The following is a 57,671-nucleotide window of genomic DNA, read 5'->3' as shown; positions in this document are numbered from 1 at the left end:
CCCGCAGTTCGGCAATATCGAACACCGCAAGGCGCGCACCGCAGGAAATTAAGATTGACTTTGCAGTTTTGCCAGAGACGAAAAGTCAAGGACTTTTTCATCAAATTCACAAAGAAGTCACATTTTGCGGACTTCCTCACGAAGCATACGCTTGATTTTGTCCGCCATTGTCTCTTTTGCGGTCTGGCTGAAATGCACACGGACGATATAGGTAGTCTTGCCGATCTGCTTTCTGACAGTCGGGCAAGTGGTGTTGTTGGTTGCGGTATTATTCATTCAAAATCCTCCTGTAAATGAAAAATACCCGGTGATGGTTCATCATCGGGCGGTGTCGGTATGAGGGAACAAGGCAAGGCGGCAACATTAAGGTATCTATAAAAACCTTGCCGTCTTTGCCACGCTTGCCGTGTTCCTGTTGTCAGTTTCGGAGATAGCAGACCCATGCTGTGCCGTCTTTCTCGGTCGCAAGCCTGTCCCCGATACGGCTCTTTGCCGTTCTCATGGTGCGTGAGGAAATCCCACGCTCATTGACTGCCTTTTCCAGCTCTGCGCTCGGCATACGCTTTCCATCTGCCAGCAGTTCCAGAATGAGCATTTGCGCCTGTGCGGTCTTGCTCTCGGTCTTGGCAGTGTCTGTCCCGGCAAGAAGCTCGTCAGAGGTAATGTCATAAGCTCCTATCCATTCAAAACCTTTCTCGTCTCCCAGAGAAAAGGCAAGGGACTGACCGGGCGGCGCAAGAGAGCTTTTCTCATGGATAAGCACCCTCGTTGTGGGGCTGTCCTTCAGCTTGCCGATAAAGAGCAGACTGCGGACTGCCGCCGTAATGTCGATAGACCCCAATCCCCGATAGGTGCTTTGCGTTCCTGCGGCTTTGTTCAGGTGTCCGATCAGCACGATAGCGCACCCGGTAGCCTGTGCAATATCTCCCAGACTGCGGAATATCGGGCGTACCTCGTTTGCACGGTTCATATCCACATCTGCGCCCAGAAACGCCTGTACCGGGTCGATGATAACCAGCCTTGCGTTGTTCTCACGGATTGCCCTTGCTATTCGCTCATCGGCAAGGGTTAGCGGCGTGTCTCTATCGTCAATGACAAGCACTCGTTCAAGGTCTGCGTTTGCTTCCATCAGCCGGGGCTTAACAGTATCGCCCAGACCGTCCTCGGCGGTCTGATAGATGATATTAAAAGGCTCAAGTGTCTCCATACCGGGCAAGGGCTTTCGGTTGGTGCAAGCCGCCGCAAGACGCATGGCGAAGTAGGTCTTGCCCTCGCCGGGGTTGCCCTGTATGATGGTCAGCTTTCCAAAGGGAATATACGGAAACCATAGCCAATCCACGCTCGTCAGCTCCACATCTGCCATGCGGAGCATGGGGACAGGCTGGGCGGTGGGCAGCTCTCGCAGCGTGATTGTCTCGGCTATGAATTTGCGGCTGGGAATATCCCCTTGCTGACGGAGAACATCGTTCCAGTCTTTCCTTGCCGGGACAAGGCGAATGACGGCGATCTTGCTGGGAATGTCCTGCACCAGTCGGGAGCAGGCTTCACTTCCTGCGGTGTCGCTGTCAAGGCAGAGGAATACTTTTCGGGTGTCCTTGCGTTCAGAAAGAAAACGGTCAAGGGCTTTGCCCGAAACGCCGCCCAGGGCAAGATAGCTCCTTGTCTGCCAGTCCTGCGGATAAAGGCAGATGAACGATAACAGGTCAATCGGTGCTTCAAAGACAAAGAGCTGGTTGCCGTTTCCCTCATAGCGGAACGGATAGGACTTGTCAGACCCGGCAATGTCCTGTCTGAATGGGTCTGCCGTTCCTCGCACATGGGCGTATCTCGGCGTACCGCTTCGGTCTCTGCCGACAAACACAACATTGTGCCGCTTTGCGTCCTCGTAAATATCCCCAGAAAGAAGAAAAGCCTCAACAAGCGTTTTGTTGAGACCTCGGCTTTCGCAAAGATATTGAATTGCTCTGTCGGCTGTTCTGCTGTGCAAGGGCAAGTGGAACGCTGTGGGCGGTGTTGTGCTGGCTTCGGTCTGCTCCTCGGCGCTTTCGCCGGTCAGGAGCTGGACGGCTTCGGGAAAGGACTTTCCGAAAAACTCCATGACAAAATCAATGGGATAACCGCCCTTGCTTTGGCTGTGGCGAAACCACTTGTTTCCCCGGACGGTCAAGCTGTCATGTTCTTTCCAGCGGTATTCCCGTCCGCTTTTGATAAGCGTCTCTCCCTGTGTGCGGAGAAAATCTTCCAGACTGACGGCGTTTGCCCGGTCAATCTGTGCTTGGGTGTACTGCATGGGCGTCCTCCTTACTTCTTGAAAACAGTGCATCGTCTGCAAACGCCATGCTCACGCTCGTCCAGCGTGTAGGGGCAGTTCGCACATTCCTTGCCGTACTGCCTTGTGATAACAGGCAGATATCCCAACTCCTGCAACATATTAATCTGGCAGTCGGTGAGGGTGGCTTCAAAGGCAAGGCATTTCCGGGTGTGTTCGTCCAATTCGATCAGGTCGGAAAGCGGTCTGCCATCGGTCAACGGTTCTCCGCTCAAAAGGCGTTTTGCCGTTCTGCGGATGGGGTTGTACTCGTTCTTCCAGTCGTATTTTTTCATCGGGATATATCCTCCTTTTTGTGTCGTGTTTGGGGTCGATTTTGGAGCTTTTGTTCCTCTGTACGCTCGTTAAATCGGGCGGCAGTATCTACGCATGACTTGACCTTCCAAAGGCGGTGTAAATCGTCTCTGACGGTCTTAAACTCGCCATAGGTGGTGCTGTGCGCCTGTTCCAGAGCGTCATACTCTGCGGACAGCTTTTTCATATCCACCTTGCCGTCTGGGAACTCCCCGGTCAGCTTGCGTCTGGCGACGTAGAACATTTTCAGTTCGTTGGCGTGTTCAGCCTTGTACTTGGCTCTGGGCTTCTCAAACTTGATTTTCTGCAAGCCGTCATAGACAGGCTTCAAGCTCTGGAAAGTAGCGGAGCTGTCATAGAGCTGCTTAATTGCTTTCATTCGGGCGGTCTGTTCGTCCAGCGTTTTCTTCAAGCTCTCTGTGGTAGCACTGTGTTCGCTAACACGGTGTTCCAAATCTTCAAGGGAGTAAATGCCGTTTGCCCGGAGATAATTGAAAGTCTCGTTCATCTCCTTTAGATTGCTGACCTTGCCTTTCTGCGAATACGCCCCGGCTCTGCGCTGGGTGTAATAGGCGTTCAGCAGAGAAACAAGGTCGGGTGCCTGCGGCTTGGCAAACTCCGCTTTTGCTTCGGCAATCCAATCAAACAGGAGAGCGATTTTCTTCTTGATGTCCCGGATAACGGCATTGGTTGCCTTAATCCAGCGGTTGAACTCTCCCTTTTCGGTGCGTATGCCTTTCTTCTCCATTGCCCGGACGGTTGCGCCCTCGTGGATAGTGGGAAGAAGCTCCACGCCCTGGCGCTCATAGCTTCGGTGGTCGATACGAACGTCAAGCCCCTTTTCCGCAAACTTGGCGTTGCATAGCTCCGCCCATGACTGCCGCCAGTATTCCAGCGTTTCGGGACTGCCCCAATCGGTAGTGGGAACGGCGTTAAAAATATAGTTTCCGTCTGCGTCCCGGATACGGTTGCCGTCCTCGTCCAGCTCATACACCCGGCGTTGCTTTAGTCCCCATTTGCCGTCCTGCTCGATGGGACGGATAGGACAAAGCACATGAAAATGCGGGTTTGGTATGCCGCCGTCATCCCGGTCGGGCTGGTGTACGGCGAAGTCAACAACCATGCCACGGCTCACAAAGTTCTCCAACAAAAATTGCCTTGCAAGAGCGATGTTTTCCTCAAGGGAAAATTCATTCTGCAAGGCAATGTCAAAGCTGTATGCAAGCTGGGCGTTCTTTCCACGCTCGGCTTTTTCCACGGCGTTCCATAGGGTTTGACGGTCTGCGTATTCTGGCGGCGCATGGGACGGCAGGAGAATGTCGGAGCAGATCACGCCGCCCTTGCGGGTGTAATCGCTGTACTCGCCGTAGTATTCGCTGTACAGTTTTTCCCCGGCTCGGTAGGAGGCAGAAGCGATAGCGGACTGTCCTGCGCTTCGCTTAGTCTGCGTGACGCTCAGGTGGAATAGTGCCATCGGCTTTCAACTCCTTTTCTCTGTTTGCCTGGTTGATGTGAGTAATCGCCATGTGTCGGACGGCTCGCTGGACTTCGGACAGAGAAAAGATGTGTTCCATCAGCTCTGTCATTTCGGTGCGTGTGAGATCTTTAACCTCCGGGGCAAGACTCTCAATCGTGCCGCCCAGATTGCAAAGACGGTGGGTGCGCTTGGTGCGTTCGCCTTTCTCCAGATACTTCTTTCGATTCTCCAGACGCTCCAGCTTGTGCTGTTCCTGTGTAAGCTGCATCTCAGCTCGTTCCTTTTCGGCTCGGAGCTGTTCAAGGGTTTTCGGTTTTGTCATTGTGATTGACCTCCTTTTTTGAGTTTGATGATAAAAAAAGACCGCTGACTTTGTGCGCACACGGCGCACGTCAACGGTCTAATTCTCGGTGTTCTCTTATTTACTTTTTAAGTCAACTGCATGAGCGGCACAATGTTTTTCAACTTCGCGGAACCACGTTTCGTACCAGTACCAAGTATTTGCGACAAGTACCCCATAGCTGAACTTGGGATTTTTTGCATCACGAGATTTCCACAACTCAGTATGTTTGTTGATAGAAAACTTATCGTAGCCTTTTTCTTTCATTAGCTTGACGATTTCCCCGGGGAGATATTTCCGCTTTTCGGTCTCTTTTATGACAGCATAGGTTTTTTCCAAGCCCTCTGCAAGAGGTGAATCGCTTTTTACGAACTCAACGACTTGGTCAGCCTGTCCCGGACGTTTTGCGCTTATAGGGACAAATAGAACACGGTAAGCATAACGAGAACTACGAAGTGCTTCTTCTGAAAGCACATTCTCAAAATCAACGACAAAGTTTTTGACATTACTGGTGATATGCAAATTGTCTTGCAGGTTTTCACGTTGATCTGGCGAAAGGGGAGAGAATTGAATTGCAAGCGAAAGCTCTTTGCTAAGGTTATATTTATTTCCAAAGAGTTTGCACATATAATAGTCGAAGTTTATCGCGCAAGCCTGTAATTTTGCGCTTAGATATTCGTCAATTCTATCCGTCATCTGGTGTTCAATTTCATGCCGCACTCCAATGAGAAACCGCAAGTTCGTTGTAGTTTCTGAATCCAATGGGCAAGCGGCATCATTTAGGCATCGCTCTAACTCCCAGTGCTTATACGCGCCGTATTTGGTCTTGTCATAGGTTTTCTTTTTGCCCGCTGTGCGGTAGTACCGATAATCAACGTCTATGCTTCTGTAATAGGCGTGAAGCATATATGTCCATCCAATTACCGCTAAAGTTATAAATGCTTCTGCCTTAAATGTCACTTGAGGATTATTGTATAGCTGGACGGCGGCAAGCATCGCCTCACGAGCTTTTTTAACAAGTTCCGTTTTGACTGACTTGACTCTTCTCTTTCTTGCCATATAACAAACCTCCGCAATGCTGCTACTCAAACTTGCTGGCGGCGAACGGTTTTCAAACCGTTTGCGGACGGCAAGTCCACAAGGGATAGACGCGCAAGCGTCGCAAGGGAGTGTAGCTCCTTTGACGGAACAAAGTGACGAAACATTTTCGGTCGGTCAGTTTTTTCTCCGCCAACCGGGAATGAAGCTCCGCAGGACGCACTACTCTCGACAGAGAGTATAGAAGTGCGCCCTTTAGTTCCTAAAGGGATTTTCGGGTTAGCAACGGCTCTAATTTTTTCATCAAAAGGTTGGCGTTCTTCTTTTTCAACTCGCATTCCCAAATCCGAATAACCATCCAGCCGCGAGACTCGAAAAGAGCGGTGACTTCTTTATCATGCCGCATATTTCGTTCTCTTTTTTTATCCCAATACTCTTTATTGTCGGCTGGCTTAGTGTTTCGGCAGTCATGTCCATGCCAAAAGCAACCGTCCACAAAAACGGCGATTTTCTCTTTCAGAAAAACAAAATCAGGATGTCCCTTAACTGGATAATTCCGTCTCCATCCACAAATCCCATTTGCCGAAAACACTGAGATCAATTTCATCTCAGTGCTTTTGTTGCCGTGAGATTTAACCTTTTGCATTATTTGAGAACGTTGGTCTTTGTCAAATACGTCAGCCATTTTAATTCTTGCAGACCGCTGTACGATAATTGTGGTAGAGTGCAACTGCTTTTTTTAGCTGAGAGCGGACAGAGACGGACAACGCTTTATAGCTATCGCTGTGTTCAAGGTAGAACTGATATACTTCAGCATCATCCCATGTGAGAATGTTGTCTGCGCGTTTGACACGAGACACGGTATCACAAATAACAGCGTCTGAATATGTGGTGTTAGTCTTTAGCCATTTCTTAAACTGATCGGCTTCAATCACTCGTTTTCGCCTCCACAACGGTCTTTACAATTTTTGCAACATATTGGGCAAGGTTGACTGGAACGGCGTTTCCTATCATCTGTTCAATATCTGTCTTGCTACCAATCCATTTGAAATCAGCAGGAAATGTTTGAATCATTGCACGTTCTGGGGTTGTCAGCGCATGTAACTTCTCAGTAACAGCACAGGCGTCATTTGGGTGTCCCGGATACCCTTTGGGAACAGGACGATTAACGCCGCGCATTGTTGGCGCTGGTTCGTCTATTGAAAAGACAGCTCGACGGCTATAATTGCGAGGGTGGCGATAATAATACTCAAATCCTAAAGTATCTCCAAAATAGTCTCGCAATGTCATCGGTTTTTCAGCTTGCCCTTCCAAAAACGCATTTAGCGCAAACCCATCTTGCGCACCCTGCATTCCAAAACAAATAAACCTTTTTCTTCGTTGAGGTGTTCCGCATAGACTTGCATCAAGTACAACCTCAGTTAGACCATAACCAGCTTCTTTGAATGTTTTTCGTGCATCCGAGTATGCTTTGCTGTTCCTTGCTCGGTCTACATTTTCCATGACGAAACAGGTGGGCTTGATTGTTGCAATTATTTCTGCATATGCATCGGTAAGCACAGCTCGACCTGCTTCTATTCTCTTCCCAGCGTGTGAGAAATCTTGGCAGGGTGGACCGCCAATAATAATATCCGGTTGAAATGGCTGAATCTGTTTTACAGAAGCCGCAACATTGGATAAATCTGTTTGAAACACAGGGTGAGAGAAATTTGCTCTATAACAATTAACAGCGGCATCCCACCATTCAAAAGCGGCTACGATGTTAAAGCCCTGCTTTTGAAAACCGAGAGATAACCCACCGCAACCAGCAAAAAGATCAACGGCGTTCATAATTAACCCCTTTCTTTCTGGGAGTCTCTGTGGTAAAATAAACTAAATAGGTCTATCCAGTCGAATGACCCTTATTTATTATACATCAGGTTCGCCGTTGACGTCAAGTAGTTGACGCCATTTTCTAAAAGATAGGAGTGAGAAATTATGCCGTCTGGACTGTTTGGAATTGAGCATTCCAACCGAACTGTCGATGATCATTGGGGAAAGAACTGTTTTAATTCAAGTTTTCCAACTGCTACGGCTTGCTATATGCTGGCTAACAACATTCCTGCGATTTATATTCGCTTGGACTGTATAGATGGTCAGCTCTGTGTGGTCGCTGATGAAATACCAATTCGTGAAGTGTTTCGGTGTGGTAACAAGCAACCGGCAGATTTGCATTTCAGTTTTGAATCAGTATTTGAACCGTATCAACAGTATTCATTTGATGCTATTGATGGAATCGACCTCGTTGTAAAGGACACCGAGGGACACTTCCTGTCGCCGCTCGAAGTAAAACTGACTGTTTTGCCAACGGATCAAACAAGCAAATTGCCAGAAGAACAATGGGGATGTGAACTTGTTATCCGCTCTGCCACAACATCATATTGTGCGTTAGGAATGTTTGACTCGGTTGCAGATCATTCGCGTCATATCCGAGAGATATTTGAAGAGTCATGTTCTTCTATTCAAATGTGGGATAACGATTATGAGATGACCCACAAGATGCCGCTACTATGTCAGAGTATAAATCTTTTCCAGAAAGAATACTACCAGCATCAAAAGCCTCTTTTAATGCAAACTGTTTGGAAAACGCAAGGAAAGTCTCCTCAACTTGCGGATCAAGCATTTGACATAGTAATATGGAGCGACTACGCATTTTCGCGCCTTTTTGTGGACGGTTCCGATGCAGCCGCGACAACAATGAGCAGACCCATGAGAGCATCCGCTCGGCTCGCTCGTTGCCTGTGGGAATTGAGCAAATCCGGGAAAATTCGCGTGGTTGATATTTATCGGCAAATGGCATTTGGCAATCAAACGGATAAAGAGTTTGCTATTGGGGGATCGAAGTGGAGAAAATACGTTACGTCTGATCGTATTGTCCGTCCAATTCTCCCAAAAACTGTGGTTCACGACATTATTGAACCCGGATACATTCAGCATCTTAGCCCTGAACGAAGATTTGACCAAACGTTATATTTTACAGTTCTCAACTAAAATGGGTGGCTCACATTCCAGTGAGCCACCCATTTTTTAACCTGTTTTCAAAGTTGTAAGAGGTTTTGAATCATTAGCAGCCTTTACAATCTCAATTCTCCTATATATTCCTGAATCATCATCACGGAAAAGTGCGAGGTGAACAAACGCCTCCTCATAAGTATGATAAAAGAACTCTTCAACTGGCCTATTGTCCTTGCGGATAAACCGCACAATGTAACCGTTATCCATGCTGTACCTCCTCAATCATAAATCAGCTCGAACTTCACAATTTCCTCTGCTTGTGCCTTGTAGGCGTTCATCAAGCCCACCCATTTCATAGGGTCTTGGGCTTTGAGAGCTTCTGTCGCGCCCGCGTTTGCGGCAAGTTGAGGAATGATAATGTCAAGACGACTTCTGACGGCGGCTTCAATCTCTGCGCAATGCTCATAGAGCTGTTCGCTAACGATAAGCGCGGCGTAGAGGTCGGGGCGGTAGCCCTCAAGATAGGCTTTGCGCAAATGCCCGTAATGTCCGATCTGGGGTCTCTTCTTTTCTGGACTGCGGCTGTTGTCGATGATTTTTCTCATGCGGTCTGCACTCCTTTCTTTGGCTCTCGTGCGGGTAACTGTGATACAGGAACGAACACGCCCTTTGCAATGTCCTCCGCACGAATAGCGGCTTTCTTGGCTTCGATTTCCGCCTTTTTTCTCCCCTTGATTTTGTCCTCGTATCGCTTCTGCGCTCCGCTGGCTTTCCGCTTCAAGTAGTTCTGATGAAGCCTGCCCTTGCGTTCCTCACGCTTGCGGATTTCCTCTAATTCCTCCGGGGTCAGCTCCACTTCTCCAAACGCCGGGGGAACAAATCGCCCGACAAAATTGAAGTAAATCTCGACCTCCTGTGTGGTCTGTATACTGCCTTTGCGGTCACGCTCATGCACAAGGATTTTCTCAACAAACTCATTGAGCATGGCAATCGTCAGCTTGTCAAAGTTCTCATACTTGTCAATCAGAGCGATAAAATGGTCAACATCTTTCTCATGTTTTTCGTAGCCATCAACCGCTTTTTCCAAAGAAGCAATCTCTGCATTGAGTTCAGTCTGTTCTTTTGCGTACTGTGCGTCCAGAGTGGCGTATCTGCTGTCGGACAGCTTTCCTAAAATGTTGTCCTCATAGATTTTACAAAGAAGGACTTCCAATTCAGAAACTCTCTGCTTTGCGGCGGCAAGGCGTGTGCGCTGTTTCCTAACTGCCGCTGTCTGCTGGCTGGACTGGGCTTCTTGCACTACACGAACAAACTCGGCGCGGTCATGTTTGGCATACTCGGCAATGGCTTTGAGCATATCGGATACAAGGGAAAGTACCACTTCTTCATTGATACGGTGCTGTGTGGCACAGAGCTTTCCGACTGGGATTTTGCTGTACTGTGAGCAGGTATATTGAGAAATGCGTTTGCCGTTGTTGGTGCGGTGGACATACATCTTTCCACCACAATCAGCGCAATAGAGCAAGCCTGTGAGGGGCGCGGTCTCGCCCCAACCGTCCGGGTAGCGTCTGACCTTGCTGCGGATTTTCTGCACAAGGTCAAAGGTCTGCTGGTCAATGATGGCTTCGTGAGTATTCTCAAAAATCGTCCATTCGTCCTCCGGGACGTAATGGCTTTTCTTGTCCTTGAAGTGCTTTCGGGTCTTGAAATTGATGGTGTGTCCCAAATATTCACGCTTTTCAAGAATGTTGCAGATGGTGGAAGAACCCCAGCCGTACACATCTTTGAAAGTCTTGTTTTTGTTCACGCCCTCGCCGTGCTGGGCAAGGTAAGCGGAGGGAATAAGTACCTTTTCCGATTTTAGTTTGCCGGCGATCTGATACGGTCCATAGCCCTCAATCGTCATGGCAAAGATGCGCTTGACCACCTCGGCGGCTTCGGGGTCAACTAACCATTGATCCCGTGCCTCATTCCAAAGGTAGCCGTAAATGACTAAACCTGTGAGGTGCTTGCCGGACTTGCCTTTGGACTGGAAAGTGGAACGGATTTTACGGCTGGTATCTCGCGCATAATATTCGTTCATGATGTTGCGGAAAGGGGTAAAATCATCGTCCCCTCTGGCGCTGTCAACACCGTCATTGATGGCAATTAAGCGGACACCACGCTGACGCAGGATTTCCATAATCTGACCGACCTTTAGATAGTCACGACCCATGCGGCTCATGTCCTTTAGGCACAGGTACTCCACATTCCCTGCTTCAACTTCTTTCATCATTGCCAGAAATCCGGGACGGTCAAAGCAAGTCCCACTAATGCCATCGTCCGTGAAATGGACAATGTTCGTAAACCCCTGCCGTGCGGCAAACTCCTCCAACATCGCCTTTTGATTGGATATGGAATTGCTCTCACGCTGTTGGTCATCATCTTTGCCAAAGTCATCACGGCTCAGTCGTTCGTACAGAGCTGTGATTTTCTCGTTTTTTCTCATCGCTTGCGCTCCTTTCTTCGATTTTAGGTTATGTGTTCTAAGAGACTTCTCACTTGCTTGATTAAGAAGTCTCTTAGAGCATACAACACCCGCTGCCAGCTTGTATTTCTTATATTGCCGGACCGCGAAGTGGTTGGGCTTTTCCGCTTCCAGCGCATCAAACATCAGGTCAACGGGGTTCTTAAATTCTTCATCGTCCTCCCGGACCTCCATCGCATTGATAAACTCGATGAGGGTAGAGAAATTCTGTTCCTCCATCGGAGCCTCGTAGTGGATATACCCAATCAACGCGCAGTACAGCAGTGTCTCGGCCTTCACCCAAAAATCATCACCGGCTTTGCCCTCTCCCTTGGTATTTGCTATTAAAGTCGTAACCAGCTTCAAGATGTCTTTTTCGCTGTGAATATACGAAAAAGGATTGTAGTGCATGGACTTCTTGAAGTTGATGGTATTGAGGACCTTAATGCGGTACGGCTCATAGATAACCTTTCCATGCTTGTCCTTCATGGGCTTTCCGTCTTTCCCCAGCTTGGGTGCGCCCCGCTGAAGCATTTTCCCGCACTCCACCAAAATGGTTCCTTTCGGGTCTGTGACTACATAGGACGAGTGCATCTGCATCAAATTCGGTTTGAGCCAGAAGCGGGTCTTACCGGAACCGGAGCCGCCGATCACCAGCACATTTTTGTTTCTGGCGGTCTTGGGGGCCTTGGGGCGACTGTTCATGGTCAGGCTCTCGGTTTTGGTCAGAAGCATATTGTTCTGGAATACCGGGTCGATGTAGGGTGCAATATCCTCATGGGTGCCCCAGCGGGCGGAGCCGTACTCCATGCCATGCCGGTATTTCTTGGCATTTTTGCTTTTCAGGTATACGGCCAGCCGCAGGCCAGCGCCGCAGCACAGGCCCACCAGCAGATCCAGCGGGTGCAGGCTGGGCCACCAGCTGGCCAGCGCCACCGGCAGCATGGAGAAACACGAGAGTATTTTTGCCGACGCGTCCGCGCCCACAGCTGTACGCCACGCTTCTCCGAAGTTTGTGGCAAATAAGCCCATCAGGATATAGGGCAGGTTCAGCAAAACGAGCTTTTTGATGTTCAGCTGTTTTTTCATCGTTCCAGCTCCTTTCGCTTGGTGCGGTCCACCACGGCATTTTTGACCAGCTCTTTGAAATGGTTCAGCTTTGCCAACACGGACGGGCGCTCTGTTTTCTCTGCCTTTTTGACTTTTTTGCCGGTGTACTCGGTGAAAGCAGCGGTCAGCGCATCCGTATCCCGTCCTTTGAAAAAAATCAGGTATTTAGGCGGGGAGCTACTACGGTCTTTCTTCACCGCATAATCCACGCCATATTTCCGGGCTATTTTCTCAAACTCCTTGATGGAGAGGTCGGTGATCTCGATGCTGGATACGCCCTGGTTCTGACCAACGAGCTGCTTGACCGTCTGTTTGCCCTGGGACTTCACAGGTGCGTCACGGCTTCTCTGCTTTTGTAGCTTCTTTTCCTTGCGGTGGGCAAGGTATTTACAAATGGCAGCCTTAAACAGCCGCCCGGTAAACTTTGTTCCGCTGACTACCAGCGTTAAAGTTCTGTTTTCCACTTCTTCCTGCATGGGATAACGCCTCCTTCCACGGATTTTGCAGGGATGCTTCAAAAAATCTAAGGCGGGACTACCAGCCGCCGAAGAAGATAACGGGTCATCATATCATCATCAGGATGCTGTCCCGCTGCTGGGCAAAGTAGAGCTTGCCCTGGGGCGTGACCAGCGTGTAGGAACCGGTATGACCGTGGTTGCAGTAGTCTTTAACGCAAAACAGCCCTGCATTTTTCACATTGGCATAAGGTAGCACATTGCCGGATGCCGTGCGGTACACAAACCTCCGTTCTATCAGAAACCGGACAAACCGGCGCTCCGGAACATCCAACTCTTTGGCGGTAGTCCTGAGATTGGTGCTGTTTTTTAAGTCGATGAACAGGTCATAGAAAGCGGCTTTGCCCTCCAGCTGTGCATTTGCCTTACGCAGAGAAATATTCGTTTCACGCTCAGCCAACAAGTCTGAGCAGAGCTTCATCAGAGCTTCCGGGGAAGTGGCTACCTCCCACAGCTTCTCTTTCGTGAGATAGGCCCCGTGCTTACGAATGGTAGGCAGAACCTCATCAAACACCCACCGTTCAAACCGTTCTGCCGATGGCAATTTGCTGTGAACAATCAGGCGGTATAGATCACCTTCGGGAATAAAAGTCATATCTATGTTGTACTCAGGGTTCTGAGGATGAGGTACGCCCCGTTTTAGGGCGTACCGGCAATGACTGTTGATAGCATTTCTGGGTTTTGCATAACCTAAAGCTGTTGCAATATCCAAACCGCAGAACAGGTATTTGCCGTTTTCTTCGATGACCCGGATACTGCCAAACTCCGGGTTTTTGAAAATTTCCATCTGGTTCATGTCGTGCCTCCTTTGGCATGATAAAAGGCGGACTTTACCAGCCGCCTGCGTTCATGTCGTGATTCACTTGTACGGTGCAGTGATTGTTCATGGTGGTGGGCGCGTTAAACAGCACCGCCAGCAGATATTGCTTCATGTTGCGGACCTCAGTGGTGTTTTTCTGCAAGCTGTCCATGACATACCGGATATGCTCGCTGTCCAGCTTCAGGAATTTGGAACGCACAACCTCATGGAGATAATCGCTGCGGCAAATCCGGGTTGTCTGCCGCTTGGCGCAGACTGTCTCCACAATCAAATCCACGATTTCGTCCAAATCCTCCCGATAAGTGGCAAACTCCCTGCACAGATAGTCATACTCGATGTTCTCCAAAATCAATTCACGATAATTTTCCATCTCGGAGACAGACATCGCATCCCTTCCTTTCCGTTCCGGCGGTCTTGCCGCCGTTTTCTCCCGGAAGGGAATGGAATCGGTACTTGATCCATCCGTACTTGATTTTTGAGTATTGGATTTCTCTATATTTAATTCTGCGGGCTTTTCCGTATCCGGTTTGTCCATATACGGGTTTTCCGTATCTGGTGAAGCCGTATCCGGCTGGGGCGTATCCGGGTTCTTCGGCTGTGGCTGCTCGTATATGACATACTCGGTGTCGCTGATCCGGCCCTGCCGGTCACGCAGCTGGTGGCGGACAATGTACCCGGCAGTTTCCAGTTCCCGCAGCGCCCCGCCGATAGCGTCCACGCCCTCTTTGCAGATTTTGGCAAGCCCTCTGGTGGTGTAGTTCCAATCCTCCGGTAAGGACAGCATCATGGAGAGCAGCCCTTTGGCTTTGAGGGACAATTTTTCATTTCTCAGATGATGATTGCTCATCACGGTATAATCTCTGGTCCGTTCAATGCGGAATACGGCCATTGACCTCACTCCTTCCAAATTTCTCAGGGTATAAAAAGCCACAATCCCGTAAAAGAATTGTGGCAGTTACTTTTTTTCATATTTTCTTGCGTGAAACCAAAACGCCGGTCTTTGCGGTCTCGGCTTGGAAAATGGTTCCGGTTCCTGAGAAAATGGGAGGGTCTGCAAAACGCGGTCAATCTCCGCAGATTCCATATCATGCTGGGAACTGTAATCCTCTCGGATGGCTTCCCGGATTTCCTTTACAGTACACATATTCATTCCTTTCCTTTCGCAGTAATCATTTGTTTATAAGTGGCGGCGGCGCTTGTCCGGCTTAAAATCGAGGATATGACCCTCAATAACGCGGGCGTACCGCTTAATTTTGATTTCCCGGCGCTGCTGGCTGAGTAACGTGGCCTGATAGCCGCCCTCTGTGAGAAACAGCCGCATTTCATCCCCGGGGCTGCCGTAGGAACAGGGACGCAGGACGGAAAACTCGATCATCCGGCGGGTGTTGTCTCTAAAACGCTCCACGGCAAGAATGTTATGTCCTTTCAGTTCCCTGGCGGAAATATCCCTCATAGGCGCTCCTTTCATCGTTCCTGGTCTCTTTGACGCTTTCTCTGCCACTGTTCCAGCAGCTTGATAATGGTTTCCTGCATCTTGGCAGGGGTGTAGCTCTTGGGAAAATACTTCCGCAGGGTGTCCGAGGTAAATGTCACCTTGTCCAGATCGCTTTTCTTTTCCCCGCCCATGATGGCCCGCATTACATCAATGTTCAAATGCCCCTCCTGGCTGAATTTTTTGAGCCGCTGTGCTTGGGAAAGGGAGGGGGTAGCCTGTTCGCTATCTATTGCATCCAACAGGTCTACCTGTTCTTCCTTTTTGAGAAAGGACAGCTCATACGCCGGATTAAAGGCGATTTTCTTCTCATCCACCATATCCAGAAGTTCGGGGATCAGCTCGGTTAATCGGATATAACGCATGATCTGAATGCCGCTTTTCTCCCCAGCATCTTTGGCCACCTTGTCACGGGCACTCAACTTCTGTTCGACTTGAACAGAAGTCAGGTCTGTTCTTGCTCCCTGATGTTTGATGGCCTCTAACTTCATGCGATAAGCCCATGCTTTTTCACTGGGCATAACTTTCTCGCGCTGGATATTAGCATCTACCATCTCTATAACCGCTTCTTCATCGGTCATATCCCGGATTATGACTGGCATATCCTCCAAACCTGCCAACTCGCTGGCTCGGTGGCGGCGATGGCCAGAAATAATCTCATAGCCCCCATCCGGGTCAGGGCGCACAAGGCCAGGCGCACGAACACCGCGCTTTTTAACACTATCCAGCGTTTCCTGCATCTTGGGGTCATCATCCTTAAAACGGTAAGGCTGACCTGTAAATGGTATCTCGGTCTGCATAGCCGGATACCCTTTAAAATAGTGCAGTTGTGTAAGGGGGATACGGACAACTCGCTCCTCGCTGGCTTCCTGACGCTCCTGCTCCGTGGTAAAAAGATTATCTACCGGTGCCAGCTCTATTTTTTTCTCGCTGCTTTTCAAGTTTTATCACCTCCCGGGTCAGATTTTTGTAGCCCTCAGCCACCTTACCGCCGGGGGGCATAGGCAAAAATGCTCTTGCCATCCTCCTGCGCTGTAAAAATAGACCGCTACCGGCCTTGGCTGAATGAACCATTTAAAGGCTCGATCGCTGCTGGATATAAAATACATAGGCCGTCACCTTGCTGCTCTTGGGTAAAAAGAAAAGCCGCGGACTTTTTCAAAATCTGCGGCTTAGCTGGGAAACAGAAAAAGGCGCTGTCATACTTGATAACCCCCTGTTTCTGTCTGATTATTCAGTTATTTTGATCTGCCCCGTTTTCCGCTGCCTTAAAAACATTGATTTTACTAGTTCTTTTCATGTTTTCTTATAGCAACGCTCTTTTTGCGGTGTTGTATTCGGTTGTTTGATGTGTCCTGTTTAGGTGGTAGGCTTCACGGGAAGAAATAGCGTGTCAAGGCTCAATCCGAATGTAGTAAATCGGTAGTAAATTCGGTGTCCCTATCCCGTGATTTGCCCGTATTCATGGGCTTTTTCGAGATAATCAGAGTTGTTAAATAAAAACATAAATCCATTCATTCAATTTCTTTGACACAATCCGGTCTATTTCGACATAATCCGGTTATGATAAGCAGTAAATTATACTTTTATGAAAGATTGACAAAGAACAACGTCAGACAGCTGCTCCATATGCCAGTGCAACTGGAAACGAAAACGATAGAAAACAGACCATAGCTTTTATAAAACCATAGTCTTTCCAGAAAAAACCTCAGACCAATATATACACCTGCATTTTGAGAGGCTATTATACACTATAAATATTCATGCCGCCTTTTGTTATAGAAATCCATAGCGTCCCTAACCTTTTTCCTCCTGTCTTTTCCCAAGGGAACTCTCAATTCTCCTTCTAATATCACATCCAGTTTTTCAACAGCTAAAATATGCTCCTGATTAACCAAATAGCTTTTATGTACTCTGATAAAATCATATTTTTCAAATTCCTTTTCTATTGACTGCAAGCTCCCGTACAGCCGGTAATCTTTACCCTCCACCGTTCTTAACGTCAGCTTGTGACCACTGCATTCTATATATAGAATTTCCTTTATAAAAACATTTTTATATCCAAACCCTTGCTTTATCCTGTACCAGATTGTCCTTTGACTTGTAAGCTTAAGATACTTTAGCAATGCTTTCTCCATATCCTGCTCTAAAGTATTTTTTCGTATAAACCATAAAGGCATATGCTCAAAGGTATCAAATACATACCGTTCATGTCCTGACACAAAAATCAGCTTTAGTTTAGGATTACTAACACGCAGCCGCCTGGCTAGTTCCAAACCGCCGCATTCCGGCATCACGATATCCAAAAAAAGAAGATCGTAAGGATTGGTACAGTGTGATTGATAAAGGCTATTTCCATCAGAAAATAAGCTGATGTCCATATCATTGCCTGTCCAGAACTCCTGGATCGCTTTCCTTATTTTCTGCAAATCGGATGGCTGGTCATCACAAACAGCCACTCTTATCTTTTCTAATTTCATCAAATGTTTTCTCCATTGGTATCTGAGCAGCCTTCACTGCCAGGTAATTTCTCCATCTCCCTCTATCCCCGGCTCACTGCCTTCCACCGGAGCTGCTGGCTCTCAAACTGCTCATTGATCCACTCCACTCCTTTTGAAAGTCCATCTGCATCAAATTCCAGAAAGGTTTCCGTTTTTTCATCCTGAGGAGTAGCGTCATAACCATATGGCTCCGGCCAAACTGTCACCTTAAGCTTAGGTCTTTCCTCTCCGTCCAGTTCTGCTTTCTCCATCCGGAAACGCATCCCCTGATGGCTGCCTGTAAACTTCTCCTTTTTTAAATAATTAATCGGCATAAAATCTTTTAATTCCAGCATCCGTCTCTCCCTGTTTGTTATATTTGTTCTCAATGGGATCTTCTGTTAATAAACTCTGTTTTCGTTTTAGAATAGACAAATTTCTGACTTGCGTAAAGGCCATAATATCCGGACAGAGCAAAGGAAACTGCGATAATAATAGAAAAATATTCCATTCCCTCATATCCAAACAGCTCCAGGGCAATAATCAGAGATGTAATAGGGCAGTTCGTTACGCCCGCAAACAGAGCCGCCATACCGCAGGCAGAGCAGAGGGAAGGAGAAAAATCCATGAATCTTCCCATTGCACAGCCAAAAGCTGCCCCCACGCACAGAGTCGGTACAATTTCACCTCCCTTAAATCCGGCTCCCAGGGTAACAGCCGTAAATATCATTTTGAGGAAAAATGCCTCATACTGCGCCTTGCCTTCTATGCTGGATTCAATCAGCTGCATGCTGCTGCCGCAGTACTCCCTGGTTCCCGCTAAAAGGGTAAGAACGATGAAAATACCGCTGGCAGCCAGAATACGTATATACGGATTGGGAAAAAACCTGCGGTATCCATATTCCGAGTAGTGAAGCATAATGCAAAACACAATGCTTACTCCCGCACACAGAATCCCCAGGATTACAATCAGAGCAGCCGTTCCTATGGTAACAGGAGGAATGGAGCCTATAAGAAAGCGTTCCCCTGACAGTCCGGCTACTCTGGCAATTCCGACTCCGATATAAGCGGAAAAGATACAAGGCACCAGAGCTGCGTAGTACAGCACTCCTATGCTTACCACCTCCAGTGAAAATACGCCCGCAGCTACAGGCGTACCGAAAAGAGCCGCAAATACGGCGCTCATGCCGCACATAATTGCAATCTTCTCATCCTTTTCATCCAGGCGCATCACATGGCCCAGAGAATTGCCGATGCTCCCTCCCAGCTGCAAAGCAGCTCCCTCCCTGCCGGCGGAGCCTCCTGTAAGATGGGTCAAAATGGTGGATACGAAAATCAGCGGTCCCGTAGCAGCCGTCACCTTTTCATTAGAGGAAATGGCGTCAATCACCATGTTTGTCCCCCGGTTCCCTTCCTCATGAAAGGTTCTGTACATCCATATAATCAGAAGTCCTGCCGCCGGCAGATAAAAAAGCATATAACGATTGCTCAGCCTGAAATCTGTGGCCCAGGCTACACCATAGGAAAATATAGTCCCTGCCACTCCTCCGATGCTTCCGATCAACACGGAAATCAACAGCCATTTAAAAAAATAATGAAGGTTTGCAAGCAAGCCCGCTTTTATCTCTGATGCCTTGACATTTTTCATTTGCTCCGCTTCCTCCGTAATTTCTTCTTCCAGCACATGTAACGGTAAGATATCCCATACCGCAGCCTGCCGTCAGCCTGTGATATGGGATATCCTGTCTCCCGGCTTTATGTATATTTCTAAACCTCGCTGTAGGTCCCTTTCACCTTAACCAGCTTTGGACGATAGCCTGCGTCTGTTAAAGCCGTTACGATTTGTTTCTTGTGCTCCGTCCCGAAAGCCTCCATGGTAATCCGAAGCTCCACGGCTGCATTACGGTTAATGCTGATAAACTGGTTGTGCTCCAGCTTAATAATATTTCCCTGCTCTCTGGCTAACAGAGAGGATACCCTAGCAAGCTCTCCCGGCTTATCAGGAAGCAGAACGGACACAGTAAATACCCGGTCTCTTTGAATCAGCCCATGCTGCACAATGGATGACATTGTAATAACGTCCATATTGCCGCCGCTTAGGATGGACACAATTTTCTTTCTCTGCACATTCAGATGCTTTAATGCAGCTACTGTCAGAAGCCCGGAGTTCTCCACGATCATTTTGTGATTCTCCACCATATCCAAAAAGGCAACGATTAGCTCGCTGTCCTCTATGGTAATAATATCATCTATATTCGCCTGAATATAAGGGAACAGCTTTTCTCCCGGACGTTTTACAGCCGTACCGTCCGCAATCGTATTGACATCAGGAAGAGTCATTATCTTTCCTGCGCGGAGAGACTCCTGCATACAGTTAGCTCCTGACGGCTCCACTCCGATCACCTTAATCTTGGGATTTAAAAGCTTTGCCAGGACAGAAACTCCCGTACACAGTCCGCCGCCGCCGATGGGAACCAGTATGTAATCCACAGTGGGAAGCTCCTTAATGATCTCCATAGAGATGGACCCCTGTCCCGTAGCTACATCCAAATCATCAAAGGGATGTATAAAGGTAAGCCCCTGCTCCTTTGCAAGCTTGTAGGCATAATCACAGGCCTCGTCAAATACGTCTCCCTCCAGCACCACCTGAGCGTTGTAATTCTTGGTGCGGTTTACCTTCATAAGCGGGGTGGTAGTAGGCATCACCACCGTTGCCTTTACTCCCGCCAGCTTTGCAGCATAGGCAACACCCTGGGCATGGTTTCCCGCAGACGCAGTAATAAGCCCCTTAGCCTTCTCCTCCTGGCTTAAAGTACTGATCTTATAGTAGGCTCCCCTTACCTTATATGCGCCTGTATACTGCATATTCTCCGGTTTAAAATACACTCTGTTGCCGGTCTGAGCCGAAAAATATTCGCTGTATATAAGCTTTGTCTCCAGAGTAACCTCTTTGACAATCTCCGAGGCCTCCTCAAACTTCTCCAATGTCAACTCTTCCACTATATCAGAACCTTCTTTCCCTTACGTTTCCCTCTACTATATCACGTTACTGTATTAAATTCAACAACAGATTATTCCTAAATGTTAAACAGGGCTTTGACAAAATCATCTGCATTAAACTTCTGCAAATCATCAATCTGCTCTCCAATGCCGATATATTTCACAGGAAGCCCCAGCTCCGACTGAATTGCCACCGCAATCCCTCCCTTAGCAGTTCCGTCCAGCTTTGTAAGGATAATGCCTGTAATATCGGCCACCTCCATAAACTGGCGGGCCTGTGCCAGGGCGTTCTGTCCCGTAGTTCCGTCCAGCACAACCAGCGTTTCCCTGTAAGCGCCGGGATACTCCTTATCGATAATCCGGTTAATCTTCTTAAGCTCCTCCATCAGGTTTTTCTTATTATGAAGGCGGCCTGCTGTATCGCAGATCAGCACATCCGCTTTTCTTGATTTGGCCGCAGCTACTGCATCGTAGATAACAGCTGCCGGATCGGAGCCCTCCTGCTGTGCGATAATATCCACTCCTGCCCTTTTGGCCCACTCTGTCAGCTGATCAATGGCAGCCGCACGGAATGTATCCGCCGCAGCCAGAATCACCTTATGTCCAGAGTCCTTAAGCTGGCCTGCCAGCTTTCCTACAGAGGTGGTCTTTCCAACTCCGTTAACGCCGATCACCAGTACGACAGAGCGCTTATGCTCAAACTCATAAGCATTTTCCCCAAGATCCATCTGGGCCTTAATGCTGTTAATCAGAAGCTCCTTGCACTCCTCAGGCTCCTTAATATGCTGCTCCTTAACCTTCCGGCGCAAATCCTCTACTATGGACATGGTGGTCTGGATTCCCAAATCTCCCATGATCAGCGTTTCTTCTATCTCCTCGTAAAACTCATCATCAATGGCGGAAAAGCCACTGAAGATTGAGTCAATTCCTGATACAATATTATTTCTGGTTTTGGTCAGTCCCTCTACCAAACGCCCGAAAAAGCCCTTCTTTCCATCAGCCATAGCTTAACTCCTCACTTCTCCTACATTCATTGTTATCGTCCGGGATGCCATGTTTATCTGGCAACAACGGCCAAGTGCTCATAGCATACCACATTCCTAATTATTTATCCAGGCTATCCTCAATTAAATTTACGGAAACCAGCGTGGATACGCCCTTTTCCTGCATAGTGATGCCATAAAGCCGGTCTGCCGAAACCATGGTTCCCCTCCTGTGGGTAATGACAATAAACTGGGTATTCTTAATCAGCTTGTGCAGATAGCCCGCAAACCTGTCCACGTTGGAGTCGTCCAGAGCTGCTTCTATCTCGTCCAGAAGGCAGAAGGGAGACGGCTTTAGGTTTTGTATTGCAAAAAGCAGGGAAATAGCTGTAAGGGCCTTTTCTCCACCGGAAAGCTGCATCATATTCTGAAGCTTCTTACCTGGTGGCTGTGCTATAATCTGAATACCTGATTCCAGAATATCCGTTTCCATCAATTCCAGAGTTCCCCGGCCTCCTCCGAACAGCTCCTTAAATACCTTGTCAAACTCCGCCCTTATTTCCCCGAATTTTTCCTGGAACTGACGGCGCATGCCTGCATCCAGTTCCTCAATAATCTTCTCCAGCTCTGCCTGAGCCTGGGTTAGATCCTCATACTGCTCTTTTAAGAACTCATAGCGCTGGGAAATTTCCTTATAATCCTCAATGGCGTTTATATTAATATTCCCCAGTCCCTTGATCCGGTTCTTCAAATCCTCTATCTGCTTTTTTACCTGGGGGATGGCCTGGTATTCCTCCCGCTTTAGCTCCTGGGCTGTAGAGAATGTCATCTCATATTCAGTCCACATATAGGAGGTGAAGGTCTCAAGGCGCTCCTCCAGCTTCTCCTCCTGAGCCTGAACACGAAACATGTCCTTGTCCAGCTCTGACAGCCTTCCTGTAAGCTCTTCTCTTCGGGAAAACAGCTCTTTCTGACGTCCTGTAAGCGCCTCCTTTTGGACAAACTGAGCTTCGATTGCCAGCTTCAGCTCCTCCATATGGATTTCTCCTTTGTCCATCAGCTCTTTCAGCCTTTCGATTTCCCTTCGCTTTCCCTCAATAATCTGCCCAGAGCTTCCGCTTCCCTTCTCCAGGGAGTCAAGCTCTTCATTCAGCTTATCGATCTCTTTGCAGACGCGATCTGCATTTTCCCTTATAAAGTCCTGTTTTTGGCGAAGGTTTGCAGTTTCCAGCTGCGCCTTGGACAAATCTGCTCCATAAGTTTCCCGAACCTGTCTGGCCTCCTCCAAAAGAGCCGTATTCTCGTCTATTTCCCGGCTGGTATTTTGATTAAGAAGCTCTAGCTTAGCGGCATCCTCCTCCAACGTATTCTTGCTGGCAGCTATCTCCTTGGCCTGTTCCTCCAGCTGCCCGTGCTCCCGCACCAAATCCACTGAAGCCTCTGCAATGTCCCTCTTCTTATCCTCCAGCTGGGAAAGGTTCATATGTATCGTGTTTTCCTTCAAGGCCAGAGCCTGAATATCTGCCTTTAACTGCTCCAGACCCTCCTTTTTTTCAGCAGCCCCACGCTCTTTCAAAGCTAGCTCCTTCTGAAGCTGCTCCACCCTTGCCAGAGCCTTGCCGCATTGCTCCTCCAGCTCCTCGATCTCCCGGCGCCGTCCCAGAAGGTTGCTGGAATTTTTAAAAGCTCCGCCTGTCATGGAACCGCCGGCGTTTAAAAGCTCCCCTTCCAGCGTTACAATCCTCAGGCTGTATTTATACCTTCGGGCCAGGGCAACGGCATGATCGATGGTGTCAGCCACTACCACCCGGCCCAGGAGATACCTAACCAGCCCCTCATATGGCGGCTCCGCCTGTACCAGGTCGCTTGCCAGGCCCAAAACCCCTGGTTCCTTAAGGGCGCCGGGCTGGCTGAAATTCTGACTGCCGTTTATGCTGGTGAGGGGCAGGAAGGTTACTCTTCCATACTTGTTCTTTTTCAGATATTCAATGAGACGCTTGGCCGTTTCCTCAGAATCGGTAACTACATTCTGGATACTGCCGCCCAATGCCGTCTCTATGGCAGTCTCATACTTACGCTGGGTTGTTATCAGATCCGCCACAACGCCGTGGATACCGCGAACCCGATCCCTGACCTCCATCACCCGGCGAATGCTGTTGCCATATCCATCGTAGCGCTCTGCCAGATTTTTAAGGGATTCCAGTCTGGTATGGGCCATATGATACTCCTGCTGGGTATCATTTAAGCTGCGGTTTAGCTGTCTTGCCTCCTCATCGGCTTCTTTTAAAGCAGCCTCTGTATTCTGAGCCTGGATCTGGCAGCTTTCCAGACTTTTCCGAATTTCTGAAAGAGCGGACTGCTCCCTGTCTATCAGCTCCTCCTGAACAGATTCGTCGCTTTTAAATTTAAGAAGCTTCTGGGACACCTCGCTCCGCCTTACGTTTACCTGCTCAAGCATGGTTTCATACCGCTGCTGTTTTGCAGTCAGGGACGCCCTCTCATTCAAAGCCTGAATGATACCTCCCTTGGCCGTTTCAATGTCCAAGTCCAAGCGTTTTATCAGCTCATCCTGGGCGCTTAAAAGCTCCTGAGCCTCCTCCTGACATTCAAGAGCTCTCTTAACCTGGGCGCAGGCATGCTCCAGCTCCTCATCATAGGAAGCAAGCTGATCCCTGCGGTTTTTCAGCTCCTCTGTGATGGCTCCCCTTCGGTTTTTAAGGTGCTCTTCATTCAGCTCCTCCGTATGTATCTGTTCATTTAACACATTAATCTGGCCTTCCAGGCTTCCCCTAAGAACCGTCCCCTGATTCAGTTCATCTCTGCCGGAATTGATACGATCTTCCAGTTCCGACAAATCCCGCTCTAAAGCTTCCTGCTCCGCCTTATATCGCTCTGAGCCTTCCCTGGTTTCCTCCATATCTCCGGCCAGAAGCTCCTTTTTACGTTCCACCTCCTCTAACTGTCTGGAAATACCCTCTGTCTCCATTAAAAACAAATTAGCGTCGCAGATCTTCAGCTCCTCCTTCAGCTGAAGATATTCCTTCGCGGACCTAGACTGACGCTCCAGCGGCCCTACCTGCTTTTCCAGTTCAACCAGTATATCGCTGACACGGATCAGATTTGCCTGCTCGTCCTCCAGTTTCTTTTGCGCTATGTTCTTTCTCCTTTTAAACTTAACGATACCCGCCGCCTCGTCAAATAGCTCCCTGCGTTCCTCTGGTTTTCCGCTTAAAATTTTATCAATCTGTCCCTGGCCAATAATCGAGTAGCCTTCCTTGCCAATACCTGTATCATAGAAAAGCTCACTAATATCCTTAAGCCGGCATATGCTGCCATTGATCATATACTCGCTTTCTCCGGAACGGTACAGCCGCCTGGATACCGTTACCTGGTCATAATCAATCGCCAGCTGGTGATCGCTGTTGTCCAAGGTGATGGCAACATAAGCAAAGCCCTGAGGCTTTCTCAGCTCGGTTCCCGCAAAGATAACGTCCTGCATGCTGGCCCCCCGAAGCTGCTTGATCCTCTGCTCGCCCAACACCCAGCGAACTGCATCCGCCACATTGCTTTTTCCGCTGCCATTCGGACCGACGATACCGGTAATTCCTGTATGGAATTCAAAGATTATTTTGTTGGCAAAGGATTTAAATCCTTGAATTTCAATGCTTTTTAAATACATATGTCACCTGCTGTTTGATTGCTTTCCGCTTTCTTTAACTTTAAAATTCCATTGTAGGCCGCTACCTGCTCTGCCGCCTTTTTGGTGCGCCCTACTCCCCTTCCGATTTCCTGCGCTCCAATCTTAGCGCAGACCTCAAAGGACTTGTTGTGGTCAGGGCCCTCCTCCTTAAGCATTTCATAGGTCAAAGCCTCTCCCTGCCGGCTCTGAACCATTTCCTGCAAGATAGTCTTGCTATCATAAAAGAGCTGCTTGTGTTCCATATCATTTAAAATAAACCCATGAATAAACTCTTTTGCATTAGCAAAACCACCATCCAGATAAACGGCTCCGATTAATGCCTCCAGGGCGTCCGAAACCACGGAGTTCCGGCTCCTTCCGCCTGTGGCGTCCTCTCCCTTGCCAAGATACAGATAGGAGCCAAGACTTAAATCTGCCGCACAATAGGCCAGTGTAGGCTCGCACACAATACTTGCCCGGATTTTTGTCAAATCCCCTTCAGACAGTGTATCATACTTATGAAATAAAAAATCGCTGATTACAATCTCTAAAACCGCATCACCCAAAAACTCCAAACGCTCATTGCACCGGCTGTGATCCAGACGGTGTTCATTTGCATAGGAGCTGTGTGTAAGAGCCTGTACCAGCAGGTTCCGGTTCTTAAAGGTATACCGAATCCTTTCTTCTAATTCGTTTAAATGATTGCTCATGCTGCTTGCCTCCTGACTATGAACGTTTAAGGCCCCTTAAAGGGCCTCCTCCATGAAAACATACTGCTGCGGATCAGCTTTTGACCGCTTAGGGCGGCGGCTAAAAAGCAGAATAAAAACGAACAAAAGGGCTGTGCCTACAGCCCCTGTTCCCATCCATTAATTTAATGCACTTTTAATCTGCTCTACTGCGTCGCCTACGGTTACAATCTGTTCAGCAGCCTCATTTGGAATCTCAATGTCGAACTCCTCTTCAATTCCCATAATAATCTGGAAAATATCCAGAGAGTCCGCACCCAGGTCATCTACGAATGTAGCTGCCATTGTCACTTCCTCTGGCTCAATGTTCAACACTTCAGCTATAATCCCCTGTAATTTTTCAAATTCCATCTCTTAGCTCCTCTTTCTTTTTCATATCTTTTATTCATGTGGTTCTTTGTTTTGCGTACTTAAGGCAGCCTGTATTTTATCATTGATAGCCTGCTCCTTAAATGTCACACACTGGATGATAGAATTGCGCACCTCTGTACGCCTGGAGTTGCCGTGGGTCTTTACTACCAGCCCCTTTAGCCCCAAAAGGGGAGCTCCCCCGTGCTGACTTGCGTCAAAGGACTTCAAGGTTTCCTTAAGCGCCGGCTTTACTAACAGCGCACCGGTTTTGCTCCGCAGAGTGGCCATCATGCCGTCCTTAACCATTCGAATCAGGGACGCCCCCACTCCTTCGTAAAGCTTTAAAATTACATTTCCCACAAATGCTTCACAGACAATGACATCCGCGCCTCCGTGAGGGATCTCTCTGGCCTCAATGCTGCCGGTGAAATTGATCCCCTTACAGGCCTTCAAAAGAGGAAATGTCTCTTTTACCAGTGCATTGCCCTTTTCTTCTTCCGCGCCAATGTTAACGATTGCCACTCTCGGATTTTTCAGCCCCATTACATGCTCCATATAAATAGAGCCCATTTGCGCAAACTGCACCAGATGAGAAGCTCTGGCATCCACATTCGCTCCGCAATCAATCAACAATGATACCCCTTTTTCTGTAGGAATAAGGGGCGCCAGAGGAGGACGTTCCACTCCTTTGATACGTCCCACAATAACCTGACCGCCTACCAGAATGGCTCCTGAGCTTCCTGCCGAAACAAAGGCGTCTGCCTCCCCGGTTTTAACCAGATTCATGCCAACTACGATGGAGGAATCCTTCTTCTTGCGGATAGCGTTCACCGGCGGCTCTTCTGTAGCAATGATCTCTGTGGCATTCACCACCTGAATCCGTTCCTTGCTGAAGGCATACTTGGAAAGCTCCGCCTTCACCTTGTCTTCCTGCCCTACAAGAAGCACCTGAATTTCAGGCTTTGCGCTCACTGCCTCTACCGCTCCCGCGACTATCTCTGACGGAGCATTGTCTCCGCCCATAGCATCCACTGCTACCCTAATCATAAGACTCTCCTTTCGCTCCTGCATAATTTATAATATACTAGATATTATTTCATAAATCAATAGGTTTTTTTGCCTCTTCTGGCCTTTAAAAAACGGATGTTTTCTTATCCTTTAACAATGATCTGGCAGCTTCTCATTACTTCCAGGGCTGCTTCATGTTTTTTAGGTGTGACACCAGCGCAGCCGTTTGCATGCACAATAATCGGCACTTCCGGCAAATATGCTTTTAAAAGAAGGGCATTAGAAATAACGCAAATATCCGTACAAACACCTATCATTTCAATTGATTCAATTTCCTGTTTGATGTGCTCCGCACGCAAATCCACAGCCAGATTTACACTCCCAAAGGTCTCCTTTACATATATCGGAAAATGAGATTTCATCTGCATAGCTTCCAGAGGTTCAATAAAATTCCATCCATCCGAACAGGAAATACAATGCTTTACGGGCAGGAATTTTCCTTCCTGTGTTTCCAGGTAATCACTTTGATGAGAATCTCTTGTTAAGATCACGTTTCCATCAAACTCTTTTACCATATTGACCACGACCGGGACAATATTTCTTGCTTCCGGCGTTCCTAAGGTTCCATATACAAAATCCTCCTGCATATCCACAACAATCAGATATTTTCTTGTCATATTTCCTCCTCCTAACGCTTATAGCGGTAACACCTTGATGGTTTTTTAGAATACTTGGTACTCGTCTGCGGAAGTTCCTCAACTATATCTTCGTTTAAATATTTTGCCTTAAACATCCTATGAAAGTTTCCGCTGTCGAGCGGTTGTCCCTTGATGCATTCATAAATTCCCTTCAGCTCTCCAATCGTAAAGCATTGACGGTTTTCTAAAAGCTGAAACGCCAGATCTGTGTATTCCAATTTTCCAACCAGCCGCCTCAATCCGGTTCGGATAATCTCCTCATGGTCAAACGCCAGGTCTTTTACAGAAATTCTCCTTCCCGTTTCTGTGATAAATTCTAACTCCCGATCGTTTAAAACTATCTGGAAAAATTCTGCATCTGCGGCATCGTCTCCTGCCTTTGGTTTAATATCCGCCTTTGGCGCCAGTGCAACGTAAGCTACGGAAATCACTCTCATCCTGGGATCCCGATTTACCGTTCCGAATGTATACAGCTGCTCCAGATGATAATCACTACACACACCTGTCTCCTCCAATAGCTCTCTCTTTGCTGCCTCATCCAGCGATTCCCTTATTCCCACAAATCCACCCGGCAGCGCCCATTTCCCCAAAAACGGATGTCCGCCGCGCTTAATCAGAAGAAGCTCTATCTTCTGTCCTTTATTGACTGTAAAGATCAGTATATCCACTGTGACAGATGGTTTTTCGTATTTGTTTGGATTATATAAATCCAGGAATTCTTTCTCTGTCATTTATATTCTCCTTTGTTTTTATTGTCTTGTTGACAATTATTATTGTATTAATAATAGTGTTTTTGAGAATATCTGTCAAGTGTATCGCTGCAAAAAATAAAAACTTAATGGGAATAAGAAATATCTGAAATATACTCTCTTGCACTAATTCAGTAAGTACAAGACGTGTAAATTTTATATTAGGCTGCGAGGCGCTGGAGATATTAGAAAAAACAAGAATTACAAAAATGCAATACTACTTGATATACAGCAACATTTATTCGATTGGCGCCTGGTAAAATCCCCCATAAAAATTTTCTGTTTTGACTATATTGACAATGACATGGGGATCCTGTTCCCGCATAAGATGCACAATGTCGTTCACCTCATAGGAGGATACTACAGTGTGAAGCAGATACATTTTCTTGTGACTGTAACCGCCTACTGCATCCACACAGGATATGCCGTGTCTGTATTGTTTTATGTACTGATTTATGATTTCCGGCGCCTTGGTGGTGGTAATCTGCAGTGTAACCCGTTCATACCTGTGATGGAAGGCAGAGATGGCTTTAGTGGATACGAACTGGAACAGGATAGAATATCCTGCATACAGCCATCCGAACATATATCCGAAGATACAGAGAATCACACAGTTGCCTGCAAACACATATTCCCATATGGATCGTCCTGTCTTATTAGACACATACAGGGCGATAAAGTCCGTACCACCGGTCGAAGCATTGCCCCTTAAGGCGATGGCTATGGAAATACCGTACAGAAAGCCGCCAAAGACCACATCCAGAAGCACATCGTTAAACAGCGGTTCAAAGCGGCAGATTTTGAGAAAGAAGCTGGCCAGGAATACCTGCAGCATGGAATAAAAGGTAAAACGCATGCTGATGCTTCTGCAGCAGAGGATGGCCACCGGTATATTGAGAACCAGCATTCCCAGAGAAGTGGAAACACTGTGCCCGTATAGGGAGGCAATCTTGTCTATAAGGATGGCAACTCCGGTAAATCCGCTGGACAAAAGGTTTGCCGGCCTTATGAATGCCTGGATCACATAAGCCTGCAGCAAGGCGGATGCCACCACAGCCAGAATCGTTATGAGCCTTTTCACCAGTAGGCTCCTTTTGTACTTTGCTATCATAGCTCTATCTCCCTAACTCCCCCAGACTGTCTAAAAGCTGACGGACCAGTGTTTCTGACACCACGTCATAGCTGTTTTCATGAGGCGGTTCTGCAAAGCCATAGGTTACTGCGTTGGAAGTGGTGGTGGGATCTGTTATCCAGTCCTTGCAGGAGCTGTGAACCTGCCTGATTCCGGTTTCTTCCATGAGTTTCCTGGCATTGGATGCGTTGATGCCGCTTCCGGCCAGGATTTCGATACAATTCCCATAGGCTGACTGAAGGGCTCCCAACAAAACTTTTCCTTCCACTGCCTTTGGCTTTAAACCGCTGGTCAGCAAACGGTCAGCCCCAAGCTCAATCAGGGTCTCTATGGATTCATAAGGATTGGATGTACAATCAAAGGCCCGGTGGAAGACAGCTTCCTTACCATGGCTGTGGATGATGGAAATTATCCGTGCATTCCTTTCCCTGTCAATGGAGGCATCTGCCCTCAAGCATCCAAAGGCAATACCGTCTGCTCCGTGGCGTACCAGATTCTCACATTCCCTGAGCATCACATTGAAATCTTCTTCGCTGTAACAGAATCCGCCGCCCCTGGGCCGTACCATTGCAATTACTTTTACGTTGCAATGCTCCTTCACAAGCTCCAGGGTCGCTAGGGAAGGCGTCAGCCCACCCATGTTCAGGGCACAATTCAGTTCAATCCGTCCAGCGCCTCCAGACGCCGCCTGCATGGCATCGTAATAGCTGCCGCAGCATATCTCCAACATATTAAAACCTCTCCTTCTTCCTGTCAATCTTTACCTCATTTCGTCGGTACACGGCTCCATTGATACGCTACTACTCCATCCTATCCCGCACTTTATCAGCTCCGCATTTTATCGCTGCTTCAGCGCTATCTCACTCCGCCAGTACCGCACCTGAACTCTGACTCGTTTCATCCCTCCATAAGCTTTGACTGAGAAGCCATGAGCCAAAGGCCTACAGCTGTGCCAGACGGTACAGGGCCAGTGCATATATTTTTGCGTTGGTCACCAGATCATCCACGCTCATCCACTCATTTGGATTGTGGCTGATTCCCTTCTGGCCCGGAAAACTGGGACCGAATGGGATAATTCCGGGCAGGGCCTTGGCATAGGTGCCGCCGGTGGTGGTCACCGGAGTCCCGTCCATCCCCGTAACCCGTTCATAGCTGTCCTGCATGGCCTTTACCATAGGCGTATCCTTGGCAAATACCACCGGGGCATAGTTCTGAATCAGCTCTGCCTTCAGACCGCAGCTCTCTGCCTTCTTTACAATGGGCTTCATGATTTCCTGAATCGTGATGCCGCCAGGGTAGCATAAGGTGGCGTAAAAAGATACCCCGCTGTCTGCGTTCCCGCCGGATACCAGTCTGTAACCACGCATCTCCATCATACCATATTCTTCATGGTAGTAGTCAATCCCTAATCGATCGCCCGTATTACTGGCACCTATAAAATAATTATTAACAAATTCGAAAAATGTCTCCAGACAATCCCTTGTACCAAGGATGCGCACCACAGCCCTTCCGCGTTCACTGTATACCACAGGATACTTACAGTCCGGTGTAAATCCATAAACGGGAGGCTTTTCTTTTGACAGATAGTACGCAAGATCCTCAAAGCCTGTTTCCTCGTCACAGCCGAAGATGATCCGCACAGGATGCTTTAAGGAAAGCCCCAGCGCCTTGACGGCAGCCAGCCCGTACAGGCAGGCCATGACAGGGCCTTTATTATCTAATACTCCCCTGCTGTATATGATTCCGTCTTCCATATGACCGCTGAAAGGAGAATTCTTCCAGCCCTCTCCCACCGGAACCACATCCACATGCCCTATGGCACAAACATAGTCTTCTCCCCTGCCATAGGAGGCATATCCGATATATCCGTCCAGATTCATGGTCTCAAATCCCAGCTCCCTGCCAATCGCAAGAGCCAGCTCCAGGGCCTCCTTTACCCCGGGGCCAAAGGGAGCCCCTTCTCGGGCCTCCCTTTCCACACTGTCAATACGAACAAGTTTACGTACATGTTCAATCATTTGATCCCGCTTGTCGTCAATATAGTTTAGAAGCTTCCTGTCAATCTGCTCCTGCTTCGACAATCCCACCGGCTCTTTATCTAACTTCCCATCCATATTCCTATTCCTCTATGGGCGCCATACGCGTCTTCATATAGTTTTCCATCCACTCGTTTGATGCTTTTTCGTAGGTGCAGCGGCCGTCTGCGCCGCGGGCAACCAGATACACGGTGGGTTCCAGACTCTCTGTGACCACAGCAAAGGAGAAGCCTTCTATGTTGGTCGCCGCCCCCCATTCGCCCTTTGTATTCATGGCAATAAGGGACAAATCCCCTGCTTCACCCCTGCGCTTTCTAAGCTCCTCGTCAAGGCGGTTCACTGCTGTCTCACAGGCCTCCTGAGGGTGCATACCCTCTCCCATAAGCCGAACGATTTCATAGGAAATACAGCCCTTCATCAGATCCTCACCCAGACCAGTGGCGCTGGCAGCTCCTATCTTGCTGTCCGCATAGAATCCGGATCCGGATATGGGCGAATCCCCTACCCTCCCCTTTTTCTTCATGAAGAGACCGCTGGTGGAGGTTGCCGCTGTCATTTTTCCGGTCATATCCAGGCAGGCCATACCCACAGTATCGTGGCCGGAGTAGGGCTTAAGCTTCTGAGAGGCCGCCTGAATAGCTGCCTGAGAAGACATCTCTTTTAATCGTTTCCTGTAGTGGGCTTTGGCGCGATCTGTCAGCATGTTCTTACGCTCAAATCCCTCTTTGTGGGCGAATTTTTCTGCACCTTCCGCCACCAGTACGTTGTTGACCTTTTCATGGCTTAAGCGTCTGGCGATAGACACCGGATTGGCAAAGTCCTTGATGGCAGCAACAGCGCCAATATCCAGGGTATTTCCATCCATAAAGGCTGCGTCCATTTCCACTTCCATTTCCTCATTTGGCAGCCCGCCGTAGCCGACAGATTTATAGTAAGGAAAATCCTCCACTTCCCGGACGGCGGACTCTATGGCATCCCCTGCGTCCCCACCGTTCTTCAGAATTTTTGCTCCTTTAGTGATTCCCTCCACTGCCATACGCCAGGTTGCAATCATACCCCACATCCTATCTATCCTCCTCTATCTGAAACAGAATTTATTTTCCAGCTCCGTAGTATCGTTGCCGTCAGCCAGTGCCTTTGCCAGCATGCACATATTATTAAGTGCGTCATTCAGTCCCATGCCGCCTTTTTTCGGTGTCTCTACAATAGCCACCTTATCCTTGTATGCTGTGATGGTATCCTCGTTTTCAACGGACATGGCAGCAAATGCTTTTGCCGTTGTGGTGGCATTAATGTCACAGGCCACCTTGGCGCACATGCTGGCATAATCTGCGTAGTTAAAGGCGGGACCGCACATGACCACATCCGGCTTAAGTTTGTTCACCATGGCGCAGAGCTTACGGCTGACCTCCTCCGGGTCAGCCAGGAAGGTTCCATTGCCGCAGCACAGGCAGGCTGTCACATGGCCGTCCACCTGCTTTAAAAAGGGTTCCATCATAACTGCGGGACCGATGGGTTCCTTTTTGCCTGTAAGGGGAACCATTGTATCATCTTTTGTTCCAAGACCAGACTGTATCTGATCATATATCATAATAACTTTCATTATCTTCACCTCGTATTATTGTACCCACGTTGGGATCATCAAAGGAAAGCTGTCAAAGGCTGGGCCATCAATGACAGGATTGTCAAAGGCAGATGTCCTACAGGTCGTCAAAGGAAAGGTCATCAAAATCAATGTCATCATCATCTGATTTCTCACTAGCCTTGGCTTCATCTTCCAGGTACTGTTTATCCATCATCTTAATAAATGGCATGTAGATGAATACGCCAAGTATGAGAAGCAGAAGCTGCAGCACAGCCCCCTGCCATCCTGTTGCCAGGAAGCCTGAGAGTACCACAGGCATGGTCCATGGAATTGCCACTCCGCTGCAAAGAGGAACCAGACCAATGCTCATGCAAAAATAAGAAATCACAATATTTATAGTCGGCACCAGCATGAAGGGAATGATAATCATTGGGTTCAGTACGATAGGAAGGCCGAACACAATAGGCTCATTGATGCCAAACACGCCGGGGATAAAAGCCAGCTTGCCTAATTCCTTGATACGCTTGGAGCGGCAGAACAGAAGCATTGCAATCAGCAGCGACAGCGTGGAGCCACATCCGCCAAAGGTTGCGAACAAATCCTGGAACTGCTGGGATATGATATTGGGCAGCGGCTGACCTGCCTGGAACGCAGCCAGGTTGTCGGCAGACAAGGTCTGAAGGATGGGATTGAACACCGCGCCCACCACAGAACCGCCGTTCACTCCAAAGAACCAGAAGAAATGAAGGAAAATATATGCGATTACCATGGCCGGAAGTGTATTACCCAGCTTTAAAAGCGGCGTCTGCAAAATGGTAAAAATAAAGTTGAAAGCGCTCTTATAGGGTGTCAGCGCAAACACAATATTCAGGATAAAGAACACCAGTATGGATACACCGGCAGGAATCAAGGCTGAAAATGACTTTGATACCGTAGGAGGAACACCGTCAGGCATTTTGATGACCCAGCCCTTTTTGTTCACCCATGCATAGATGTGGACTGACAAAAAGGCTACGATAATTCCCACAAAGATACCCTTGGAGCCTACCCAGTTTAATGGGATTCCTGTAACAGGGGAACCGCCGTCCACAAGAATCTCATAAGGCATGATGAGGAACCAGCTCACCAGAGCAATGGCTGCGCCGAACAGCTTATCTACCTTCATCTGCTCCGAGAAGGAATAGCCGACACCTATTATGGCCAGTACAGCCATGATAGAGAAGGTGGCGTCTGTGGGCTTGGAAAAGTAGGACGCCCAGTTGTCCCCAAAAAACCGGGCCCAAAAATCCGTCCATCCCGGTATAGGGAAGTTGGCAATCAGCAGGAAAAAGGATCCTACAATTAAGAGCGGCATGGACAGCAGGAAGCCGTCACGAATAGCAATCAGATATTTATTTTTTCCGATTTTCTCTGCCAGAGGCATAAGTACAGACTCCAACTTACGTAACATATTTCATATTCCCCCATTTCAATTATAATATTTTACAGCAGAACGGTACGAATTTGTCACTCTAGCTATTTAGCTGATTTCATGAGCTTGATAGCAGACTTCAGTACCTTCTCACCGTTCATCATGCCGTAATCCGTCTGGTCGATAACCTGAATCGGGATTCCCCTGTCGCCATACTTTTCTACAATTTCACCATAGCGGTATTTAACCTGGGGTCCTAAAAGAATCACATCCGGGCGCTTCTCGTCAATAATCTGTCCAATTTTTCCGTCCGGGAACGCTTCCACTTCAATGGGAAGGTCATGGGAATCAGCTACACTCTGCATCTTGCTTGCCAGCATACTGGTGGACATTCCTGCGCTGCAAAATAAATATACTCGTTTCATAATGAAACCCTCCTTGATATATATAGTTTCCTTTTATTGTTTCTGTTTTTCCCAATAGGTAAATCCCTGTGTCTATCCTTACCATTTTTCCAGCTTTTTCTCCAGCGCTGCGATTTTTTCATAGCTGGCAATCATCTCTTCTGCAATGATTTTGAAGCCTTCCGCGCTCATGAGCTGATCTTCTGCATGAACCAGAATCAGGGAACCTCCTACCTGCTCTCCCTGGGCTTCCTTTTGAATCAGCTCAAAATGGGCTTCATGACCCACTAAGAACATCTTTTGTCCTGTCTTGATGCATTCCCTGGCGCCTTCAAAGTCCCCCTGCTTTGCTTTCTGGATTGCTTCGATGTAGCTGGAACGCGCACCCCCTACATTAGAGATGATTTTGAAGCAAATCATTTCTAATCCCTCTGCCATATTTAGTGCCTCCTTACTATTTTTGAAAAGAGAAAATGCAACAAAATCATTCTGTTTGCTGCATTTTTATTAAGTTGCCTTAATTATAAGGCAGTTATTCACTTTTTTCCTTAAAGGCATTTCCTAGCTGTTAGGAAATTCAAACCATAATTCTATCAATAAATTCCTCATAGCTGCATGGAGACACTAATTTTACCAGCTCCTCCGGATGGTTCACCACATTGGACACCCAGTCAAAGAATATTTTAATCATTCTGGCATCACCCTCGTTGATGGCAAAAAGCATTACCATACGTACCTCAAAGGCCCCCCATTTCACCGGATTCTTAAGCTGTGCCACAGCGATGGTGGAATTGCTGGCAAAGGCGCCAAAGGCATGGGGAATGGCAAAGGTGTTCACAAAGGAGGTAGGTGACATCTGCTCTCTCTTTAAGACCACTTCTGTAAATTCAGATTCCACGATGCCTTCTCTTTCCAGGCCTGCGCACAGCATACGGATGATTTTCTCCGGCTGATTCATGTCCACCTGGGTATAATAATGCTCCTTGCGTATCAGGTTTCCGATCTGAGATGTGAATTCCAGCCGGAAGCCCTTCTTGTCCAGCCGGTTGATGGCCTGGAGAATTTTTGATTCTGTCTCCGAATCCACGAACAGGTTGATGGAGACCGTCTCCACATTCAGTCCATGTTCCAGGGGAAAGGTGCTAAGAAGCAGATCCGGATCCAGGGCAGACACCTCGTCCTCTTCAAAATAGCCGAATACCTTTACCACCTCCATCCTTTCCCGAAACATGCCAGATATCTTCTTCACACACATATCAGAAAAGGACTGGTTGTGAGGCAGAATCATGATAGCCCTGTATTTTCTTACGGAGTTCATGCGTTCACTGGCAGCTCCCAGGTGAAGGGCAATGTAGCAGCTCTCCACATCCGATACGGGACGTCCCAGCTTCTGCTCCAGAAACTCCAGAACATAAATTCCCATTTCAAAGACAAGGGGATATTTGCGCTTGATTTCCTCCACGAATACATCCTCCATCCGCACCTGGTTCTTAACACGTTCGATAAGTCCGTGAAAATGCATCTTAAGTCCTGCCATCAGATCCGCATCCTGCCTGAAATCCACGCCAAACAGAGCATAGACCTTTTCCAGAGCCTCGGTCACCAGCTTCCTGGTATTCAGCCACTTTCCATTATAATTGACAAAATCGCTGGTGTAATTGGAAGCCCGTCTGCCCATGATTACCAGGGCAAACATGCCCACCTCGCCGTCGTGGACCGTTATGTGCAGCCTCTTGGAAATGCGGTTAAAGAAGGTCTTGGATATTTGGTATTCGATGGTTTCCTCCAACCCCTGCATCCCCTCCTCCATATTGATGTAATTGGCGCAGTTCATCCGTTCAATGCTGGTCCCTGCATGGAGAATCAGCATGGGGAACATGGATTCATGGATGGAATAATCATATTCCTTCAGCACCTCCACAAAGATATCCTTAACCTCAATCAGGTTAAAGCTTCTGTAGAGATGGGCCAGGGTGTTCAGGTTTAGGAAGTTCTCATGCACCTCTGCCACCAGCAAATCCCTATAGAAACGGCGTTTGCTGGCCTCGTCCCCCTGTAAGGATATACATTCCTTATTCCGCACCAGCTTAAGGCCGCTGTAAGGCTCCAGCATCTTGCGTATGCGCTTTAAATCATTATCAATGGAATATTCACTGACATAAATCTGACTCTGGAGCATGGTAAGGTTCAGCTCCTTTACTTCAAAAAGCAGCCTTTGTATCATATATGCACAGCGGGCTCCGGGAGTCTGTGGAATGTCCGCCTCCCTCATCTCTGCCCCGGATGCCAGAACAGGCCGTGCACCCTCGCACAGCCTGTATCCCTGGCGCACATTGGACTCAATGGGCGGCGGGTTCATGTGCTTGTTGATTACCTCCACATCGGAACGAATGGTTCGATCAGATACCTGCAGAAGGCCAGCCAGCTGACGGCTGGTCATCCAGCTCCCCCGCTCTGACAATATGGCAAGCAGCTGCTCCCGTCTTTTGTTCTGCATGGTTAAAACTCCTTTTTACATCTGTCATAGCAGATTTTATACAATACTCGCTTTATATGATACAATCCATATACAATATCAGTATTATACGGTATATAATGCCAATCTTATCAGTCCTATAAAATACCAGCCTTATATGATACCAAAATCATACGATACAGAACGCGAACACCTTTAAGGGTTCAATATAATCCAACAGGACGTGCTCGTAATCCGGCAGATGTCCAATGACATTCTTACGGCCATCATTGGGCATTGCCTTTGTGACAATATGGAGCTCACCCTTATATTTCAGGTAACCGTCATTGAGTATAACCACATCGCCCCGCTTTAAGTCCCTGGTGTTGGCAGCCGGAATAGACTGATCCGCAAATGTCTCCCTAGGCCAGGTGGAGCGGATCATGTATTCGCTCATATCACCCCTTACCACATGCTTTGGCTCATAGTACAGAATCTGCTTTTCTATCCCGGTCAGTTCCTTCTCCAGCTTAATTCCAAAGGTAAGGATGCTGGCATTAATTGCTGTACAGGCCTTAAGTTCCTCGTCCGTAGCATATGCATTGGCAATCAGCACATCATCCACCATTCCTGTGGCAAACATGTGCCGTACCTGGAAATCCAATGGAAGGCCACGGTGCATTTCCAGGGTACAGAGTCCTTCATTTACAGGCCATGGACCGTAAGCGCCCGAAGCATTGCTGGATACGAACGCAGCTACCCTAAGCCCCAGTGATTTCATCTTGTCATTGCACCGGTTAAAATGCTTCAGGCTCAGTCCCGTAAATTTCTGCGGATAAAAATTATGGCAGGTAATTAGTTTCTCACGGTTCGGATGGTGATCCATGATATTCTCCACATACACCAGCTTAGAACTGGCATTCAACTCGACCTTAAGTCCTTGAGGATTATACGTCATAAGACTTTCCTTCATGCCGTCAAAGCCCTCGTCCAGCCGGATGCCATCCACATGCATTTCCTGGAACACAGACAGATCCTCATAAGAAATGCCCATCCGGGAAAATACAGCAGGGTTCACATCCGGGATGATTTCCATGCCGCAGGCATGGGCCTGGTCAGCCAGACGGCGAAACTGCTTGATGATTTTCTCCCTGCTCTTTTCACCAACGCTTAAAAGGCAGGTAAAAATCCTCTTGTAACCTAGTTTACCTGCCTTTCTAATATACGCTATATCCTGTTCTTCATTAGAATGCTCCGGATAAATAGAGATACCTAATTTTGCCATAATAACCCCTCTTTCCTGATTTGAACTGGGAAGCAGTTCTTAGAACCTTAACTATAGCCTGTCAGCAGAGGATTCCGCCGTAAATCTGTTTCCTAACAGCTAGGAAACGCTCCACCCCTAATTTATTCTTCACCGAATTTTAACATAATAAACTTATCTTGATAACTAGTGCATAAACCCATAATTCTCAAGGCGGGTTTTAGGATTGGAAGAAACGTTATTACATACACTCTTTATCATCCATTCTGTATCAGGATCTGTTCGCCCTGAATCAGCGGATACCTTGCCAGCAAATTGCCGTCTAAATTTTCTCTGTACATATCCACCGCCGTAATCTGATGATTCCCGTATGTGGTATAGTAATATATCCCCCTATCTGTATTGCAGCAGGAGGTGTAAATCGTGATTTCAAATTTTCCGTCTCCTACCTCGCAGCATCCTCGAATCTGGCCTACCGAACCAAGGATATGAAAAAACTGACTGATACTTTCTGCTTCGGAATCTCCGGAAATTGAATTCAGTTTCGAAAAAGCTGCCCGTATAAAACGGGACTGGGAGGACCAATCTCCCGGCAATCCCAGAGCGCCCATCCCACGGCTGTAGGCTTTCAAAGACAGCTTGCTGGAAAAATGATTTTCTGGATCGTTTGCAGATAACTGCATAAAATTATTCAACTGGAACATCTGCATGTTAAACGGCGGGTTATTCGTCAACACGCCGGCAGGGTTATTGTAAACCCGAATTCCTTCCTTTACTGCTTCCAGTGTAATCGCTTCATATCGATCCGCAATCAGCCAGTGAAGCTGAGCCAGAGGCAGCCTTTCATTAAAGGGAGTATCAAGCAAATTGATTCTCTCCAAAAGCATCCTTGCCTCCTGTACCGAAGAACATTGGCCTAAAATCCAAGGAATCAGTTCAAACTGGGCTACATTATCCCTATGTGGGACTGCTTTCCTGTAATATGCATTTCCAACAAAATTCAATCCGGCTATGCCCAGTCCCTTCTCATTCACCGCATCATAATACAGAGGATACTGCTCCATGACATAAGCCATCCCGATTATAGCGTAATGATGTTTCATTTCTCCCATCATACGGAAATGAAATGGGTAATTACGGGGCGTTATGGTAACTTCGTCACAATAAGAAAACTCATAATCCAGTGTGCGTCCAAAATAGAAATCCTTTGTTTGATAGGTTGCTGCTGTGCACATAAATTCTACCTCCTAATTCATCGCGCGCCAAACGTGGGCTTCTTTAAGCATCCAAGCATACTCCGCACCATAACTTTGTCAAAAGCCATTTCAGGGACATGCTTACCTTTATCGGGCCACTGCATAGGCAATCTGTGGCTTTCCGGTTCCTGCGGGGCTGCCAGCAGAAGGCCATAAGCGGGAAGCCTATGGGTAGGTACATCTGTATGATAGTATCCATTATCCGCTGTTTTACCCGTTCCATACCGTAAACATTCTTCATCCAGGATTCGACGCGCTTCCTGCGGGTCTCTTGCTTTAAGAATCATTGTTCCGCTGAATGTTTATCATGATGGAAAGGGCAGCATGGAAGGATCTGTTTTTATACTCTTACACATGTATGCTTCAAACCAGAAACCAGTCTCTCATGCATTTCAGCACCTGCACCAGTTGTTCTTCCTCAATTACATAAGGCACCATAGCATACATATAATTTAAGAAAGGACGGCTGAATACACCTCTCTGATAAGCAAACTCCTGATATCCTTTGAGATCTGCTCTGTCCTTCAATTCCACACAAACGCATCCGCCCATGATGCGGACTTGTCTGATACGCGGATCAGCAAAGCCTTCCATCTCACGGCGTGTAATCCTCTCTATTTTCTTAATTCTATCCAAATAGCGACCATTTTCAAACAGTTCAATGGATTTGAGCGCAACGCTGCAAGCAAGCGCGTTTCCCATAAAGGTCGGGCCATGCATCAACGCATGATCCGGGTTATCGCTGTAGAATCCGTCAAAAATACGATGATTGGCAACTGTAGCTGCATGACCGATATAGCCTCCGGTCAGAGCCTTCCCCAACACCAGAATATCGGGCAGCACCAGATCGGCCACAAAGCGGTTGCCGGTACGTCCAAATCCCGTTGCCACCTCGTCGAAGATCAACAACACATCATACTGGTCGCAAAGCTCCCTGGCTCTCTTCAGGAAAGAAATGTCGTACATCCTCATACCGCCTGCGCCCTGCAGCAGAGGCTCCACAATAAAGCAGTAAAATTCCTCACCATGCTTTTTAAATGCTTCCTCCAGAGCAGGTATCTCAGTCGGAATGTGAAAAACCCCCTTTTTCTTAGTAAGGATTGCATGATAGTCCTCATCATCTCCCACCTCCATGGTCTTAAATGTATCGCCATGGTAGGCATGTTCCAGTGACAATACTATGTTTCGCTTACTTCCCCTGTTAATATTGAATTGAAGAGCCATTTTCAGAGCGACTTCCACCGCAACGCTTCCTGAGTCAGAAAAGAAACAGTAATCCAAATCACCAGGCAGCCATTCCTCCAGCCTGGCAGAGAGTTTTTGAACCGGCTCATGGGTCAACCCGCCCATCATAACATGAGCAAATCGATCCAACTGTCCTTTGATTGCCTCATTCAGCGCCGGATTTTTGTATCCGTGAATCACGCTCCACCAGGAGGATACAGAATCAATCAGCTTCTGTTCTTTCGTATACAGATACACTCCTTCGGCATCGACAATGTTATAGGGCTGTTTCATCGTCTTCATTTGTACATAGGGATACCAGATCATATTTATCTTTCACCTTTCCATTATTCGTAAAGAGCTGCCAGAACGTCTGCATTTATGTCCAGTTCTGTATCGCTGTCCTGCACGCAGGCAAGCACCTTCAGTCCGGTCATATACTCACACATCCCTTTGTTATCTTCTTCCATCACATTACCAGGATGATAGTGGTTGAAAATAATACCCTTCACCGGCAGGCCGTGACTGCGCATATACTCTACGGTCAGTACCACGCTGTTGATGGTTCCCAGCCCGGCATCCGCTACAATCAGGCTGGACAGCCCCAGCTCCTTCACCACATCTTCCAGTTGAATCTTTGCCTCGTCAAAACAGAGCGGGCAGAGAATGCCTCCGCTTCCTTCCATGGTCACATAATCATACGTTTCGCATACTGCTTCAAAGCGCTTCTTTACCACATCCATCTGCACCGGGTTGCCCTCTATTCGGGATGCCAGATGCGGGGAATACGCATTTTCATAAATATAGGGACACATTTCGGACAGTTCCTGCGAGATACCGGAGATATTTTTTACCCACAAGGCATCACCCGGGATCAGACTTCCATCCTCCCGGCGATCATTCCCGCTCATGGCCGCCTTATAGTATGCCGCTTTCCATCCATTGCTTGCCAGCTTTTTTACAATCAGTCCGGCAACATATGTTTTCCCAATATCAGTTCCGGTACCGGTAATAAATAGTTTCCTGTTCATCTTATACCTCTTCTTCATCTTTCATTCGCATTCATCATACAGGCCGCCAGAGCATCTGCCAATCCATCTATCTCTTTTGGGGTATGGGAAGACATCAGCGTAATCCTCAGTCTGGCGCTGCCTTTTGCCACAGTTGGATAGCGAATAGCAGAAATATAATAGCTGCGCTGCTTTAACAATTCCATAATTTCCATTGCTCTGCCTTCATCCCCAATAATGACCGGAATGATTGCCGTCTCGGAAAATGCATTGATTCCTCGTTTCTTTAAAGCCTCGCAGCAGTAACGTATATTATCCTGAAGCTTTCTTACCCGCTGGGGACATTCCATAATCTGCCGGATTCCCTGTATGGAGGCGGCCATAGACACCGGTGAAAGGGCAGTAGAAAAGAGAAAGCTTCTGGCCTTGTTAATCAGATATTGAATTAAAGTATGGGAACCGCAGACAAAACCGCCTTCACTGCCTATTGATTTGCTTAAGGTTCCCATCAGCACATCCACAGAACCTTCCATGCTGTAGTACTCTTCCGTTCCTCGCCCAGTCGCTCCGATCACACCGGTCGCATGTGCTTCGTCAATCATAGACAACAGTTCGTAACGGTTGGCCAGTTCTACCAGTCCTGGCAGATTCACAATATCACCGTCCATACTGAACACTCCGTCACTGACAATCAATCCACAGCGGCCAGGATTAGCCCTGATTTTTTTCTCAAGATCTTTCATATCATTATGGCGGTATATCACCAGATCCGCTTTCGACAGCCTGCAGCCGTCAATAATACTTGCATGATTGAGTTCATCGCTGTATATAACATCTCCCTTCCTTGTCAGGGCAGATATTATGCCTGCATTAGCCATGTATCCTGTATTAAATACCAGTGCGGCTTCCCGCTTTTTTAATGCAGCAATAACAGCTTCCAGCTGTATATGAATACGCGACGTTCCCGTAGTCAGCCGCGAACCGCCTGAACCAATGCCATACTCATCCATCACGCCAGCAGCGTATTCCTTCACCTTTGAATCATTGCACATATCCAGATAACTATTGGAAGAAAACAGGTACCGTTGTTCTCCTTCCACCATCACTTGTGTGCTCTGGGCCGAATCAAATATCGTCATATTTCGGAACAGATTCTTTTCTTTTAAAAGCTCCAGTTCCTTTTCCATTCTGCTCCATTTACTCATGCTCTGTTACCTCTCTTATCCAGAACCTCCAGGGGTTTGAGAAACTCTGAAAGCTGCATAAATGCTTACCCCATTAGATCCGCACCAGCATTTTTTGCTGTTCCAGAAAATGGATACAGTCGGCTGCTTCTTCTGTGGATCCCCGGAACAGAAAGATCCTTCCCCCATCCGGGCATCCGCCCTCCTTCAGTTTTGTGATCCGCACATACCCCAGCTCCTTTGATGCGAAATAACCGGTTACGTAATCCGGATCATCAGAGATACACAATTCCCCGATAATATTTTTGTGATTGGCTACCTTAGTGGCGAGTATCAGAGCCTCTTTAAAATGGTTCTTTTGTGATCTGTCGTCACTGTTATCCTCCACATCCATATAAGTAGCGCGGATGCCCCGGTCATGGTTCGGTTCCAGGCGTTCCATGGTATCTACGTTTAGCAGTATTGCCCCGCGCATCCCCCAGGTATCCTCCATTTTTGCTAATATCTGCTCACTGTTTCCAATACCTGATTTTTTCAAAAGTTCTGCAAGCTTTAACCGGCCCTCTGCGGCCGTATTAACCTCACAGGTAGATACAGGCAGCGCATCCACGACCATCACATCCTCCTGAGAAACTTTTTCTATCTTAAGATTGATCAAATCCGCCCTTCCTTTTGCATGGTGCAGAGCCCTCTCCAGAAGCTGCCTGCAGATAGTATCCAATTTATCCTCCATTACGATTTTTTCCGCTCCGGAAATATGCTGATCTCTGCCATTTTCTTTTCGACTGGCGCGCATCTTCACACTATACAAATCTTTATTCACAACTGGCCTCCCCGACTTTCTTTTCGTACAGCTGCGCCCCGCTCTTTGACAGTACTCTGCGCAGTACCGGTTCCATCGCCGATGCACAAACCGCCGTAAAAATCATGCCCGGCACAGCAGCTGCCAGGAGCGGCATTACAGGTACCTTCAACATCACTGCCAACACGAATCTGGCACATCCCGTTCCAATCGGGCCGGACGCCGGAATGGAAAACTTTCTGACCGGACATTTGGTCACAATCAATCCTGCTGCTATACGGAACACCATGGCAACCAACACATTCCAAATAGTGTGAGTTCCTAACAGCAGCTGAATGATACTGGAACAGATTCCAATGATCAGATATCGCTTAAATCCGACCATGGCTGCCAGACATACCGCATAAGGCGCCGATAACTGAAATTCTGCTCCCGGAAAAAGAGAAGGAAGCTTAATCATGCCCAAAGCCACCAGAATAGCTGTGAAAACCCCATCCAGCGCTATTCTCTGAAGGGAAGATGCCCCCCCTTTTTTTCTCAAATTACTGCAGACGCACTTCATAACCCATCCCCTTTAACAGCTTCATATCGGTTTCAACCGTAATTCCTGCAGTTGTCAGCATATCTCCGGAAATGGCGGCATTTGCACCGCTTGCAAAACATTGTTTCCCTTTATCTTCTATCAATCCCCGACCACCGGCCAGACGGATATCCCCGTCCGGAATCAGAAAACGGAAGATTGCAACGACCCGGCACAATTCATCATTGCTCAATACGCGGTTGTTCTCATAGGGTGTGCCAGGGATAGGATTCAGTAAGTTCACCGGAACTGACTTTACCCCCAGCTCCCTGGCAGTCAAAGCCATATCAATTCTGTCTTCCATTGTTTCCCCCAGCCCGATAATGCCACCGGAGCAGACGGATAATCCGGCACGCTGTGCCGCCTTTAAGGTCTCAATTTTCTCATCGTAGGTATGAGTGGTACAGACCCTGGCAAAATAACGTCTGGAGGATTCAAGATTACAGTGTACGCGAGAAGCCCCCGCATCCTTGAGCTTTTTAAACTGCGTTTCCCCCAGCAGTCCAAAAGACACGCAGACCTCAATTTCGGTCTCTTTTCTGATCTGGCGGATACTTTCACAAACCCGATCCACCTCTTTGTCTGACAGACGCCTGCCGGAAGTAACAATCGAATACCGAAGCACACCCTGGTCTTCATTTTGTTTTGCGCCGGCCAGCAGTTCTTCTGTAGACAACAGCGGATAGCTGTCTTTCAGGGAAGTGTGATAATGCATACTTTGGGCGCAATACTTGCAGTCCTCGGAACATTTTCCGCACTTTCCATTAATAATTGTACACATATCAAAGCGATTTCCACAGAAATGCGCTCTCAGCTGATCAGCCGCCTGCCTCAGCTCCTGAAAAGGAGTTCCCACCAGCTTTAACGCCTCGTCTCTGGTAATTTCTTCTCCTGCTAATATCTTATTTTTTAATTCTGATACAATACTCATAAGGCAGCTTCCTTTCGTATGTAAACCTTTTTGCTTTTATGGGTTGACAATTCATTTTTATTTTACTGGTGTGGATTTGAATTGTCAACCATGTTTTACATTTAGGTTTATAATCGTTTTGGTACAAAAGGAAGCGCTTCTGATGGTAAGGAATCCAAAAGCCGTGTATCATTAATTGCTGCCTGTAAATCGGAGAGCGAACGTGTATTTGAAAATGCTGGCACCATATGGCAGGTGCCAGCATCTTCCTGGCAGCGTACATAGCTGCCTGTGTGCTCGATAGAAACGAGCACCGGAGCCTTCGTCATCCCTCCTGTTTTAATATCTGTGCGGCAGTACATGGATATCCCCCCGCAGCCCATATAACCGTGCATGCTTAAACCGGAAACGTAACGATACCGGCAGCTCCTTTACCTGCGTTAATTCAAAATCCTCAAACAGCACCGTCTGCCACCCACTTCCCGTCACAGGCCTGCTCAGCCGCTCCTCAAAAGCCGGCTTTCTCGTCACTCCACTGCTGTCCGTGAGTTCGCAGACAATATAACCATCCGGCTCCACTTCCGCCAGAATTTCCAGCGAATTTCCAAAAACAAATAATCCTGCCGTCGTCAGTACGCCTTCCTTTTCGTCTTCAAGCGTTTGATAATATGCAAAGTGGTCCTTTTCAATCGAGCATCTCGCAAAGGATGTCTCCCTGTAATCCGTATGCCTTCCATTTCCACCCATGTAATAAAAATACAGCCTGCCGTCGATTTCCACTGGTATGCTTGCGTAGATGCAACCGCAGTCAAATTGGCCATCCGGATAATGCCCACTTCCACGCGGAATAAAATTCTGCCCTTCTCCTACCCATTCAAACTTAGATAAATCTGTGGAATAGGTCAGCCTTAAATCTACCGTATCAAAATCATCCGAATCCCGATTTCCTTCGTGATACACGGAAGCCAGCCCCAGATATAATCTTTCATACTCGAATACCGGCATAGAATAAATCTGCTCCGTGTAGCCCTGCCCCCTGCCAACTTCCACCGGCTCTGACCAGAAAAGGAAATCCTCACTCTCACATCTGGCTGCCACACGCAGTCCATTCTTCCATATACGTGTAATCAATACAAAGCGGTTCGTCCTGCTGTCCCTGAACACAAAATTATAGGTATCGGCCTGTGGGTTGAATTTAGGCCACGGAATCGGATCGCAGAAATGAATCCCATCTGCGGAGAACGCAACCGCCATATAGCTGCAATCTGATGAAAACTCTATTTTGGTCATCAGCTTATACCGCCTCGCCGGCTCCTTCTCCTCCTTATCATACAGGACGCTGGTTCCATGAGCATTCCGCATTAGAATATTATTATGTGTATTTCCCTTAAACTCAACAAGCCCCAAATCCGGTTTCACCCAATTAGTTCCGTCCTCTGATTCCGCATAGCATACCGCCGTAATCCTGGATGACGTGGGCATATAGAGCTTTCCCGGCCTATCCTTAAGCGGTGTATTCTGGGAATCTTCATCATAAATAATCAAGGTATAATACAGCCGGAATATCTTTTTCTCCTCATCATAGAATACATTGGGATACCCGTTATCATATCGCACCTCCCATGGCTTAGGAGGGTCTGCAAAAAACTCTTCTTGAAACAAAGGATTGCATTTTGTATCCTTAACTGCCGGATTCACCTTCAATTCCATGTTGGCACACCAGTGTCCATTTAAAATCCCTGTGTCCAGGAACAAATATTTTAAGCTCTGCATCTTCATTTTCCTTTCTGCTGATATAAATGGCAGACCACCTGATGGCCTTCCTCTGTGGTAACTGTCGGTGGCAGCTCCTTTTTACAGATTTCCATACACTGGGAACAGCGGGTATGGAAAGGACAGCCGGAGGGCTTATTTATGGGGCTTGGTACATCCCCATCCAGAACAATCCTCTGCTTTTCTTTATTCAAAGAGGGGACAGGAACCGCCGACAGAAGCGCCTGGGTATAGGGATGCAGAGGGTTATCATAGAGCCTCCTTGAATCGGCGGTCTCCACCACCCGTCCCAGATACATAACCATGATTCGGTTGCTCATGTACTGAACCACACTTAAATCATGAGCAATAAACACATAGGTAAGCCCCAGCTCCTTCTGAATCTGTTTCATCAGATTTAAAACCTGCGCCTGGATAGACACATCCAGAGCCGACACCGGTTCGTCACAAATTACCAGTTCCGGATTAATGCACAGTGCCCTGGCGATACAGATTCTCTGCCTCTGTCCCCCGGAAAATTCATGTGGATACCGGTATAGATAGTCCGGACTCAAATTAACCATATTCATACAGTCGCAAATCCGCTCTTGCCTTTCTTTCTGAGAATACATCCCATGGACCTTCATTGGTTCATCAAACGATGATATGATTTTCTTGGTCGGATTCAGAGACGAATATGGATCCTGAAATACCATCTGTACCTTTTTCCTGAAACGAAGCAGCTCCTTTCCCTTCAGCTTTGTAACATCAATCATTTCCCCATCAAGGCTGTAGCTAAGACTGCCGGAGGTGGGAGTTTCCAGCATCATCATATTCTTTCCAAAGGTCGATTTCCCACAACCAGACTCTCCTACAATCCCGATGGTTTCTCCCTTATGAATCGTAAGCGAGATTCCGTCAAGGGCCTTTATACAGCCTGTCTTCTTTTTTAATAAACCCGATTGAATGGGGTAATGCTTCTTTAAATCTTGTATTTCAAAAATAATATCCTTTTTTTCCATTACAGCACTACCTCCTTAAAATTGCTGTAACGCAGGCAGCGCACACGGTGGCCCGGCTCTGTTTCATACTCAGGTATCGTTCCTTTCCGGCACCGCTCCGTACAATATCCGCATCGGCCGGCAAATTCACACCCCTCTTTTAAGTCAGCCGGATTCGGTGTGATTCCTGGGATTGTCTCCAACTCCCTCCCCTCATCCATCCCTAAAACCGGAACGCTTTTCATAAGCGCTTCCGTATAAGGATGGCTGGGATACTGAAAAATCTGATGGATTTCCCCATACTCCATGACTCTTCCCATATACATGACCGCCACATAATCTGCCGCCTCCGCAACCAGTCCCATATTATGGGTAATAAGGATAATGGACTTCTGTTCCTCCTTGGCCATTTTTTTCATTAGCTCGATAATCTGTGCCTGAATGGTTACATCCAGGGCTGTAGTCGGCTCATCCGCAATCAGCAGTTGCGGATTGCAGATCATGGCGATAGCAATCATAACCCGCTGTTTCATGCCTCCGGAAAACTGATGGGGATAGCTGTTTACACGTACGGAGGGTTCCGGTATCCCCAGCTTCTTAAACATTTCCTCCACACGCATAAGCGCCTCTTTTTTTCCAATCTTCTCATGCTGCATCAGATTTTCAGCCACCTGCTGCCCTACCTTATAGACAGGATTTAAAGAAGCCATGGGATCCTGAAAAATCATACCGATGCCCTTCCCCCTGATATCCCTCATCTCTTTTCCATAGGGCTTCATCTCATCTAAGCGATATTCCCGGTCATCATGCCGGAAGGTCACGGTTCCCCCGGTCATTTTCCCATTCTTTGGAAGCAGCTTGACCACGGAATGGACGGTCACACTTTTGCCGCAGCCTGATTCCCCCACGATAGCCAGCGTCTTTCCCTTGTACACATCAAATGACACATCTTTCAATATATTGATTTTCTGTGAGCCAACCCGGAAACATGTATGAAGATGCCGTACCTCTAATATTGTATCTCTTTCCATTTTTTCTCCCTTCTGCTACTGTCTCGGATCCAGAACATCCCGCAGCCCATCTCCCAGAAAATTGGTGGCCATGACAAACAGAGAAATCGCAACACCGGGAAAGAACCAAAGCCACCAGTTATTGGCAATCACATCCAGCGATTTTGCCGCGTTCATAATATTTCCCCATGTAGGCGTAGTCACCGGCACTCCCAACCCCAAAAAGCTTAAGCTCGCTTCCTGGAGGATATACCCGGCCACGTTTAAGGTGAGAGAAACAAATATCGGACTTAAAATATTAGGAAGGATATGGCGGAACATAATAGATACGCTGGGAATTCCAAACGCACGGCAAACCAAAACATAGGTTTCTTCCCGAAGCGAAAGAAATTCATTGCGAACCATACGGAACGTGGTCATCCAACCGGTAAAAGCAAATATAAGAACAATGTTATTAACGCTCTGTCCAAATAAAGAGGCCAGCATCAGAATCAGGATCATATTGGGAAATGTTAAAAACAGCTCCGAGGCCCTTACAATCAGGGCATCCACCTTTCCGCCGAAGAAACCAGCAATACATCCCAGAACCATGCCGATTGCCGCTCCCAGGAGCGCACCGACCACCCCGACGTAGATGGAAACTCTTCCCCCATAGATTACCTGGGTAAATACGTCCCTCCCCAGCTTATCCGTCCCGAACCAGTGCTCTGCTCCGGGCGGTTTCGCAATGCTGGTTAGATCCAGAGCGGAAGGATCATATCGGGTAATCAGAGGAGCGGCAGCAGCGGCAAGCACCATGATGATAAAAATGACCAAACCGGCCATAGCCAGCTTATTCCCCAACATCTTTTTTAGAGTCCGCAGCATCAGGCTGCTTTTCTTTTTCTTATTCATATCAGACCTCCCTAACTGAAACGGATGCGCGGGTCTAATAGGGCTGTCATAACGTCTACCAAAAAGCTTGCCAGCAGAATGGCTGCCGCGATCATAAGCGTTATCATCATGATCACAGGATAATCATTTGCTGAAACTGCCTGTAAAAGCGTGGACCCAATCCCCGGCCATGCAAAAATATTTTCAATTACCACAGAGCCGCCAACCAGCATAGGAAGCCGGAAGCACAGGATTACCAGCACTGGCCCCAGAGAATTTCGGAAAGCATGTTTTGTATATACCTTCCACTCTGGAATTCCCTTGCTTCTGGCTGTCTTTATGTAATCCTTATTCAGGACATCCAGCATGGAATTTCTGGTGTAGCGCAGCAGCGTTGCCGTCATTGCGATAGCCATGGTAAATGCCGGGAGCGCCAGATTAGGCAGCCGATCCCAGAATGTGACGTCCCCCGGATTCACACGACCGCCCAGCGGCAGCCAGCCCAGCTTTATTGAAAATAGCTGGATTACCACGATTCCAAAGAAAAACTGAGGAATGGAATTGCCGATTACACCGAAGACTCTTCCGATATAATCAATGATACTGTTTTGCCGTATGGAGGATATCAGCCCAATTCCAATCCCCATAACTGTAGACAGAATCAGGGCAGCTCCGGCAAGCTCCAGGGTAGCCGGGAGCTTTAAGGCAATCAAATCACCAATCTTAGCTCCGTTCACGATACTGTATCCAAAATCCCCATGGAGCATACCCCCTATCCAGTGGATATACCGAAGCCAGATTGGATCATTCAGCCCCAGTTTATTGCGCAGGGCTTCCAGGTTCTGTGCATTTGCCGCCATATCCGGACTGGCCAGATAATTAATGGGATCAATCGGCATCAGCTCCAGAGCCAGAAATACCATGATGCTGACGGCAAGCAGCATTGGTATAATGGTCAGCAACTTTTTTACAAAATATTGACACATGGTATCCACCTCTCTTCTTTGCCGTTTACTTCAGCTTCCAGTCCTCGAATTTCATGTCATAGTTGAACCATGGATTTCCAAACTCTCCTGCCGTCTCAACTCTGTCCTCATTTACATAAAACACATTCTGCATGGTAAAGACAGGAAGCTTCCACAGATTATCCTGCTCTAGCTTCTGCAAATCAGACAGAATAGCTGCACGGTCTTCCGGATTGGATGCAGCATTCAATTCGTTTATCTTTTCATCAAATGCGGTATCTCCTCCAAAGATATTTTTAAAATTGGCATTGGTGCTTGCATATTCCCCGTACCATTCTTCATAACCAAAGGCAGATAATCCCTTTAATGCCAGGTCATAATCTTTTATGGTGAACAGCTCCGTAGTAGCGTCTCCCTGAAATTTCTGCACATCCACCTGGATGCCGATTGCATTCCAGTAAGATGCAATTGCCGTCATAAAATCAATCGAACTCTGATCTCCATAATAATACCGTAGTTTTAAAGTCTTGCTAAAGTCAAAGCCTGCTTCCTCCAGCATTTTCTTCGCCTGCTCCGGGTTATAGCTGTAGTTCTCCGAATCCTTATTATATTCTGCAAGTCCAGAGGGCACTCCCGTATTGTTGACCTGTGCAAGGTCTGGATACAAGGAGCTTGCCAGCGATTCCCTGTCAATGGCCATAAGAAGGGCTTTCCGCACTCTTTTATCCGACATTTTTAAATTATCTGTCCCGTCCGGGGATTTGATATTACAGACGAGATACCGGTAGAACAGCATATCCACAGGCGTTGCCTTAAAACTTGGGATCTGGTTAAACAGCGCAATCTGATCCGCGGCATTGGTGTTGATGAAATCTACCTTCCCGGCCTGGGCGGCAGCAACCACATCGGCCACATTTGTGGTTCGAATACGAGCAATTGCCGGCTTTCTTCCCTTGTAGCCTTCATAAGGAACAATGTCAAAATAGCTGCCCTTTATAAAGGTATCCAGCTTATACATGCCGTTTCCCACCGGATTGGCCCAGAAGGGGTCGTTATGCAATTCCAGGGGATCCGACTGCTCCAGCAAGTGCTTGGGAAGAATTGCAAACTGTCCAAGTACATTTAAAAAATTTCCAACCGGACGGTCAAGATCAATCGTAATTACTGCCCCATCTGCCTTTATTCCGTCCAGCTTATGGGCCTTACCGTTTTTCCAGTCTTGGGCTCCGGAAATTTCACTAAAGGCATTGGTATAGATTGCGTTTGCCTGCGCTGCCTTTAAGATTGTCGATATACTCCATACTACATCGTCAGCAGTTACAGGCTCCCCGTCATGCCAGGTATTCCCCTCGTCCATTACAATCGTATAGTGAAGCTGATCCTCCGAAATTTCCCAGCTTTTTGCCAGATCCGGCGAAAGCCGCGTTAGCGTGGAATCCGGAAGAAACAGGCTTCTGAACATCAGGCCCTTTACGATACCGCCTCTGTTGACCCACACAGAATCCATAGTTGTAGTATCCATATTAATGGCTCCCGGTCCCTGTACCAGATTCAGCACTCCTTCATCTGCTTCAGATGCCCTTATCTCCTTAGATGATGCTGCATTCACTGAGGCCGGCTGTGCATCCGATGCCAGATTTTCTTTTCCGCAACCGCTCAGAATACCCGCCGCCATTGCAGCAGCAACTGCGTACTTTAAAAATTTCTTCATCTTACTTCCTCCTTTGATTTTATTTAATAAATAAATTTTAATATGAAAGAATATATTCTTCAATTGATATTATATACAAGAAAATTTTCTTTCTTTGTTCATTTTGAACAAGTCATTTTTATGACAGAAAGAAAAAAAATTTCTTTTATGTATTGCTTTTTCATAAAGATACATTTATAATCAAAATATTTATTAACGCAAATTAGAGATTCTATCATCTATTGAACAAAAGAAGAACAGAAGGACATTTTATGCAATTTTCTTTAAATATTTTGGCTCAAATAGTAGGAACTGAAAATAATTTCAGTAAAACCGAAAAAAGGATAGCTGACTTTGTACTGGCCAATCCCAGAGAAGTCATCACCCTTTCTATCAGCGAACTGGCAGTCAAATGTGGGGTAAGCGATGCAACGGTTTTTCGCTTTTGCAAGCATCTAAACTTAAATGGCTATCAGGAATTCCGCATGGAGTTAATCAAAGTCCTGTCCGGTTCGGAACCCGACCAGGAACCGGTAGAAATGGAAATTCTGAATGATGATTCCGCAGAACGGGTCATAGATAAGGTATTGGCAATTCACAAGTCAGCCCTTACAAAATCAAGAGATGCTTTAAATGCCGCGCAGTTGGAACAAGCCGTAGACATGATTACTCAGGCGAAAAGTGTTTATTTTTTTGGAGTCGGAGGCTCGCTGTTGACCGCTCTGGAGGCAAAGGTACGATTCATGCAGGTTTCTCCTAAATTTCATGTGGATATTGACCCACAGCTTCAGGCTCTATCTGCTTCACTCCTGCCTGCAGAAAGCCTGGCCGTTATATTTTCCTATTCCGGCGCTACAAACGATATCATAGAAATTGCAAAGATGGTAAAAAAACAGGGGTGCCCCATTATAGTTATCACTCGTTTTCTTCAATCGCCGCTAACAGCTCTCGCTGACGTAGTACTGATTTCCGGAGTAAATGAAGGCCCCTACCAGGCAGGCTCCCTGACTGTAAAAGTGGGTATATTGTTTTTACTGGATGTGTTATATACAGAATATTGCAAGAAAAATATTGATGAATCCAATAAAAATAAAATGATAACCTCAAGAGCTGTCATTGACAAAATTCCTAACTAGTAAGTATTACTACGAAAAACGTGATCCTGGTTTTGAATCAAATATGCATGAAGTTCTGCTTTTTTACAAATAGATCAAAATGCAGTTTGATGAAAACGGCAAACGCATTGTTCCTGATGATTATAGGCTGACAATTACAGTATCCTATGACGAGAGTCCAGGCAATCTCCAACACCTCTCGGGCTTACGTCCAGCAGCAGAACAGGGTGAGGTGTACCGTGATGCGGAATATAAACGTCTTGGAACGCTCTCATTATTAGCAGGAATAGACCTTCTTACAGGCCTCGCAAATCTTAATGGAATCTAATATAATTATGAAACGAGATCGTAGAAAATGGGAAACCATTTAAACCCTATTATGTTTCGGCAGGTTTTCGGAAAATGGGCAAATAAAAAACAAGGTTCCCAGCGCCAAATGCCAAAAACCTTGTCTTTACTAGCTTTTTACTCATGTTTCCGCAAGATTTTTTAGTCCTCTACAGATACTATCTCGCGCTTGTTATAAGTGATACAATTTTTATGTAACTTATTCTATTGTATTATATCTTGATTTTATAAGGGGTTCCAAATTTTCTTTTTATAATATTGTATCATATCTTTTTATAAAATGCCACATTTTTCGGAAAAAGTTTCGGGAAATCTGATTTGCCATATTCAACGCTCCTGTTTATTCTGATTGCCTGTCCTTGATTGTTCCTGCTTCCTGCAATTCTGCTAACATCAGTTTTTCGATTCTGATTACGTCCGGCTGCGTCGGAGTAAAGCGAACCCCTCTATGTAACAGGTTGATAATTTTTCTTGCGTTCTTTTCCATTTCCTGTATTATCTTCGGGTCTGCAATCCTTACAGGCTGCCCGCCCTTGATATACGGTCCGTCTATGTACGCCGCAATTATCGGAAACATATCTTGGAATAGGAGTACCGTTTTCCGGTCAAAGATTTTTACAATTTTAATCGTGTCCGTCGGCTTATGCTGTTCCTGCTTTTTCTGTATCAGACGTTCAAATTTTTCAATTTTGGAACTGCAAGGGACTAACCAGTATAGCCCTGTCTTACTATCCCTAAAAGCGAAATAGTGGGGACGTTTTGTGTCCTTATAGTTGATTTTCAGATAAGGGTCTTGTATCTTCGTAAAAAAATCATCAGAAACAAAATACAGGCTTCCCGTCATAATTTCCATAAGCAGCATTTCTCCTTGTATAGATTAAGCCCCTTGCCGTTCCCGACAAGAGGCTTAAAAACTTTTTCGCGGCCTATTTATTATTCGCATGGCCGGAAGCGAACCACGTTTACACAGCCTATTTTTATTCCGCATGACTGGGAGCGGGCTACTTTTCAAGGTAGTTGCCTACCTGCTACTATTATTATACGCAAGCCCTACAAATATGTCAATCCCCGCAAAAAATTAAAATTTCAAATTGCGGCTGCTTCATTAAGATAACATCATCATAGCACAGCAGCGGCGATTTTACTATCCTTATCCGCGCTCCGTTTCCCTGTCCCGTTCCGGCTCTTTCTCCTGCCTTAAAATACTGTCTATGTTCTGTTTGATAACGTCATATTCCCGGACTTTCTTTTTCAGCTTGCCATAGTCGGCATAAAGGGATTCTTTCTGCGCTTGGAGGGCTTCATATTCCTTTTGCAGCGCGGCGAGGTTGGGGAGCTTGGAAACGCCCGCCGCTTTGAGTGCCTTTGCCGCTGCTTCATGGAGGATAATATCGCGCTCATGTCCGGCGCGGTATTTCTCTTTGCTCTTTGCTCTGCGGTATGCGTCATAGACAGGCTTTGTCTTTTGGTAGGTGGCGACGTGCTTCATCAGCACCGCCATATCTGCAAGCCGCTTTTCGACGCTCTTTAATGCGTCGGCGGCCTGTTCGCTTTCCGCTGTTATTTCCTCAATCCGACTGACTAAATCCGTGTACTGCTCAATCTTATTTTCCGTCAAGAAATTCACGGTCTTAGCAGCCTGTTTCAAGTTATGGATTTTCGCCCAGTGTTCATAGCCTTTGCTTTGCGCCGCCTTGATACTGTTTTCAATATCAATCAGCAGATTGACGCCGCCGCGATCTGCGCGGGGAGCTTTCGCAGCGCGGGCGCGTCTACCCTCTATCCGTTCCCTTATGGCTTCCTCTGTATAGTCTGCGCCGAGGGTTTTAAGGCGGGTAAAACGTTCCTGTCCGGGAGCGCGGCAGGACACATATTTTCCCGGCTTTATCTCATAGCCCGCCGCCTGTAACCGCTGCAATAATTCTTCAAAACTTGATACCTGGGGAATGAGAGCGTCAACGGCGATTTTCAGCTTTCCTTTCCAACTGGTTCCCGTCTTTTCCGCTTGATACTCTGCATAGCTCTTTCCCTTGTTCCCCTTTTTCGGGACAACGACGGATAAGCCGTTTTCCCGACATAGCCTGTCGCTCATGTTCCGTATGCCGTAATAGCTGCGCTTATTGGAATTGTACTTGTGGTGGTCTACAAAATTGACCGCGCAGAAAATAATGTGATTATGGACGTGTCCTTTGTCAATGTGCGTCGTGAGGACATATTCGTGCTGTCCCTTTGTTACCGCGTCGGCAAGCTGCTTTCCAATTTTGTGGGCGGTTTCATAATCCACTTCCCCCGGTTCAAAGGACTGTATCAGATGAAAGGCTAAATTGTTGCCCTTTTGGAGAGCTTGCGACAAGGTATATTCAAACTCAATGTCTGCCGTTTCATAGGAGCAGCCGAAAGAGGACACAAGCATTTTCCCGTCCGTCTTATCGGGATTCTGGATATAGTCAAGGGCTTTGCTCAACGTGCTTTTAATAGGCTTAATCTTTGTAACCGCCATATCTCCGCAAGCACCCCCTTTATTTCCTCTATGTCCTCTTGGTAGACGCTGCCCGTCGCATTGACGCGCTTTGCAATCTGGTTGACGTTGACACCGATTTTCTGTATCTCCGCTGTCATGGCTTTAATGTCGCTATGGTCTACTTGAATGATGTACCCGTCAATGGCAATCTTCCTAAGATATGCCGCCATGTTCCGGGTAGGGACGAGCTTCATTTTCTGCTCAATCAATGCTTTTTCTTCTTCTGTCACATAGAATTTAATTTGTACTTTCCTTTTTCGTCCGTCCATGCTTCCGCTCCTTTCCATTCCGAGGGTTTGGGACACTTCCCAACAAGCAATTTTCAACCGACGCGCCGCAGCGCGGGAGGGGGAAAATACGGAAGTGGGTACCCGCTTCCTATGCTTGCGATATACTAAATCATGGTTACAGGGGATACACCCTGTGCCGTTACTAACGCCTAAGGTATAATGGGGGTGACCGGTCTGACGGGCCTATGCATGAGATGTTACGCTCGAAGAGCAAACTGTCAGCCGACCCTCTTTGTACCGT

General features: G+C 47.3%; 58 protein-coding genes and 3 pseudogenes (1 of these 61 running past the window's edge). 2 read left to right on the top strand and 59 right to left on the bottom strand.

Features of this window, described 5'->3' with window-relative positions:
- From FYJ39_RS14880 to FYJ39_RS14840, 10 genes and pseudogenes are all read right to left on the bottom strand, one after another.
- A pseudogene (locus FYJ39_RS14880) lies at window positions 1-76 on the bottom strand (VirD4-like conjugal transfer protein, CD1115 family); its annotated part reaches 740 nt to the left of the window's first position; the annotation flags it as partial.
- 41 nt (window positions 77-117) lie between these two features.
- Window positions 118-276, bottom strand: a complete 159-nt coding sequence (locus FYJ39_RS14875; protein ID WP_154473247.1) for a transposon-encoded TnpW family protein — start codon at window positions 274-276, stop codon at window positions 118-120.
- Between the two features lie 142 nt (window positions 277-418).
- Entirely contained in the window at window positions 419-2,290 is a 1,872-nt protein-coding gene (locus tag FYJ39_RS14870; RefSeq protein ID WP_154473246.1) for an AAA family ATPase, read from the bottom strand.
- A gap of 11 nt (window positions 2,291-2,301) precedes the next feature.
- Window positions 2,302-2,604 (bottom strand): hypothetical protein, encoded by a 303-nt coding sequence (locus FYJ39_RS14865; protein WP_154473245.1) that lies wholly within the window; start codon window positions 2,602-2,604, stop codon window positions 2,302-2,304.
- Entirely contained in the window at window positions 2,601-4,097 is a 1,497-nt protein-coding gene (mobQ, locus tag FYJ39_RS14860) for a MobQ family relaxase (protein ID WP_154473244.1), read from the bottom strand. Before mobQ ends, FYJ39_RS14865 begins: the two co-directional genes overlap by 4 nt.
- Window positions 4,063-4,422 (bottom strand): DUF3847 domain-containing protein, encoded by a 360-nt coding sequence (locus FYJ39_RS14855; protein WP_154473243.1) that lies wholly within the window; start codon window positions 4,420-4,422, stop codon window positions 4,063-4,065. The genes mobQ and FYJ39_RS14855 overlap by 35 nt, the downstream gene beginning before the upstream one ends.
- A 96-nt stretch (window positions 4,423-4,518) precedes the next feature.
- Window positions 4,519-5,499 (bottom strand): DUF3644 domain-containing protein, encoded by a 981-nt coding sequence (locus FYJ39_RS14850; RefSeq protein ID WP_154473242.1) that lies wholly within the window; start codon window positions 5,497-5,499, stop codon window positions 4,519-4,521.
- A 241-nt stretch (window positions 5,500-5,740) separates the two neighbouring features.
- Entirely contained in the window at window positions 5,741-6,163 is a 423-nt protein-coding gene (locus FYJ39_RS14845) for a very short patch repair endonuclease (RefSeq protein WP_154473241.1), read from the bottom strand.
- A gap of 1 nt (window position 6,164) precedes the next feature.
- Complete coding sequence (locus FYJ39_RS20985) at window positions 6,165-6,413, bottom strand: hypothetical protein (protein WP_195840450.1); 249 nt, start codon at window positions 6,411-6,413, stop codon at window positions 6,165-6,167.
- Entirely contained in the window at window positions 6,406-7,308 is a 903-nt protein-coding gene (locus FYJ39_RS14840) for a DNA cytosine methyltransferase (protein ID WP_195840449.1), read from the bottom strand. The genes FYJ39_RS20985 and FYJ39_RS14840 overlap by 8 nt, the downstream gene beginning before the upstream one ends.
- A 147-nt stretch (window positions 7,309-7,455) precedes the next feature.
- Here FYJ39_RS14840 and FYJ39_RS14835 point away from each other — a divergent pair, with 147 nt between their 5' ends.
- Window positions 7,456-8,508, top strand: a complete 1,053-nt coding sequence (locus FYJ39_RS14835; RefSeq protein WP_154473240.1) for a HindVP family restriction endonuclease — start codon at window positions 7,456-7,458, stop codon at window positions 8,506-8,508.
- Window positions 8,509-8,544: 36 nt separating this feature from the next.
- Here FYJ39_RS14835 and FYJ39_RS14830 read toward each other — a convergent pair whose 3' ends face one another.
- From FYJ39_RS14830 to FYJ39_RS14610, 46 genes and pseudogenes are all read right to left on the bottom strand, one after another.
- On the bottom strand, window positions 8,545-8,739 hold the full coding sequence (locus FYJ39_RS14830) for a hypothetical protein (protein WP_154473239.1): 195 nt from the start codon (window positions 8,737-8,739) through the stop codon (window positions 8,545-8,547).
- Window positions 8,740-8,750: 11 nt separating this feature from the next.
- Complete coding sequence (locus FYJ39_RS14825; RefSeq protein WP_154473238.1) at window positions 8,751-9,077, bottom strand: TnpV protein; 327 nt, start codon at window positions 9,075-9,077, stop codon at window positions 8,751-8,753.
- A complete protein-coding gene (locus tag FYJ39_RS21555; protein ID WP_407923852.1) occupies window positions 9,074-10,960 on the bottom strand; it encodes a DUF4368 domain-containing protein in 1,887 nt (628 codons plus the stop codon). Before FYJ39_RS21555 ends, FYJ39_RS14825 begins: the two co-directional genes overlap by 4 nt.
- A 60-nt stretch (window positions 10,961-11,020) precedes the next feature.
- A pseudogene (locus FYJ39_RS21550) lies at window positions 11,021-12,067 on the bottom strand (type IV secretory system conjugative DNA transfer family protein); the annotation flags it as partial.
- Entirely contained in the window at window positions 12,064-12,564 is a 501-nt protein-coding gene (locus tag FYJ39_RS14815) for a PcfB family protein (RefSeq protein WP_154473236.1), read from the bottom strand. The pseudogene FYJ39_RS21550 and the gene FYJ39_RS14815, both read right to left, overlap by 4 nt.
- A gap of 88 nt (window positions 12,565-12,652) precedes the next feature.
- Window positions 12,653-13,399 (bottom strand): BRO family protein, encoded by a 747-nt coding sequence (locus tag FYJ39_RS14810; RefSeq protein WP_154473235.1) that lies wholly within the window; start codon window positions 13,397-13,399, stop codon window positions 12,653-12,655.
- Between the two features lie 34 nt (window positions 13,400-13,433).
- Window positions 13,434-14,312 (bottom strand): DUF6017 domain-containing protein, encoded by an 879-nt coding sequence (locus tag FYJ39_RS14805; RefSeq protein ID WP_154473234.1) that lies wholly within the window; start codon window positions 14,310-14,312, stop codon window positions 13,434-13,436.
- 66 nt (window positions 14,313-14,378) lie between these two features.
- Window positions 14,379-14,567, bottom strand: coding sequence for a hypothetical protein (locus FYJ39_RS14800; RefSeq protein ID WP_154473233.1), 189 nt, complete (start codon window positions 14,565-14,567; stop codon window positions 14,379-14,381).
- Window positions 14,568-14,600: 33 nt separating this feature from the next.
- Window positions 14,601-14,876: a DUF5720 family protein gene (locus FYJ39_RS14795; RefSeq protein WP_154473232.1), complete on the bottom strand. Its 276-nt coding sequence runs from the start codon at window positions 14,874-14,876 to the stop codon at window positions 14,601-14,603.
- Window positions 14,877-14,887: 11 nt separating this feature from the next.
- Window positions 14,888-15,856, bottom strand: a complete 969-nt coding sequence (locus tag FYJ39_RS14790; RefSeq protein WP_154473231.1) for a ParB/RepB/Spo0J family partition protein — start codon at window positions 15,854-15,856, stop codon at window positions 14,888-14,890.
- A pseudogene (locus tag FYJ39_RS14785) lies at window positions 15,813-15,939 on the bottom strand (ParA family protein); the annotation flags it as partial. The gene FYJ39_RS14790 and the pseudogene FYJ39_RS14785, both read right to left, overlap by 44 nt.
- Window positions 15,940-16,666: 727 nt before the next feature.
- Window positions 16,667-17,395: a LytR/AlgR family response regulator transcription factor gene (locus tag FYJ39_RS14780; protein WP_154473230.1), complete on the bottom strand. Its 729-nt coding sequence runs from the start codon at window positions 17,393-17,395 to the stop codon at window positions 16,667-16,669.
- Between the two features lie 62 nt (window positions 17,396-17,457).
- Window positions 17,458-17,751, bottom strand: a complete 294-nt coding sequence (locus FYJ39_RS14775; RefSeq protein ID WP_154473229.1) for a hypothetical protein — start codon at window positions 17,749-17,751, stop codon at window positions 17,458-17,460.
- A 29-nt stretch (window positions 17,752-17,780) separates the two neighbouring features.
- A complete protein-coding gene (locus FYJ39_RS14770) occupies window positions 17,781-19,043 on the bottom strand; it encodes a chloride channel protein (protein WP_154473228.1) in 1,263 nt (420 codons plus the stop codon).
- A gap of 119 nt (window positions 19,044-19,162) precedes the next feature.
- Window positions 19,163-20,386: a threonine ammonia-lyase gene (gene ilvA, locus FYJ39_RS14765; protein WP_154473271.1), complete on the bottom strand. Its 1,224-nt coding sequence runs from the start codon at window positions 20,384-20,386 to the stop codon at window positions 19,163-19,165.
- An 86-nt stretch (window positions 20,387-20,472) separates the two neighbouring features.
- Window positions 20,473-21,399 carry a signal recognition particle-docking protein FtsY gene (gene ftsY / locus FYJ39_RS14760; protein WP_154473227.1) on the bottom strand — a complete coding sequence of 309 codons (927 nt, stop codon included), beginning with the start codon at window positions 21,397-21,399 and terminating at the stop codon, window positions 20,473-20,475.
- Window positions 21,400-21,499: 100 nt separating this feature from the next.
- Entirely contained in the window at window positions 21,500-25,057 is a 3,558-nt protein-coding gene (gene smc / locus FYJ39_RS14755; protein WP_154473226.1) for a chromosome segregation protein SMC, read from the bottom strand.
- A complete protein-coding gene (rnc, locus tag FYJ39_RS14750) occupies window positions 25,048-25,767 on the bottom strand; it encodes a ribonuclease III (RefSeq protein WP_154473225.1) in 720 nt (239 codons plus the stop codon). Before rnc ends, smc begins: the two co-directional genes overlap by 10 nt.
- A 159-nt stretch (window positions 25,768-25,926) precedes the next feature.
- Complete coding sequence (gene acpP, locus FYJ39_RS14745) at window positions 25,927-26,157, bottom strand: acyl carrier protein (RefSeq protein WP_154473224.1); 231 nt, start codon at window positions 26,155-26,157, stop codon at window positions 25,927-25,929.
- A gap of 30 nt (window positions 26,158-26,187) precedes the next feature.
- Entirely contained in the window at window positions 26,188-27,204 is a 1,017-nt protein-coding gene (gene plsX / locus FYJ39_RS14740; protein WP_154473223.1) for a phosphate acyltransferase PlsX, read from the bottom strand.
- Between the two features lie 104 nt (window positions 27,205-27,308).
- Window positions 27,309-27,842, bottom strand: coding sequence for a cysteine hydrolase family protein (locus FYJ39_RS14735; RefSeq protein ID WP_154473222.1), 534 nt, complete (start codon window positions 27,840-27,842; stop codon window positions 27,309-27,311).
- An 11-nt stretch (window positions 27,843-27,853) separates the two neighbouring features.
- On the bottom strand, window positions 27,854-28,594 hold the full coding sequence (locus tag FYJ39_RS14730; RefSeq protein WP_154473221.1) for an NUDIX hydrolase: 741 nt from the start codon (window positions 28,592-28,594) through the stop codon (window positions 27,854-27,856).
- A gap of 256 nt (window positions 28,595-28,850) precedes the next feature.
- Window positions 28,851-29,723: a YitT family protein gene (locus FYJ39_RS14725; RefSeq protein WP_154473220.1), complete on the bottom strand. Its 873-nt coding sequence runs from the start codon at window positions 29,721-29,723 to the stop codon at window positions 28,851-28,853.
- A 4-nt stretch (window positions 29,724-29,727) separates the two neighbouring features.
- Window positions 29,728-30,474, bottom strand: a complete 747-nt coding sequence (locus tag FYJ39_RS14720) for a copper homeostasis protein CutC (RefSeq protein ID WP_154473219.1) — start codon at window positions 30,472-30,474, stop codon at window positions 29,728-29,730.
- Between the two features lie 211 nt (window positions 30,475-30,685).
- Window positions 30,686-31,858, bottom strand: coding sequence for a Sapep family Mn(2+)-dependent dipeptidase (locus FYJ39_RS14715; RefSeq protein WP_407923850.1), 1,173 nt, complete (start codon window positions 31,856-31,858; stop codon window positions 30,686-30,688).
- A 4-nt stretch (window positions 31,859-31,862) separates the two neighbouring features.
- The gene (locus FYJ39_RS14710; RefSeq protein WP_154473218.1) at window positions 31,863-32,843 is read right to left on the bottom strand and encodes a N(4)-(beta-N-acetylglucosaminyl)-L-asparaginase; all 981 of its coding nucleotides are present in this window, start codon (window positions 32,841-32,843) and stop codon (window positions 31,863-31,865) included.
- Between the two features lie 15 nt (window positions 32,844-32,858).
- Entirely contained in the window at window positions 32,859-33,383 is a 525-nt protein-coding gene (locus FYJ39_RS14705) for a GrdB-related putative oxidoreductase (protein WP_154473217.1), read from the bottom strand.
- A 97-nt stretch (window positions 33,384-33,480) separates the two neighbouring features.
- Window positions 33,481-34,815 (bottom strand): PTS cellobiose transporter subunit IIC, encoded by a 1,335-nt coding sequence (celB, locus tag FYJ39_RS14700; RefSeq protein ID WP_154473216.1) that lies wholly within the window; start codon window positions 34,813-34,815, stop codon window positions 33,481-33,483.
- 65 nt (window positions 34,816-34,880) lie between these two features.
- Window positions 34,881-35,201, bottom strand: coding sequence for a PTS sugar transporter subunit IIB (locus FYJ39_RS14695; RefSeq protein ID WP_154473215.1), 321 nt, complete (start codon window positions 35,199-35,201; stop codon window positions 34,881-34,883).
- A 78-nt stretch (window positions 35,202-35,279) separates the two neighbouring features.
- Complete coding sequence (locus FYJ39_RS14690) at window positions 35,280-35,618, bottom strand: PTS lactose/cellobiose transporter subunit IIA (protein WP_154473214.1); 339 nt, start codon at window positions 35,616-35,618, stop codon at window positions 35,280-35,282.
- Between the two features lie 139 nt (window positions 35,619-35,757).
- A complete protein-coding gene (locus FYJ39_RS14685) occupies window positions 35,758-37,677 on the bottom strand; it encodes a BglG family transcription antiterminator (RefSeq protein WP_154473213.1) in 1,920 nt (639 codons plus the stop codon).
- 148 nt (window positions 37,678-37,825) lie between these two features.
- Window positions 37,826-38,920, bottom strand: a complete 1,095-nt coding sequence (locus FYJ39_RS14680; RefSeq protein WP_154473212.1) for a DUF871 domain-containing protein — start codon at window positions 38,918-38,920, stop codon at window positions 37,826-37,828.
- Between the two features lie 236 nt (window positions 38,921-39,156).
- The gene (gene bsh, locus FYJ39_RS14675) at window positions 39,157-40,134 is read right to left on the bottom strand and encodes a choloylglycine hydrolase (RefSeq protein ID WP_154473211.1); all 978 of its coding nucleotides are present in this window, start codon (window positions 40,132-40,134) and stop codon (window positions 39,157-39,159) included.
- Between the two features lie 384 nt (window positions 40,135-40,518).
- Complete coding sequence (gene bioA, locus FYJ39_RS14665; protein ID WP_154473210.1) at window positions 40,519-41,706, bottom strand: adenosylmethionine--8-amino-7-oxononanoate transaminase; 1,188 nt, start codon at window positions 41,704-41,706, stop codon at window positions 40,519-40,521.
- 20 nt (window positions 41,707-41,726) lie between these two features.
- Complete coding sequence (bioD, locus tag FYJ39_RS14660) at window positions 41,727-42,410, bottom strand: dethiobiotin synthase (protein WP_154473209.1); 684 nt, start codon at window positions 42,408-42,410, stop codon at window positions 41,727-41,729.
- Between the two features lie 14 nt (window positions 42,411-42,424).
- A complete protein-coding gene (bioF, locus tag FYJ39_RS20975; protein WP_178258545.1) occupies window positions 42,425-43,594 on the bottom strand; it encodes an 8-amino-7-oxononanoate synthase in 1,170 nt (389 codons plus the stop codon).
- Window positions 43,595-43,667: 73 nt separating this feature from the next.
- Window positions 43,668-44,396, bottom strand: a complete 729-nt coding sequence (locus tag FYJ39_RS20970) for a 6-carboxyhexanoate--CoA ligase (RefSeq protein ID WP_328597557.1) — start codon at window positions 44,394-44,396, stop codon at window positions 43,668-43,670.
- Window positions 44,389-44,937 (bottom strand): hypothetical protein, encoded by a 549-nt coding sequence (locus FYJ39_RS14650; RefSeq protein WP_207708706.1) that lies wholly within the window; start codon window positions 44,935-44,937, stop codon window positions 44,389-44,391. The genes FYJ39_RS20970 and FYJ39_RS14650 overlap by 8 nt, the downstream gene beginning before the upstream one ends.
- On the bottom strand, window positions 44,918-45,886 hold the full coding sequence (bioB, locus tag FYJ39_RS14645; protein ID WP_154473208.1) for a biotin synthase BioB: 969 nt from the start codon (window positions 45,884-45,886) through the stop codon (window positions 44,918-44,920). Before bioB ends, FYJ39_RS14650 begins: the two co-directional genes overlap by 20 nt.
- Window positions 45,887-45,993: 107 nt before the next feature.
- The gene (locus FYJ39_RS14640; RefSeq protein ID WP_154473207.1) at window positions 45,994-46,227 is read right to left on the bottom strand and encodes a hypothetical protein; all 234 of its coding nucleotides are present in this window, start codon (window positions 46,225-46,227) and stop codon (window positions 45,994-45,996) included.
- The gene (locus tag FYJ39_RS14635; RefSeq protein WP_235919851.1) at window positions 46,205-47,644 is read right to left on the bottom strand and encodes a hypothetical protein; all 1,440 of its coding nucleotides are present in this window, start codon (window positions 47,642-47,644) and stop codon (window positions 46,205-46,207) included. The genes FYJ39_RS14640 and FYJ39_RS14635 overlap by 23 nt, the downstream gene beginning before the upstream one ends.
- Window positions 47,641-48,639: an ABC transporter ATP-binding protein gene (locus FYJ39_RS14630; RefSeq protein WP_154473206.1), complete on the bottom strand. Its 999-nt coding sequence runs from the start codon at window positions 48,637-48,639 to the stop codon at window positions 47,641-47,643. Before FYJ39_RS14630 ends, FYJ39_RS14635 begins: the two co-directional genes overlap by 4 nt.
- Entirely contained in the window at window positions 48,639-49,649 is a 1,011-nt protein-coding gene (locus FYJ39_RS14625) for an ABC transporter ATP-binding protein (protein ID WP_154473205.1), read from the bottom strand. Before FYJ39_RS14625 ends, FYJ39_RS14630 begins: the two co-directional genes overlap by 1 nt.
- A gap of 15 nt (window positions 49,650-49,664) precedes the next feature.
- A complete protein-coding gene (locus FYJ39_RS14620; RefSeq protein ID WP_154473204.1) occupies window positions 49,665-50,522 on the bottom strand; it encodes an ABC transporter permease in 858 nt (285 codons plus the stop codon).
- A gap of 11 nt (window positions 50,523-50,533) precedes the next feature.
- On the bottom strand, window positions 50,534-51,487 hold the full coding sequence (locus FYJ39_RS14615; RefSeq protein WP_154473203.1) for an ABC transporter permease: 954 nt from the start codon (window positions 51,485-51,487) through the stop codon (window positions 50,534-50,536).
- A gap of 25 nt (window positions 51,488-51,512) precedes the next feature.
- Window positions 51,513-53,177, bottom strand: a complete 1,665-nt coding sequence (locus FYJ39_RS14610; protein ID WP_154473202.1) for an ABC transporter substrate-binding protein — start codon at window positions 53,175-53,177, stop codon at window positions 51,513-51,515.
- Window positions 53,178-53,428: 251 nt separating this feature from the next.
- Here FYJ39_RS14610 and FYJ39_RS14605 point away from each other — a divergent pair, with 251 nt between their 5' ends.
- Window positions 53,429-54,292 (top strand): MurR/RpiR family transcriptional regulator, encoded by an 864-nt coding sequence (locus FYJ39_RS14605; RefSeq protein WP_154473201.1) that lies wholly within the window; start codon window positions 53,429-53,431, stop codon window positions 54,290-54,292.
- Between the two features lie 667 nt (window positions 54,293-54,959).
- Here the strand turns inward: FYJ39_RS14605 and cptIN are convergent.
- The 3 genes from cptIN to FYJ39_RS14585 all read right to left on the bottom strand — a co-directional run bounded on the left by cptIN (window position 54,960) and on the right by FYJ39_RS14585 (window position 57,409).
- Complete coding sequence (gene cptIN / locus FYJ39_RS14595) at window positions 54,960-55,472, bottom strand: type III toxin-antitoxin system CptIN family toxin (protein ID WP_154473200.1); 513 nt, start codon at window positions 55,470-55,472, stop codon at window positions 54,960-54,962.
- 297 nt (window positions 55,473-55,769) lie between these two features.
- Window positions 55,770-57,119: a relaxase/mobilization nuclease domain-containing protein gene (locus FYJ39_RS14590; RefSeq protein WP_154473199.1), complete on the bottom strand. Its 1,350-nt coding sequence runs from the start codon at window positions 57,117-57,119 to the stop codon at window positions 55,770-55,772.
- Window positions 57,080-57,409, bottom strand: coding sequence for a plasmid mobilization protein (locus tag FYJ39_RS14585; RefSeq protein WP_154473198.1), 330 nt, complete (start codon window positions 57,407-57,409; stop codon window positions 57,080-57,082). Before FYJ39_RS14585 ends, FYJ39_RS14590 begins: the two co-directional genes overlap by 40 nt.
- Between the last annotated feature and the right edge of the window lie 262 nt (window positions 57,410-57,671).

This window comes from Clostridium porci (genome assembly GCF_009696375.1).
GTDB classification, from domain to species: domain Bacteria; phylum Bacillota; class Clostridia; order Lachnospirales; family Lachnospiraceae; genus Enterocloster; species Enterocloster porci.
Note: the sequence above shows the minus strand (reverse complement) of the source record. Positions and strands in the feature narration are given on the sequence as shown.

Coding starts and splice junctions, on each gene's coding strand:
- FYJ39_RS14875 (WP_154473247.1), bottom strand. CDS start 276: ATGAATAATACCGCAACCAACAACACCACTTGCCCGACTGTCAGAAAG.
- FYJ39_RS14870 (WP_154473246.1), bottom strand. CDS start 2,290: ATGCAGTACACCCAAGCACAGATTGACCGGGCAAACGCCGTCAGTCTG.
- FYJ39_RS14865 (WP_154473245.1), bottom strand. CDS start 2,604: ATGAAAAAATACGACTGGAAGAACGAGTACAACCCCATCCGCAGAACG.
- mobQ (WP_154473244.1), bottom strand. CDS start 4,097: ATGGCACTATTCCACCTGAGCGTCACGCAGACTAAGCGAAGCGCAGGA.
- FYJ39_RS14855 (WP_154473243.1), bottom strand. CDS start 4,422: ATGACAAAACCGAAAACCCTTGAACAGCTCCGAGCCGAAAAGGAACGA.
- FYJ39_RS14850 (WP_154473242.1), bottom strand. CDS start 5,499: ATGGCAAGAAAGAGAAGAGTCAAGTCAGTCAAAACGGAACTTGTTAAA.
- FYJ39_RS14845 (WP_154473241.1), bottom strand. CDS start 6,163: ATGGCTGACGTATTTGACAAAGACCAACGTTCTCAAATAATGCAAAAG.
- FYJ39_RS14840 (WP_195840449.1), bottom strand. CDS start 7,308: ATGAACGCCGTTGATCTTTTTGCTGGTTGCGGTGGGTTATCTCTCGGT.
- FYJ39_RS14835 (WP_154473240.1), top strand. CDS start 7,456: ATGCCGTCTGGACTGTTTGGAATTGAGCATTCCAACCGAACTGTCGAT.
- FYJ39_RS14830 (WP_154473239.1), bottom strand. CDS start 8,739: ATGGATAACGGTTACATTGTGCGGTTTATCCGCAAGGACAATAGGCCA.
- FYJ39_RS14825 (WP_154473238.1), bottom strand. CDS start 9,077: ATGAGAAAAATCATCGACAACAGCCGCAGTCCAGAAAAGAAGAGACCC.
- FYJ39_RS21555 (WP_407923852.1), bottom strand. CDS start 10,960: ATGAGAAAAAACGAGAAAATCACAGCTCTGTACGAACGACTGAGCCGT.
- FYJ39_RS14815 (WP_154473236.1), bottom strand. CDS start 12,564: ATGCAGGAAGAAGTGGAAAACAGAACTTTAACGCTGGTAGTCAGCGGA.
- FYJ39_RS14810 (WP_154473235.1), bottom strand. CDS start 13,399: ATGAACCAGATGGAAATTTTCAAAAACCCGGAGTTTGGCAGTATCCGG.
- FYJ39_RS14805 (WP_154473234.1), bottom strand. CDS start 14,312: ATGGCCGTATTCCGCATTGAACGGACCAGAGATTATACCGTGATGAGC.
- FYJ39_RS14800 (WP_154473233.1), bottom strand. CDS start 14,567: ATGTGTACTGTAAAGGAAATCCGGGAAGCCATCCGAGAGGATTACAGT.
- FYJ39_RS14795 (WP_154473232.1), bottom strand. CDS start 14,876: ATGAGGGATATTTCCGCCAGGGAACTGAAAGGACATAACATTCTTGCC.
- FYJ39_RS14780 (WP_154473230.1), bottom strand. CDS start 17,395: ATGAAATTAGAAAAGATAAGAGTGGCTGTTTGTGATGACCAGCCATCC.
- FYJ39_RS14775 (WP_154473229.1), bottom strand. CDS start 17,751: ATGCTGGAATTAAAAGATTTTATGCCGATTAATTATTTAAAAAAGGAG.
- FYJ39_RS14770 (WP_154473228.1), bottom strand. CDS start 19,043: ATGAAAAATGTCAAGGCATCAGAGATAAAAGCGGGCTTGCTTGCAAAC.
- ftsY (WP_154473227.1), bottom strand. CDS start 21,399: ATGGCTGATGGAAAGAAGGGCTTTTTCGGGCGTTTGGTAGAGGGACTG.
- smc (WP_154473226.1), bottom strand. CDS start 25,057: ATGTATTTAAAAAGCATTGAAATTCAAGGATTTAAATCCTTTGCCAAC.
- rnc (WP_154473225.1), bottom strand. CDS start 25,767: ATGAGCAATCATTTAAACGAATTAGAAGAAAGGATTCGGTATACCTTT.
- acpP (WP_154473224.1), bottom strand. CDS start 26,157: ATGGAATTTGAAAAATTACAGGGGATTATAGCTGAAGTGTTGAACATT.
- plsX (WP_154473223.1), bottom strand. CDS start 27,204: ATGATTAGGGTAGCAGTGGATGCTATGGGCGGAGACAATGCTCCGTCA.
- FYJ39_RS14735 (WP_154473222.1), bottom strand. CDS start 27,842: ATGACAAGAAAATATCTGATTGTTGTGGATATGCAGGAGGATTTTGTA.
- FYJ39_RS14730 (WP_154473221.1), bottom strand. CDS start 28,594: ATGACAGAGAAAGAATTCCTGGATTTATATAATCCAAACAAATACGAA.
- FYJ39_RS14725 (WP_154473220.1), bottom strand. CDS start 29,723: ATGATAGCAAAGTACAAAAGGAGCCTACTGGTGAAAAGGCTCATAACG.
- FYJ39_RS14720 (WP_154473219.1), bottom strand. CDS start 30,474: ATGTTGGAGATATGCTGCGGCAGCTATTACGATGCCATGCAGGCGGCG.
- FYJ39_RS14715 (WP_407923850.1), bottom strand. CDS start 31,858: ATGGATGGGAAGTTAGATAAAGAGCCGGTGGGATTGTCGAAGCAGGAG.
- FYJ39_RS14710 (WP_154473218.1), bottom strand. CDS start 32,843: ATGTGGGGTATGATTGCAACCTGGCGTATGGCAGTGGAGGGAATCACT.
- FYJ39_RS14705 (WP_154473217.1), bottom strand. CDS start 33,383: ATGAAAGTTATTATGATATATGATCAGATACAGTCTGGTCTTGGAACA.
- celB (WP_154473216.1), bottom strand. CDS start 34,815: ATGTTACGTAAGTTGGAGTCTGTACTTATGCCTCTGGCAGAGAAAATC.
- FYJ39_RS14695 (WP_154473215.1), bottom strand. CDS start 35,201: ATGAAACGAGTATATTTATTTTGCAGCGCAGGAATGTCCACCAGTATG.
- FYJ39_RS14690 (WP_154473214.1), bottom strand. CDS start 35,618: ATGGCAGAGGGATTAGAAATGATTTGCTTCAAAATCATCTCTAATGTA.
- FYJ39_RS14685 (WP_154473213.1), bottom strand. CDS start 37,677: ATGCAGAACAAAAGACGGGAGCAGCTGCTTGCCATATTGTCAGAGCGG.
- FYJ39_RS14680 (WP_154473212.1), bottom strand. CDS start 38,920: ATGGCAAAATTAGGTATCTCTATTTATCCGGAGCATTCTAATGAAGAA.
- bsh (WP_154473211.1), bottom strand. CDS start 40,134: ATGTGCACAGCAGCAACCTATCAAACAAAGGATTTCTATTTTGGACGC.
- bioA (WP_154473210.1), bottom strand. CDS start 41,706: ATGATCTGGTATCCCTATGTACAAATGAAGACGATGAAACAGCCCTAT.
- bioD (WP_154473209.1), bottom strand. CDS start 42,410: ATGAACAGGAAACTATTTATTACCGGTACCGGAACTGATATTGGGAAA.
- bioF (WP_178258545.1), bottom strand. CDS start 43,594: ATGAGTAAATGGAGCAGAATGGAAAAGGAACTGGAGCTTTTAAAAGAA.
- FYJ39_RS14650 (WP_207708706.1), bottom strand. CDS start 44,937: ATGAAGTGCGTCTGCAGTAATTTGAGAAAAAAAGGGGGGGCATCTTCC.
- bioB (WP_154473208.1), bottom strand. CDS start 45,886: ATGAGTATTGTATCAGAATTAAAAAATAAGATATTAGCAGGAGAAGAA.
- FYJ39_RS14640 (WP_154473207.1), bottom strand. CDS start 46,227: ATGTACTGCCGCACAGATATTAAAACAGGAGGGATGACGAAGGCTCCG.
- FYJ39_RS14635 (WP_235919851.1), bottom strand. CDS start 47,644: ATGAAGATGCAGAGCTTAAAATATTTGTTCCTGGACACAGGGATTTTA.
- FYJ39_RS14630 (WP_154473206.1), bottom strand. CDS start 48,639: ATGGAAAAAAAGGATATTATTTTTGAAATACAAGATTTAAAGAAGCAT.
- FYJ39_RS14625 (WP_154473205.1), bottom strand. CDS start 49,649: ATGGAAAGAGATACAATATTAGAGGTACGGCATCTTCATACATGTTTC.
- FYJ39_RS14620 (WP_154473204.1), bottom strand. CDS start 50,522: ATGAATAAGAAAAAGAAAAGCAGCCTGATGCTGCGGACTCTAAAAAAG.
- FYJ39_RS14615 (WP_154473203.1), bottom strand. CDS start 51,487: ATGTGTCAATATTTTGTAAAAAAGTTGCTGACCATTATACCAATGCTG.
- FYJ39_RS14610 (WP_154473202.1), bottom strand. CDS start 53,177: ATGAAGAAATTTTTAAAGTACGCAGTTGCTGCTGCAATGGCGGCGGGT.
- FYJ39_RS14605 (WP_154473201.1), top strand. CDS start 53,429: ATGCAATTTTCTTTAAATATTTTGGCTCAAATAGTAGGAACTGAAAAT.
- cptIN (WP_154473200.1), bottom strand. CDS start 55,472: ATGGAAATTATGACGGGAAGCCTGTATTTTGTTTCTGATGATTTTTTT.
- FYJ39_RS14590 (WP_154473199.1), bottom strand. CDS start 57,119: ATGGCGGTTACAAAGATTAAGCCTATTAAAAGCACGTTGAGCAAAGCC.
- FYJ39_RS14585 (WP_154473198.1), bottom strand. CDS start 57,409: ATGGACGGACGAAAAAGGAAAGTACAAATTAAATTCTATGTGACAGAA.